This is a genomic window from Nocardia grenadensis NBRC 108939 (assembly GCF_001613445.1).
GTDB lineage: Bacteria > Actinomycetota > Actinomycetes > Mycobacteriales > Mycobacteriaceae > Nocardia > Nocardia grenadensis.
Genome location: NZ_BDCJ01000017.1, coordinates 169,346 through 224,787 on the forward strand (window position 1 = coordinate 169,346; position 55,442 = coordinate 224,787).

General features: G+C 67.9%; 62 protein-coding genes and 2 pseudogenes (2 of these 64 running past the window's edge). 32 read left to right on the forward strand and 32 right to left on the reverse strand.

From position 1 onward, the window contains the following. Window positions 1-606 carry the 3' portion of a fused (3R)-hydroxyacyl-ACP dehydratase subunits HadA/HadB gene (locus NGR01S_RS18370; RefSeq protein ID WP_063038391.1) on the forward strand. Its footprint begins 438 nt before the window's first position, so the window shows 606 of its 1,044 coding nt (coding positions 439-1,044); the start codon falls outside the window, past its left edge; the stop codon is at window positions 604-606. A 344-nt stretch (window positions 607-950) separates the two neighbouring features. Here NGR01S_RS18370 and NGR01S_RS18375 read toward each other — a convergent pair whose 3' ends face one another. Together NGR01S_RS18375 and NGR01S_RS18385 are read right to left on the reverse strand one after the other, a co-directional pair. After that, window positions 951-1,595: a class I SAM-dependent methyltransferase gene (locus NGR01S_RS18375; protein ID WP_063038393.1), complete on the reverse strand. Its 645-nt coding sequence runs from the start codon at window positions 1,593-1,595 to the stop codon at window positions 951-953. Window positions 1,596-2,348: 753 nt separating this feature from the next. Further along, window positions 2,349-3,071 carry a GNAT family N-acetyltransferase gene (locus NGR01S_RS18385; protein ID WP_245664655.1) on the reverse strand — a complete coding sequence of 241 codons (723 nt, stop codon included), beginning with the start codon at window positions 3,069-3,071 and terminating at the stop codon, window positions 2,349-2,351. 183 nt (window positions 3,072-3,254) lie between these two features. On the opposite strand from NGR01S_RS18385, the gene NGR01S_RS18390 reads away from it, so the two are divergent. Further along, window positions 3,255-4,157, forward strand: coding sequence for an IS5 family transposase (locus tag NGR01S_RS18390; RefSeq protein ID WP_063038397.1), 903 nt, complete (start codon window positions 3,255-3,257; stop codon window positions 4,155-4,157). A gap of 250 nt (window positions 4,158-4,407) precedes the next feature. On the opposite strand, the gene NGR01S_RS18395 is transcribed toward NGR01S_RS18390, so the two are convergent. Then, on the reverse strand, window positions 4,408-4,845 hold the full coding sequence (locus NGR01S_RS18395; RefSeq protein ID WP_084481328.1) for a MarR family winged helix-turn-helix transcriptional regulator: 438 nt from the start codon (window positions 4,843-4,845) through the stop codon (window positions 4,408-4,410). Window positions 4,846-5,259: 414 nt separating this feature from the next. Here NGR01S_RS18395 and NGR01S_RS18400 point away from each other — a divergent pair. Both NGR01S_RS18400 and NGR01S_RS30320 read left to right on the forward strand, forming a co-directional pair. Beyond that, window positions 5,260-6,342: pseudogene (locus NGR01S_RS18400) on the forward strand (DUF4158 domain-containing protein); the annotation flags it as partial. Window positions 6,343-6,586: 244 nt separating this feature from the next. Then, a complete protein-coding gene (locus tag NGR01S_RS30320; RefSeq protein ID WP_084481366.1) occupies window positions 6,587-7,003 on the forward strand; it encodes a RidA family protein in 417 nt (138 codons plus the stop codon). Window positions 7,004-7,063: 60 nt separating this feature from the next. On the opposite strand, the pseudogene NGR01S_RS32855 reads toward NGR01S_RS30320, so the two are convergent. Next, window positions 7,064-7,418 (reverse strand): annotated as a pseudogene (locus NGR01S_RS32855) (PhnD/SsuA/transferrin family substrate-binding protein); the annotation flags it as partial. Between the two features lie 223 nt (window positions 7,419-7,641). Between NGR01S_RS32855 and NGR01S_RS18410 the strand changes: the two are divergent. After that, window positions 7,642-8,289: an RICIN domain-containing protein gene (locus tag NGR01S_RS18410; RefSeq protein WP_063038401.1), complete on the forward strand. Its 648-nt coding sequence runs from the start codon at window positions 7,642-7,644 to the stop codon at window positions 8,287-8,289. A gap of 1 nt (window position 8,290) precedes the next feature. Here NGR01S_RS18410 and NGR01S_RS18415 read toward each other — a convergent pair whose 3' ends face one another. Next, window positions 8,291-8,929 carry a TetR/AcrR family transcriptional regulator gene (locus NGR01S_RS18415; RefSeq protein WP_063038403.1) on the reverse strand — a complete coding sequence of 213 codons (639 nt, stop codon included), beginning with the start codon at window positions 8,927-8,929 and terminating at the stop codon, window positions 8,291-8,293. Between the two features lie 76 nt (window positions 8,930-9,005). Between NGR01S_RS18415 and NGR01S_RS18420 the strand changes: the two genes are divergently transcribed. Next, window positions 9,006-9,905: an alpha/beta hydrolase gene (locus tag NGR01S_RS18420; RefSeq protein ID WP_063038405.1), complete on the forward strand. Its 900-nt coding sequence runs from the start codon at window positions 9,006-9,008 to the stop codon at window positions 9,903-9,905. A gap of 78 nt (window positions 9,906-9,983) precedes the next feature. Here the strand turns inward: NGR01S_RS18420 and NGR01S_RS18425 are convergent, their stop codons facing one another. The 3 genes from NGR01S_RS18425 to NGR01S_RS18435 all read right to left on the reverse strand — a co-directional run bounded on the left by NGR01S_RS18425 (window position 9,984) and on the right by NGR01S_RS18435 (window position 11,960). Further along, on the reverse strand, window positions 9,984-11,027 hold the full coding sequence (locus NGR01S_RS18425; protein ID WP_063038407.1) for an endonuclease/exonuclease/phosphatase family protein: 1,044 nt from the start codon (window positions 11,025-11,027) through the stop codon (window positions 9,984-9,986). 96 nt (window positions 11,028-11,123) lie between these two features. Further along, the gene (locus NGR01S_RS18430; protein ID WP_157107314.1) at window positions 11,124-11,447 is read right to left on the reverse strand and encodes a hypothetical protein; all 324 of its coding nucleotides are present in this window, start codon (window positions 11,445-11,447) and stop codon (window positions 11,124-11,126) included. A 105-nt stretch (window positions 11,448-11,552) separates the two neighbouring features. After that, on the reverse strand, window positions 11,553-11,960 hold the full coding sequence (locus NGR01S_RS18435; RefSeq protein WP_157107315.1) for a hypothetical protein: 408 nt from the start codon (window positions 11,958-11,960) through the stop codon (window positions 11,553-11,555). Window positions 11,961-12,235: 275 nt separating this feature from the next. On the opposite strand from NGR01S_RS18435, the gene NGR01S_RS18440 reads away from it, so the two are divergent. Further along, window positions 12,236-13,129 (forward strand): oxidoreductase, encoded by an 894-nt coding sequence (locus tag NGR01S_RS18440; protein ID WP_218020789.1) that lies wholly within the window; start codon window positions 12,236-12,238, stop codon window positions 13,127-13,129. 86 nt (window positions 13,130-13,215) lie between these two features. Here NGR01S_RS18440 and NGR01S_RS18445 read toward each other — a convergent pair whose 3' ends face one another. The 3 genes from NGR01S_RS18445 to NGR01S_RS18455 form a co-directional block, all read right to left on the reverse strand. Beyond that, window positions 13,216-13,743: a DUF1990 domain-containing protein gene (locus NGR01S_RS18445; RefSeq protein WP_063038415.1), complete on the reverse strand. Its 528-nt coding sequence runs from the start codon at window positions 13,741-13,743 to the stop codon at window positions 13,216-13,218. A gap of 263 nt (window positions 13,744-14,006) precedes the next feature. After that, entirely contained in the window at window positions 14,007-14,537 is a 531-nt protein-coding gene (locus tag NGR01S_RS18450; protein ID WP_063038417.1) for a VOC family protein, read from the reverse strand. Between the two features lie 106 nt (window positions 14,538-14,643). After that, window positions 14,644-15,567, reverse strand: coding sequence for an alpha/beta hydrolase (locus NGR01S_RS18455; protein ID WP_063038419.1), 924 nt, complete (start codon window positions 15,565-15,567; stop codon window positions 14,644-14,646). 52 nt (window positions 15,568-15,619) lie between these two features. Here NGR01S_RS18455 and NGR01S_RS18460 point away from each other — a divergent pair, with 52 nt between their 5' ends. Continuing rightward, entirely contained in the window at window positions 15,620-16,405 is a 786-nt protein-coding gene (locus tag NGR01S_RS18460) for a TetR/AcrR family transcriptional regulator (protein ID WP_084481331.1), read from the forward strand. On the opposite strand, the gene NGR01S_RS18465 is transcribed toward NGR01S_RS18460, so the two are convergent. From NGR01S_RS18465 to NGR01S_RS18485, 6 genes are all read right to left on the reverse strand, one after another. Continuing rightward, a complete protein-coding gene (locus NGR01S_RS18465; RefSeq protein WP_063038421.1) occupies window positions 16,390-17,199 on the reverse strand; it encodes an ESX secretion-associated protein EspG in 810 nt (269 codons plus the stop codon). The genes NGR01S_RS18460 and NGR01S_RS18465 overlap by 16 nt on opposite strands. 3 nt (window positions 17,200-17,202) lie before the next feature. Continuing rightward, window positions 17,203-18,564, reverse strand: a complete 1,362-nt coding sequence (locus NGR01S_RS18470) for a hypothetical protein (protein ID WP_063038423.1) — start codon at window positions 18,562-18,564, stop codon at window positions 17,203-17,205. Between the two features lie 11 nt (window positions 18,565-18,575). Then, on the reverse strand, window positions 18,576-18,953 hold the full coding sequence (locus tag NGR01S_RS18475; RefSeq protein WP_063038425.1) for a hypothetical protein: 378 nt from the start codon (window positions 18,951-18,953) through the stop codon (window positions 18,576-18,578). Window positions 18,954-18,967: 14 nt separating this feature from the next. Then, window positions 18,968-19,510 (reverse strand): DUF3558 domain-containing protein, encoded by a 543-nt coding sequence (locus NGR01S_RS18480; protein ID WP_169811928.1) that lies wholly within the window; start codon window positions 19,508-19,510, stop codon window positions 18,968-18,970. A 202-nt stretch (window positions 19,511-19,712) separates the two neighbouring features. Continuing rightward, the gene (locus NGR01S_RS30325; protein WP_084481338.1) at window positions 19,713-19,922 is read right to left on the reverse strand and encodes a DUF397 domain-containing protein; all 210 of its coding nucleotides are present in this window, start codon (window positions 19,920-19,922) and stop codon (window positions 19,713-19,715) included. Further along, window positions 19,919-20,815 (reverse strand): helix-turn-helix domain-containing protein, encoded by an 897-nt coding sequence (locus tag NGR01S_RS18485; protein ID WP_063038429.1) that lies wholly within the window; start codon window positions 20,813-20,815, stop codon window positions 19,919-19,921. Before NGR01S_RS18485 ends, NGR01S_RS30325 begins: the two co-directional genes overlap by 4 nt. Window positions 20,816-21,127: 312 nt before the next feature. Between NGR01S_RS18485 and NGR01S_RS18490 the strand changes: the two genes are divergently transcribed. From NGR01S_RS18490 to NGR01S_RS18520, 7 genes are all read left to right on the forward strand, one after another. Beyond that, window positions 21,128-21,496: a hypothetical protein gene (locus NGR01S_RS18490; protein ID WP_063038431.1), complete on the forward strand. Its 369-nt coding sequence runs from the start codon at window positions 21,128-21,130 to the stop codon at window positions 21,494-21,496. Further along, a complete protein-coding gene (locus NGR01S_RS31580) occupies window positions 21,493-21,831 on the forward strand; it encodes a hypothetical protein (protein ID WP_063038433.1) in 339 nt (112 codons plus the stop codon). Before NGR01S_RS18490 ends, NGR01S_RS31580 begins: the two co-directional genes overlap by 4 nt. Next, window positions 21,828-22,751 carry an NAD-dependent epimerase/dehydratase family protein gene (locus tag NGR01S_RS18500; protein ID WP_063038435.1) on the forward strand — a complete coding sequence of 308 codons (924 nt, stop codon included), beginning with the start codon at window positions 21,828-21,830 and terminating at the stop codon, window positions 22,749-22,751. The genes NGR01S_RS31580 and NGR01S_RS18500 overlap by 4 nt, the downstream gene beginning before the upstream one ends. A gap of 98 nt (window positions 22,752-22,849) precedes the next feature. Next, entirely contained in the window at window positions 22,850-23,170 is a 321-nt protein-coding gene (locus tag NGR01S_RS31585) for a type VII secretion target (RefSeq protein ID WP_063038437.1), read from the forward strand. Continuing rightward, window positions 23,167-23,892, forward strand: coding sequence for a hypothetical protein (locus NGR01S_RS18510; RefSeq protein ID WP_063038439.1), 726 nt, complete (start codon window positions 23,167-23,169; stop codon window positions 23,890-23,892). The genes NGR01S_RS31585 and NGR01S_RS18510 overlap by 4 nt, the downstream gene beginning before the upstream one ends. 1 nt (window position 23,893) lies before the next feature. Further along, window positions 23,894-24,421, forward strand: a complete 528-nt coding sequence (locus NGR01S_RS18515; RefSeq protein ID WP_063038441.1) for a hypothetical protein — start codon at window positions 23,894-23,896, stop codon at window positions 24,419-24,421. Window positions 24,422-24,433: 12 nt separating this feature from the next. Beyond that, complete coding sequence (locus NGR01S_RS18520) at window positions 24,434-25,078, forward strand: hypothetical protein (protein ID WP_063038443.1); 645 nt, start codon at window positions 24,434-24,436, stop codon at window positions 25,076-25,078. A gap of 259 nt (window positions 25,079-25,337) precedes the next feature. On the opposite strand, the gene NGR01S_RS18525 is transcribed toward NGR01S_RS18520, so the two are convergent. From NGR01S_RS18525 to NGR01S_RS18555, 7 genes are read right to left on the reverse strand one after another with little or no spacing between them, the layout of a single operon-like run. Then, the gene (locus NGR01S_RS18525; protein WP_063038445.1) at window positions 25,338-25,958 is read right to left on the reverse strand and encodes a TetR/AcrR family transcriptional regulator; all 621 of its coding nucleotides are present in this window, start codon (window positions 25,956-25,958) and stop codon (window positions 25,338-25,340) included. A gap of 6 nt (window positions 25,959-25,964) precedes the next feature. Next, a complete protein-coding gene (locus NGR01S_RS18530; RefSeq protein ID WP_063038447.1) occupies window positions 25,965-26,771 on the reverse strand; it encodes an enoyl-CoA hydratase family protein in 807 nt (268 codons plus the stop codon). Between the two features lie 52 nt (window positions 26,772-26,823). Continuing rightward, window positions 26,824-27,984: an acyl-CoA dehydrogenase family protein gene (locus tag NGR01S_RS18535; protein ID WP_063038448.1), complete on the reverse strand. Its 1,161-nt coding sequence runs from the start codon at window positions 27,982-27,984 to the stop codon at window positions 26,824-26,826. A 3-nt stretch (window positions 27,985-27,987) separates the two neighbouring features. Continuing rightward, window positions 27,988-30,024, reverse strand: coding sequence for an acetyl/propionyl/methylcrotonyl-CoA carboxylase subunit alpha (locus NGR01S_RS18540; RefSeq protein ID WP_245664657.1), 2,037 nt, complete (start codon window positions 30,022-30,024; stop codon window positions 27,988-27,990). A gap of 8 nt (window positions 30,025-30,032) precedes the next feature. Then, window positions 30,033-31,631, reverse strand: a complete 1,599-nt coding sequence (locus NGR01S_RS18545) for an acyl-CoA carboxylase subunit beta (protein WP_063038450.1) — start codon at window positions 31,629-31,631, stop codon at window positions 30,033-30,035. Continuing rightward, the gene (locus NGR01S_RS18550) at window positions 31,628-32,770 is read right to left on the reverse strand and encodes an acyl-CoA dehydrogenase family protein (RefSeq protein WP_373861437.1); all 1,143 of its coding nucleotides are present in this window, start codon (window positions 32,768-32,770) and stop codon (window positions 31,628-31,630) included. Before NGR01S_RS18550 ends, NGR01S_RS18545 begins: the two co-directional genes overlap by 4 nt. Window positions 32,771-32,775: 5 nt before the next feature. Continuing rightward, window positions 32,776-34,491: an acyclic terpene utilization AtuA family protein gene (locus NGR01S_RS18555; RefSeq protein WP_063038455.1), complete on the reverse strand. Its 1,716-nt coding sequence runs from the start codon at window positions 34,489-34,491 to the stop codon at window positions 32,776-32,778. Window positions 34,492-34,669: 178 nt separating this feature from the next. On the opposite strand from NGR01S_RS18555, the gene NGR01S_RS31590 reads away from it, so the two are divergent. After that, entirely contained in the window at window positions 34,670-34,825 is a 156-nt protein-coding gene (locus NGR01S_RS31590; RefSeq protein WP_169811929.1) for a CG2302 family histidine operon protein, read from the forward strand. A 548-nt stretch (window positions 34,826-35,373) separates the two neighbouring features. After that, window positions 35,374-35,889: a hypothetical protein gene (locus NGR01S_RS33315; protein WP_245664659.1), complete on the forward strand. Its 516-nt coding sequence runs from the start codon at window positions 35,374-35,376 to the stop codon at window positions 35,887-35,889. 19 nt (window positions 35,890-35,908) lie between these two features. Here the strand turns inward: NGR01S_RS33315 and thiE are convergent, their stop codons facing one another. Next, window positions 35,909-36,607, reverse strand: coding sequence for a thiamine phosphate synthase (thiE, locus tag NGR01S_RS18560; protein WP_063038457.1), 699 nt, complete (start codon window positions 36,605-36,607; stop codon window positions 35,909-35,911). Between the two features lie 24 nt (window positions 36,608-36,631). Here thiE and thiO point away from each other — a divergent pair, with 24 nt between their 5' ends. The 8 genes from thiO (at window position 36,632) to NGR01S_RS18595 (ending at window position 43,497) form a co-directional block, all read left to right on the forward strand. Further along, window positions 36,632-37,891 (forward strand): glycine oxidase ThiO, encoded by a 1,260-nt coding sequence (gene thiO, locus NGR01S_RS18565; protein ID WP_245664660.1) that lies wholly within the window; start codon window positions 36,632-36,634, stop codon window positions 37,889-37,891. Beyond that, window positions 37,888-38,136: a sulfur carrier protein ThiS gene (gene thiS, locus NGR01S_RS18570; RefSeq protein WP_063038459.1), complete on the forward strand. Its 249-nt coding sequence runs from the start codon at window positions 37,888-37,890 to the stop codon at window positions 38,134-38,136. Before thiO ends, thiS begins: the two co-directional genes overlap by 4 nt. Further along, complete coding sequence (locus tag NGR01S_RS18575; protein WP_281179767.1) at window positions 38,108-38,887, forward strand: thiazole synthase; 780 nt, start codon at window positions 38,108-38,110, stop codon at window positions 38,885-38,887. The genes thiS and NGR01S_RS18575 overlap by 29 nt, the downstream gene beginning before the upstream one ends. A gap of 98 nt (window positions 38,888-38,985) precedes the next feature. Continuing rightward, window positions 38,986-39,117, forward strand: coding sequence for an N-acetyltransferase (locus NGR01S_RS32860; RefSeq protein WP_281179768.1), 132 nt, complete (start codon window positions 38,986-38,988; stop codon window positions 39,115-39,117). A gap of 232 nt (window positions 39,118-39,349) precedes the next feature. Next, entirely contained in the window at window positions 39,350-40,351 is a 1,002-nt protein-coding gene (locus NGR01S_RS18580; protein ID WP_063038463.1) for an ABC transporter ATP-binding protein, read from the forward strand. After that, window positions 40,351-41,118: an ABC transporter permease gene (locus NGR01S_RS18585; RefSeq protein ID WP_063038465.1), complete on the forward strand. Its 768-nt coding sequence runs from the start codon at window positions 40,351-40,353 to the stop codon at window positions 41,116-41,118. Before NGR01S_RS18580 ends, NGR01S_RS18585 begins: the two co-directional genes overlap by 1 nt. Before the next feature lie 564 nt (window positions 41,119-41,682). Then, complete coding sequence (locus NGR01S_RS18590; protein ID WP_063038577.1) at window positions 41,683-42,447, forward strand: adenylate/guanylate cyclase domain-containing protein; 765 nt, start codon at window positions 41,683-41,685, stop codon at window positions 42,445-42,447. Between the two features lie 495 nt (window positions 42,448-42,942). Then, entirely contained in the window at window positions 42,943-43,497 is a 555-nt protein-coding gene (locus NGR01S_RS18595) for a hypothetical protein (RefSeq protein WP_169811930.1), read from the forward strand. Window positions 43,498-43,557: 60 nt separating this feature from the next. Here NGR01S_RS18595 and NGR01S_RS18600 read toward each other — a convergent pair whose 3' ends face one another. Beyond that, window positions 43,558-43,755, reverse strand: coding sequence for a hypothetical protein (locus NGR01S_RS18600; RefSeq protein ID WP_063038469.1), 198 nt, complete (start codon window positions 43,753-43,755; stop codon window positions 43,558-43,560). Window positions 43,756-43,762: 7 nt separating this feature from the next. Here NGR01S_RS18600 and NGR01S_RS18605 point away from each other — a divergent pair, with 7 nt between their 5' ends. Further along, complete coding sequence (locus NGR01S_RS18605) at window positions 43,763-43,960, forward strand: hypothetical protein (RefSeq protein ID WP_063038471.1); 198 nt, start codon at window positions 43,763-43,765, stop codon at window positions 43,958-43,960. A 7-nt stretch (window positions 43,961-43,967) separates the two neighbouring features. On the opposite strand, the gene NGR01S_RS32000 is transcribed toward NGR01S_RS18605, so the two are convergent. Genes NGR01S_RS32000 through NGR01S_RS30340 form a run of 3 tightly spaced genes read right to left on the reverse strand, consistent with a single transcriptional unit; the run spans window position 43,968 to window position 45,885 of the window. Continuing rightward, window positions 43,968-44,423 (reverse strand): deaminase, encoded by a 456-nt coding sequence (locus tag NGR01S_RS32000; RefSeq protein ID WP_063038473.1) that lies wholly within the window; start codon window positions 44,421-44,423, stop codon window positions 43,968-43,970. A 9-nt stretch (window positions 44,424-44,432) separates the two neighbouring features. Beyond that, window positions 44,433-45,116, reverse strand: coding sequence for a RibD family protein (locus NGR01S_RS32005; protein ID WP_281179769.1), 684 nt, complete (start codon window positions 45,114-45,116; stop codon window positions 44,433-44,435). A gap of 13 nt (window positions 45,117-45,129) precedes the next feature. Next, the gene (locus NGR01S_RS30340; protein WP_084481348.1) at window positions 45,130-45,885 is read right to left on the reverse strand and encodes an NUDIX hydrolase; all 756 of its coding nucleotides are present in this window, start codon (window positions 45,883-45,885) and stop codon (window positions 45,130-45,132) included. A 185-nt stretch (window positions 45,886-46,070) separates the two neighbouring features. Here NGR01S_RS30340 and NGR01S_RS18625 point away from each other — a divergent pair, with 185 nt between their 5' ends. The 3 genes from NGR01S_RS18625 (at window position 46,071) to NGR01S_RS18635 (ending at window position 51,402) form a co-directional block, all read left to right on the forward strand. Next, the gene (locus NGR01S_RS18625; protein WP_063038474.1) at window positions 46,071-47,429 is read left to right on the forward strand and encodes a GlnX family signal transduction membrane protein; all 1,359 of its coding nucleotides are present in this window, start codon (window positions 46,071-46,073) and stop codon (window positions 47,427-47,429) included. Beyond that, a complete protein-coding gene (locus NGR01S_RS18630) occupies window positions 47,426-48,448 on the forward strand; it encodes a glutamate ABC transporter substrate-binding protein (protein ID WP_063038475.1) in 1,023 nt (340 codons plus the stop codon). Before NGR01S_RS18625 ends, NGR01S_RS18630 begins: the two co-directional genes overlap by 4 nt. A 581-nt stretch (window positions 48,449-49,029) precedes the next feature. Continuing rightward, complete coding sequence (locus NGR01S_RS18635; protein ID WP_063038581.1) at window positions 49,030-51,402, forward strand: serine/threonine-protein kinase; 2,373 nt, start codon at window positions 49,030-49,032, stop codon at window positions 51,400-51,402. Between the two features lie 145 nt (window positions 51,403-51,547). Here the strand turns inward: NGR01S_RS18635 and NGR01S_RS18640 are convergent, their stop codons facing one another. Next, window positions 51,548-52,648: a CaiB/BaiF CoA transferase family protein gene (locus tag NGR01S_RS18640; RefSeq protein ID WP_063038476.1), complete on the reverse strand. Its 1,101-nt coding sequence runs from the start codon at window positions 52,646-52,648 to the stop codon at window positions 51,548-51,550. A gap of 142 nt (window positions 52,649-52,790) precedes the next feature. On the opposite strand from NGR01S_RS18640, the gene NGR01S_RS18645 reads away from it, so the two are divergent. Next, window positions 52,791-53,339 carry a methylated-DNA--[protein]-cysteine S-methyltransferase gene (locus tag NGR01S_RS18645; protein WP_063038478.1) on the forward strand — a complete coding sequence of 183 codons (549 nt, stop codon included), beginning with the start codon at window positions 52,791-52,793 and terminating at the stop codon, window positions 53,337-53,339. A 31-nt stretch (window positions 53,340-53,370) separates the two neighbouring features. Here NGR01S_RS18645 and NGR01S_RS18650 read toward each other — a convergent pair whose 3' ends face one another. Further along, window positions 53,371-53,763: a VOC family protein gene (locus NGR01S_RS18650; RefSeq protein WP_063038480.1), complete on the reverse strand. Its 393-nt coding sequence runs from the start codon at window positions 53,761-53,763 to the stop codon at window positions 53,371-53,373. Between the two features lie 95 nt (window positions 53,764-53,858). Between NGR01S_RS18650 and NGR01S_RS18655 the strand changes: the two genes are divergently transcribed. Both NGR01S_RS18655 and NGR01S_RS18660 read left to right on the forward strand, forming a co-directional pair. After that, a complete protein-coding gene (locus NGR01S_RS18655) occupies window positions 53,859-54,812 on the forward strand; it encodes a helix-turn-helix transcriptional regulator (RefSeq protein ID WP_063038482.1) in 954 nt (317 codons plus the stop codon). A gap of 74 nt (window positions 54,813-54,886) precedes the next feature. Further along, window positions 54,887-55,261: a YdeI/OmpD-associated family protein gene (locus NGR01S_RS18660; RefSeq protein WP_063038484.1), complete on the forward strand. Its 375-nt coding sequence runs from the start codon at window positions 54,887-54,889 to the stop codon at window positions 55,259-55,261. On the opposite strand, the gene NGR01S_RS18665 is transcribed toward NGR01S_RS18660, so the two are convergent. Beyond that, window positions 55,258-55,442: the 3' portion of a cutinase family protein gene (locus NGR01S_RS18665; protein WP_157107319.1), read on the reverse strand. 1,666 nt of this gene lie beyond the right edge of the window; 185 of the gene's 1,851 nt are visible here — the last part of the coding sequence; the start codon falls outside the window, past its right edge; the stop codon is at window positions 55,258-55,260. The two genes, NGR01S_RS18660 and NGR01S_RS18665, sit on opposite strands and share 4 nt — an antisense overlap.

The following is a 55,442-nucleotide window of genomic DNA, read 5'->3' on the forward strand; positions in this document are numbered from 1 at the left end:
CTTACCAGCGAGGACGTCAACGCCGACATCAGCGCCACGATCGAACGCGTCATCATGAGCGGACTCCGCGCGACCTCCCGGGCCGCGGCGGCATCCGCCGGCGTGGACGGGCTGATGGTGCCGGATCCGGACGCCGAGACCGTCGCACGTCTTTCGCCGATCTCCCGGACGCGTGTCCCGCGCACCATGCCGCGATTCGAGGACATCGCCGTCGGTGACGAGCTTCCCGCGCGGTCTGTGACCCTGACGCGCGGTGATCTGGTGAATTACGCCGGGGTCTCGGGGGACGTGAACCCCATCCATTGGCACGAGGGGGTCGCCGCGCTCGCGGGTCTTCCGGATGTGATCGCCCACGGCATGCTCACCATGGGTCTGGGGGCGGGATTCGTCACCGGATGGCTCGGTGACCCCGGTGCGCTGATCAGGTACGGGGTCCGGCTGTCGAATTACACGGTCATCGAAGCCGCCTCCGCGGGAACCGTGGAGTTCACCGGTCGCATCAAGTCGGTCGATCCCGACACCAGGACAGCTGTCGTCGTCATCGTCGCGAAGTCGGCCGGCCGCAAAGTTTTCGGGCTCGCCACCGCAGATGTCCGTCTCGCATAGCCTCTGCCGCGAGAGCCGCAGCCGTTGCCGGCGGTAATGGACGGCGGCCTCGGCAGCACCGGTTGCGCCGCGATCGAGTGTCCATAATTAGGCCGTTTGTGAACGATTTTCCGTAGATCCCGCCACGCCTCGGCCAGCTGCCCGATACCGGACACCGGCCCCGTCTCCCCCCTCGCGGGCGGCGGCGCGAGCGTGTTCGGCGGCGGTGGGCTGCTTCTTCGGTGACATGCATACTTCCCGGTCTCGGCGACACCCACGCTTCCCGACAGGCCGTGTACGCCGGGGACCCCGCGGTTCCGAATGGCGAGCCCGCCATATGCAGCGAGCCCGCCATATGCAGCAAGTTAGGACTTACTGCGCGCGAAAAGAATCGCTTGCTGAGCTTTCGCATCCGGGTCGAGCAGCATCTGGGCCTCGACCACGAATCCGGCATCGTGCAGCCAGGATGCCACCTGGTTCGGCTGACGGTGGTGGACATGGACCTTCATCGGGTGACCGCCATAGCCCTCCGTCATCAACCGCGACTCGTCGCCGACGTGGAACAAGAGTTGCAACGGTCCGCCGGGACGCAATGCTCGGTGGAAGCGCCCGAATACAGTCGGCACCTCGTCGTCTGGGATGTGGATCAACGACTGCCAGACGAGCAGGCCGGCCACCGAAGCGACGGGCAGGTTCAGCTCCGTCATCGAGCCCACCTCGAACCGCAGGCCGGGGTGGTCGCGCCGAGCCACGTCGATCATCGCCGGGGAGAGGTCGATACCGAAGGCGTCGACACCGAGCTCATGCAGGTGGGCGGTGACTTCACCGGGGCCGCAGCCGACGTCCGCGACCGGTCCGCCGCCAGCGGTCCGCACGCTGTCGGCGAACAACTCCAGAGCCGCGCGAAGGTACTGGTGTCCGGCGAGGGCGCCGCGCACTTGGTTGGCATAGCTGACCGCGACCGCGTCATAAGAGGTTCGGGTGTCGGCCAACCAGTCATCCGTGGTCATGACCGGCAGGATATTCCATGATCGCGGCGGACTCGACGCTACTCGGGAACGACAAAGGTGCCCCCACCCGGCCGGGGTGGATTAAGGCAGCGGACATACCGCGCGAGAGTACGGATCCCTGCCGTAGCCCGTTCAGTGGAGCCCTGCTTGATGGCGATCGCGTTCGAGACCGTTTCACCGACATTCTCGGTCCGGTGAGAGTGGCGGGCATGCACCTTCTTCGGCATCCGCACTACGGCGATCCCTGCCAACACCCGAACCCCAACCTCGGCGTCCTGGAAACCCCGCCCTTCTACGCCGCGCAACTCGTCCCCGGAGACCTCGGCACCAAAAGGCGGCCTGATCATCGACATCCACGGCCGCGTCCAACGCGACAACGGAACCACCATCACAGGCCTCTACGCCGCGTCGTATCCGCAAAACATGCAGGTCACAGTCGCTGCCAGTGCATATGCCCGGATACACACCACGTCCCCGACCTCGAAAACTTCCTCGATAGCCACCCCTGCAAGGTGCAGCAACAGCAACCGCACACCACGATCAACACACAGCTGGACATGATCGCAAAACCCCAGCCACCCGCCGCTCTCAGGCCACAGCCGTCACGGAAAGTGGGCCAGATCCGAATGTCGACGTCGTTTGTCGGTGAATTCTGGTGTCATTGAGCGGCTTCGGGCTCGCGTTGTATCGGCAGAAAGTGACGTCACCTGCACGGCGTGTCGCAGAACGAGTCCTGGTGGCGTCACCTGCCATTCAGGCTTTGAACGAGTGCAGGCTGGCCAGGCACAAGGTCTGCCCGGCGTCGAACCATTCGAAGGTGCTGACCGGCTGGAATCCCAGGCGGGCTGCGAGTCTGAGCGAGCGTTTGTTGGCCGTCTGGGTCGCGATGAGGACCGGCTGGTCTGGGAGCTCGTCTGCGGCTGCGCGTAACGCGGCGCTCGCGGCCTCGAACGCCAGTCCTGCGCCCCAGGCGTCGCGCCGCATCAGGTAACCCAGTTCCAGTTCCTCGCCGTCGTCGGTGACGTGGCCGGGCTCGTCAGCGGCACGACGTTTGAGCTCGAATGTTCCGATCAGGTTGTCGGTGGCCTTGTCGGCGATGATGAAGTGGCCGGCAGTGGCGGTTGCGTTGGCTGCGCCGCCGATCGCGTCGAGGCGCTGCTCGGCGTCCTCCCGCAGCCGCGGGACTCCGATGTAGGCCCAGACATCCGGGTCAGTCTGTAGCTCGATGAGCCCTTCCCGATCAGCGTCGCGCGCCTTGCGCAGTAGGACCCGTTCCGCGGCGATCTGGACAGCGGACAGCATCGGCAACTGGTTCATGTGGCCCTCCCCTTGCTTCGACGTTGATCGGTAAAGATCATGCCACCACCCCGTGGACATCTCTGCGAAGCACGAGAATCCCTCCACCGCAAGCAAGATCACGCCGTCGTTATTCACCGAGATGAACATCCGGCCAGCACAGGCGACTTCAAGATCCACCGACAAACGACGTCGCAGATGACCGATCTAGGGCGTGTGTCGAAGTAGCTGATGGGGTGGCACCGCTTCGCGGTGCCACCCCATCAGCGGTTTCATGAAAGACGTTGTCCGCGTTGGCGGATAGGCGAGGTCCGGTAAGTGGGTTGAACGACCAAGCACAACCGGAACCAAACCGGAGACCTCGTGACCACAGTAGCGGTGACGGGGCGCGCGGATCTGACCGAGGCTCAATGGGCGAGGCTGGAACCGCTGCTGCCCCGCGGCAGAAAGACCGGACGCCCGCCGGTATGGACGAAACGACAGCTCATCGACGGAATCAGGTGGCGCACCCGCGTCGGCTGCCCCTGGCGTGACATTCCACCGCACTACGGTTCCTGGTCGGCGATCTACGGGCTGTTCCGGCGCTGGCAACGCGGCGGAGCCTGGCTCGTGATCCTGAAACTGCTGCAAACGTTCACCGAGACCGCAGGCCGGATCGGGTGGCAGATCAGCATCGACTCGACAATCATGCGAGCTCATCAGCACGCAGCCGGAGCACGCCGCGACCCGGGCAGCCAAGCCGAGCCGCCGGGCGGGCCCGGTGAATGCGAGCCCGGCGACCACGCACTCGGCCGCTCCCGCGGCGGGTGGACAACAAAACTACATCTGGCCTGCGAGGATCGCTGCCGGGTGATGAGTATGCTGCTCACCGCCGGCCAAGCCGGCGACAGCCCGCAGTTCGCGGCGGTCCTCGGTCGGATCGAGGTGTCGATCCCCGGCAGCCGGGCACGCCGACGACCGCATCGAGTACTCGCCGACAAGGCCTACTCCAGTCGCGCCAACCGCGACTGGCTCCGTCGCCGCGGCATCAAAGCCACCATCCCGGTACCGGCCGACCGGGCCGGTCACCGCCGGGCCCGTGGATCGGCCGGCGGGCGCCCACCGGCGTTCGACCCAGTGATCTACCGCGACCGCAACACCGTCGAACGCGGCATCAACCAGCTCAAACAACACCGGGCAGTCGCGACCCGGTTCGACAAACTCGCCGTCCGCTACCTCGCGACAATCCACATCGCAGCGATCAACCAATGGCTCCGCCACACCTGAGCAGCAAGCGGGCAACAACCCGGCCCCCTGCTCAACACTTCGACACACGCCCTAGACCCCGGGTTACTCCACGTAGCCCTCACGCAGGTATCTCGACAACGGGTCCGCAGCCGGCGACTTACGACCACTTCACTGTCCGCAAAAGGACGGTTAATGAGCAATGACTCGGTTGACTAGATCGTTGACCAGCGATGATTACTGACTCATGTGTTCGATAATGCATCGATCAATGCACATCGACCTGGCCGCGTCAGCGTACCGGATCTTTGGAACGTGACATGAGAGAGCGTTCCAGTAGATCGCCCGCCCCGCGGATCTCGGCATCGGAAGATCCGAGAAAGAATCGCGCGGCGACCGCTGCGAAGGTAGGCGCGAGCACGGGAGTGAGCCGGCGACCGGACTCGGTGAGTTCGAGACCCACCGCCCGCCGGTCCTCGGTCCCACGACGGCGATGCAGCAGACCCTTGCGCTCGAGCCGGTCTACGAGCCGGGTCGTCCCGGCAGTGTCGATACCGAGCGCAGCGGCCAGACGTTTCGGACTGCTCTCACCGCCGGCGAGATTGATCAGCAGTGCAGCTTGCTGGGCGGTCACTCCATGTGTAGCGAGCTCCCGGTCCAGCGATCTCGACAACTCTCGGGCGGAATCGTGCACTAGCGAGGCGGTCCGCATGGCAGCAGCGTTCTCCATCCCGCCACAATAACTGTCTAGACATTCATTGTCTAAGCATGCAGATGGCTTGAGGGTCGCAATTGCACCAGAAGCGCTGCCTTCCCCGGTTACAGCCGCTCGAAGGGGCGTCTCGAAACCTTGGTTACGAGACAGCGCGTAGTCGCCCTGGTGGCCAGGACGGGCGGGGCGAAGACTGGAGGAGGGGGCATGAGGAAGGAAGGTGTCATGTCCAAGTCCGGCGGTAAGGGCGGCGGAAAGATGACCACTGCCGCGGCCTCACGCATTCAGGGGTTCCGGTAGTAATCGCGCGGAAAACAACGACAATGGCTTGACCAGCGAAGATGTCCTGTAACGGCTCGGGCTGCGGACGGACTCGGTTGATGCTTGGCTGGCTGCCGATGAGGTCGGTCGGTGTGCTGGAGGTCGGGTTACGTGGCTACTCGGGTGTTTGCGGATGAGGAGTTGGTGCGGCTGCGGGAGTTTCCCGATATCAGCCGCGATGAGTTGTTCCGGTTCTTCACGCTCACTCCGGCCGATGTTGCGTTCGTGACGCCGGGTCGGGGTCGTGGCCCGGCGGAGCGGCTTGGTTTGTCGGTCGCGTTGTGTTCGTTGCCGTGGTTGGGGTTCGTGCCGGATCGGGTGGCCGACGCGCCGCCGGTGGCGGTGGCCCGGTTGGCGGATCAGCTGGGAGTTGATGCGTTGATGATTCGTTCGTACGGCAAGCGGGCGCAGACGCGCACCGAGCATGTGCGGTTGGCGGCGCAGTATCTGGGGTGGCGGCCGGCGAGCGCGATGGAGCTGAAGGAGTTGGACGAGTTCCTGCTGGCGCGGGCGATGGAGCACGATTCACCGACGCTATTGTTCCGGCTGGGATGTGAGTATCTGCTGTCGGCCAGAGTGATCCGACCCAGCCCGGACACCGTTGTCCGCCGGGTCGTGCATGCCCGCGAGCAGGCGCAGCGCGAGACCTACGACCGGATATCGCACGAGCTGACTGCTCAGCGCTGCGCGGAGTTGGATGCTTTGCTGGTCGCTGATTCCTCGATCGGGATGTCGCGGCTGCGATGGTTGTCGACCGGCGCGGTGGAGGCGTCGGCGGCCGCGGTGCGAAACGAGGTCGAGAAGCTGGGGTATCTGCGCGGCCTGGGCGCGGACACCCTGGACATGTCGGTGCTCCCGGCCGAACGACGGCGGTTCCTCGCGACGCTGGGGCGGCGTCTGACCGTCCAGGCTCTGGAACGCCGCGATCCCGAACGCCGGTATCCGATCCTGCTGACGGTGGTGGCGCAGTCGGCCGTCGATGTGCTCGACGAGGTGGTCGCGCTGTTCGATCAGGCGCTTTCGGCGAAGTTCAGTGCCGCCGAGCCCCGGATGAAAAATGAACTCGCCGAGCGGGGTAAGACTGGAGAGGACCGGCAGGCGCTGCTAGATGATCTGCTCACGATTCTCACCGATCCGCAGATCCCTGATGAGGATATCGGCGGGTTGATCCGAGGCCACGGCATCGGGTGGGATTTCCAGACACTGACCCCACCTCAAACATCGCTGAACAGCGATGATGACGACCGAGGCTGTCCAAGAATGCATCAGTTGATGGACAGTGTCGATGATCTGCACCGAGTGCCGAGGGGCGCATTCGAGGAGGGCCCGACTCGCGCATAGCCCGGTAAGGCGGAGCTCGGTTTTCGGCGGGGTGGCGCAAGATGCCTATACCGTGGTCAGGAATCGCCGATTACCTCATGAAAGGTCGTGTGCCGCCATGCCACGGGCAGTAACCCTGATCCGATCGAATGCTTTATCCGATGTGGCCGAGTACGCCTATGCCGCCACGGCCCCTGCCGATTCACGCTTGATCTTCCTCGCCGGCGCCTGCCCGCTGAACGCCGACGGCACAACCGCCGCGATCGGCGATTACGCAGGCCAAGCCGCCAAAGCCGTCGAAAACATGCGGATCGCCCTCGACGAGGCAGGTGCCTCGCTCGAGGATGTGATCAGCACCCGCGTCCTCGTGGCGTCGGCGTCGCAGGCAGATCTTGTCTCCGCCTGGGAGGTCGTGCGAGATGCTTTCGGAGACCACGATGTTCCGAGCACACTGCTCGGTGTGACCGTCCTCGGCTACGACGACCAACTCGTTGAGATCGAGGCCGTCGCTGCGGTTCGCGACACCCGGGACTGACCAACCCACCGCGCCCCCGAGGGTGTTCACCAATGGAGCATCTCTTGGACGAAACCCTCGGGTCTTCAGCTTGTCCACGACCTCGGTGCCCAATTCGTTGTTCGCGGCGAAGAGCGACCCGGCGATGATCTCCGACTTCCACACCGCCTTCAGCTGGCCGGGTTTCAGATCGCCCTTCTCCACCAGGGTCTTGTCGACCATCGTGTCGAAGGCGAATCCGGCGTCGCAGTCACCGGCGGCGATCGCCAGCACCGACGCGTCGTGCCCGCCCCGCGTAGACCGGCTGCACACCGGCGGACAGATCGGCCTCCGAACCCGAGGCGATCACCTTCGATTCGATCAGCCCGGCGGTGGGGTACAGGAATCCGGAGGTCGAGCCGGGATCGACGAAGCACACCTTCCTGCCCTTGAAGTCGGCCGGCGTGGACACGGCCGCGTTCCCATCGAACACCGCCGCTCGCTCTACCGCGGCGACCGGATGACCTTCATGGCGATTCAGACCCCCTGATATTTCGTACGGGGAACCCGGGCGTTCACAGGCGAAGACAGCCGGCCGGCGCCCGGAGATCCCCCATCCCCTGCCGACAGGTTCCGCGCGCCATCGATACATACCGATGAAGCATTGATAGCTTGCGCGCATGAAACCGAGAGGAGTACGCGGCGGCCCACTGTCACTCGTCGCCCTGATCGCCGGCCTGCTCGTCGCGATCCATCCCGCGGCACCGCACGATATCGAGCTGATCGGCAACGAGCCACCGAAACGAAGCCCACCGGCGATCGCCAACGGCTTTCCGGGTGGCACTTTCGCGCTCCGGAACGAAGAAGCCCGGCTGTGCCTGGCCAGCGAGCCCGGTCGGTACTACGAAATCGACGGTACCCGGCAGCAGTGGAAGTACTCCCCGCACAGCAGCCGAGCCAGCGTCACCACCGACCCCACCCTGAAGGTAATCGGCTGCGACGGATCGCCCCGCCAGCTCTGGTTTTTCGACTCGAGCGGCGCGGGCAGCCTTTTCGGTGTGCACAATCAACTCGTCAACGCCGTCCCGGAGGACTCGCGCGGATATTTCGCGCTCGCCTATGCCGGCGCCCCCTCCGCCGGCGGGGCCGATGCGCTACTGGTCGGAACCGCATCCACCCGCGCGGTGAAGTGGAAGTTCCAGGACGGCTACCTGTTCGAGGAGGGCTATCCGAAATCGGTGCTCACCTATGTGCCCGGCAGCGCGATATCGAAGATGGCCCCGCGTGGCGGCCCCTACCAGCGCTGGCGACTGCAGGCGACGCCGTAGCTCAGGCCACCCGGGCCCCCAATCCGGCCAGAACGAGTTCCAGCCCACCCCGGAATTCCGTTTCCGGGTCGGTGGTGGCCGCCGCTTCCGCGATCTCGATCAGCTTCGGGAACCGATCGGCCGGTAGCGCCGCGACCCGACCGGCGGCCACCGCCCGGCCCTCGCCCGCCCGGGCCGCGAGCGGGCTCGTGAGTTCGGCCTGCGCGAACCCGGTGACGTATCCGGAAACCACCCGGAAAGCCACCAGCAGTCCGGCTCCCGATCTACCGGAGCGGGCCAGCGCCCGCAGCAGGGCCTCGGCGGGCGCGAGCGTGGGGAGATCGGAGCTGCGCCGGGTCAGGATCAGCGGAATGGCATGCGGATGCGCCCGGACGGCCCGCCACATCCCCTCCGCGACCGAGACCACCTGCGCCGGCCAGTCGTCCGGCGTCTCGACCCAGCACGTTTCGCCCATGACGGCTTCGGTCACCAACTCCTCGAGCCCTTCGCGGCCGTCGACATAGTTGTAAATCGTCATCGCGCCGGTACCGAGTTCGGCGGCGAGAGTGCGCATGGTGAGGGCGGCGAGCCCCTGCTCGTCGACCAGCGCCAGTGCGGCCGTGCGCAGTTGTTCCCGAGTGAATTTCCGGGGCGCGGGCATAACCCTCCCTTGTTCAAGTACGGAGTACGTGATTAACTTCTTTTGTTCACGTACAACGTACCTAAATCGAGGTCCCATGACGATACGCACTACCTTCCCGTCCGGCCGCGACTACTGCGCGGCCTGGGTGACGCTCCCCGACGGCCCCGGCCCACACCCCGCCATCGTCCTGGTCCACGGCGGCGGCGCCACCCACGAGATGATGCTCGGGCAATACGAACAATGGTTCGCGCAGGCCGGACTGGCCGTGGTGGCGTTCGACTTCCGTCATCTGGGCGCCTCCGGCGGCGAGCCGCGGCAACTGGTATCCCAGCGCCGTTACGCCGAGGATGTCGACGCGGCATTGGCCTTCGCCCGCTCCCACCCCGAACTGGACGCCGACCGGATCGGGCTGTGGGGCACCTCCTTCGGCGCCAGCCATGTCCTGGCCGCCGCCGCCCGCCACGACCTGCGCGCGGCGGTCGTCCAGTGCCCCGTCTTCAGCGGTCGAGCCGTCGTCTCCCGGGCGGGAGTACGGCATCTGCTCCGGTTCACCTTCCCGATAGTCTCGGATATGGCTCGGGCCGCGCTGCGGTTGCCCCGGCGATATGTGCCGCTGGTGGGAGAGCCCGGCGAGCGGGCATTCGTCACTGCGCCAGGGGCACTGGCGGGATGGGAATCGGTGACGCCACCCGGTTACCGCTTCGACAACCGGATCACCGCCGCCTCCGGGCTCGGCATGCTGTTCTACAACGCCGCCTCGGCGGCGCCGCGAGTGCGGTGCCCACTACTGGTATGCGTCTGCGAGCGGGAAAATCTCATCGACCCCGCGATCACGGCCCGGGTGGCCGCCCGCATTCCCCGGGCGGTGCTGAAGCACTACGACGCGGACCATTTCACGGTCTACCATCCGCCGGCGGTGGATCGGATCATCGCCGACCAGATCGACTTCCTGACCGAGCACCTCGCGCCGCGGCCGGCCGCGCGTAGCAGGTAGCGCGGAGGCTCCCGCAACTCACTGTCCCCTTCGGCCCCTGCATGAACCCTTCACAGCGGACCCCCGGAGACGATCCGGCTAACCTCCGGACTCACGCGCCGCCGCCAGGGCGTCGAGGGTGCGCGCGTCGGTGACCTCGAGATCGGCCCACACCAGGTGGTGGTCGCTATCGGTGGCCACCACACCACGGTCCACCGTCCGGAAGTCCGCGGAGGAGTAGATCTGGTCCGGTGCGCCGTCCCAGCCCGGGACGGTCCTGGCATCGGTGTCCAGTGCCGAGCTCATACCCATTTCGTCGAAGATCTCCCCGTACACTGCGGCCGGGCGATCGGTGTTGAGGTCCGCGGCGACCACCGTCGGTCCGTCGACCAGTCCGCGCACCGCGGAACCGATCTCGCCCGCGTGGGCGGCGCCGGCGCCTTCCTCGTAACTGTGCCCGAAGAAACCCAACGGAGTCGGATGCAGATTCACCACATTGATACCGCCCACGGTGACCCGCTGTGCATACCGGTCGTAGGGTGGCACGGACCGGCCACCCACGCGCAGATCGAGCCTGGTGATCGGCAACTGTTGTGCCCGTTCGTCTCCGATCGGCAGCCGGCTGATCACCGCCAGGCTCAAGGTCTTGCCCTCGCTGATATGAGACGGGCACATCGGAGTTTCGAAGACATGGGGAATGCCCAGCAGTTCGGCCAGCTTGCCGGCGATCGATTCACCGCCGCCGATCTCGGATTCCTGCACATTGATCACATCCGGCCGCAGGCGTCGCAACTGCTCGGCGAAATACGGCAGATCGACGTCGTCGTAGTCGAACGCATCCGACGACAGCGAGCGTCGGCCGCCCGCGATATTCCAGGTCACCATTCGGAAGGGGCGGCGCGGATCGGTTCCGGGTGGTGGCGTACCGAGGCGTTGATCCGGCAGCGGTGCCGCTGAATCATCCGCATCGAAGACGGGCAGCTTCCCCCGGTCCGCCTTCTGTAATTCGCCGAGTCCGTCCCCGGTGTGCCGACCGAACAACCGCACACCGCTTTCGGCTGCTCCGGCGAATCCATTGACGGCGCGACTCACCTCGCGGGCGAGCCTGAGCCTCAGCTGCGCCATATCCGGCCGGATCGACAAAAGCGCTCCTCGAACCGATCACCGCCGACGCCCAACAGTATTCCGTACGGAAGGGATTCACGGCAGTTCGGATCCCCCGGGCAGATCCGATGCCGCTCACAGGCTGCCGGACATCCTCCCGTACACCACCAGCAGGATCACATTGAGCACCGACAGGCACAGCAATGCCAGCCACTGACGCATCCGGACCTTGCGCACCACCACGAACGACGCCGTGACACCCAGAGCCCCGGCCACGCAGTACCCGGCTTTCCAGCCGAAACCGTCCGAGGTCAACCCGAGCACACCGGTGAACGACGACAGGACCAGAGCCGCGACCATTAATTCGTTGCGCAGCGTTCCCTCGTCGAGGAGCGCACCGAGCCGCTCTATGGCGGCACCCGCGCCACCGGAACGTCTCGCGCGACGTGTATCCCCCATGAGCACCCCTTTCGCCTGCTGCCGCGCCTCACGCGACAGGTCTGTGTCTGCCTTTCGGTCCGGAATACGAGGTATCGCCGCGCACCGCGGCGCCCACACCGCCGGTCACAACACCGGGCAGGCGGAGCCGAGGTTCAGGCCGGAGCCGACCTCCACCCGGAGAGACTGTTCGCCACCGAGGTTCACGGCGTGCAGTTCGTGCGTACCGGAGACCTCCGGCGTCCATTTCGCGGTGACGGTGCCGGAGGCGCCGACGCGGATGGCGCCGGGCGGATCGAACGAACCCTTCTGGCTGTCATAGAAACTGACGAACTCACCGGGTTCGGCCGTGGCCTTCGCGGTATAGGTGCAGTGGGTGCCGTAGGGCGCGGGCGAGCTACCCGTGCCGCTGCCCGGCGCCAATTCGAATTCGGTGATCGCGGCGGGTGCCGCGGGTGCGGTGACCACGAACGCCACCGTCAGTGCGCCCATGGTCGACGCGGCGATTGTCGCGGTCCTACGAAAACGATGCATCAACGACCCTTTCCAGTGCCAACGGATCGAACGAACTGCTGGTACCACCTGGCCGAGAGTGCTCGACCGGAAACGAGCGGAATGCCGAGCCGGATATGCCGCGCGCGTACGCGACCGGCGGAAACGCGACCCTCACGCTACCCGCCCGCCCCCGCGGAATCCGGCGCTTCCGAAGATTTCGTCCCCACTGGATCGGCGAGCGCCGTCGGCGTAACCGCAGGCACCGCACTATTTCCCCGGTGTCCGCGGCCCCGTGCGGGCACCCGCGCTACCGTCTGGACATGAGTTCTTCGCACTGGACCGCGGCCGACCTGCCCGCCTTCGACGGCCGCACCGTGGTCGTCACCGGCGCCAACAGCGGCGTCGGCTTCGGCACCGCCACCCTGCTGTCCCGGGCCGGCGCGCATGTGGTGCTCGCGGTCCGCGATATCGGCCGCGGTAACGAGGCGGCACGCCGGATCGGCGGCAGCAACGAGGTGCGGCGGCTCGATCTCGCCGACCAGGAATCGATTCGCGAGTTCGCCGACGAGTGGGCGGGTGAGATCGCGATTCTGGTGAACAACGCCGGGGTCGCGATGGTGCCCGAGGGCCGGACCGCGGACGGCTTCGAAATGCAGTTCGGCACCAACCATCTCGGTCATTTCGCGCTCACCAATCGACTCCTGCCCCACATCACCGACCGCGTCGTCAACCTGGCTTCCGGTGCGCACAGAGTGGGATCCCTCGACTTCGACGACCTGGACTTCGCCAAAAGTGGCTACGGTCCCGTGAAGGCCTATGGCCGTTCCAAACTCGCGAACCTGCTGTTCACTCTCGAACTCGAACGCCGGCTCCGGCAGGCCGGGTCCGCGGTCCGCGCCATGGCGTCGCATCCCGGATACGCGGCCACCGAACTCGGTACCGCGAACCGCAATAAATTCCTGGTCGCCGTTGTGCACCTGGCCGGCCGCTATCTCGCCCAGACTCCGGAGCAGGCAGCCCTGCCCACGCTCTTCGCCGCGACGCAGGACCTGCCGGGCGCGAGCTACGTCGGGCCGGACGGTCGCGGGGAGATGCACGGGTACCCGACACTCGTCGGCCGGTCGGCGCAGGCCAGCGATGTGCGCGCGGCACAGCGGCTCTGGGAGGTCTCCGAGGAACTCACCGGCGTCCGGTTCGGATTGTCCTGATCCGCACGCGACTTTTCCACGGTGCCCGGTGCGTGGCGGCCGGACCGTAGCGGCCACCCGTCGGTGGCCGGAGGCACGGCGCGGCATCATCGATCCCGTGGTGTCCGGCGCAGCACCTCGAGGTAGGCCACTGCGGCTGCTCGCTGCACCGGCACCGCCAGCGGGCCGACCAGGCGCATGTACCGGGTCGCGGGGCGGGAGAACGCGGTGACCACGCCGTACACGGTGCCGGTGGCGCGGTCGTACTCGATGGCGAACAGCTCTTCCCCGCTCACCGGGTGTCCCGGCAGAGTGCCGTAGGCGAACCCGATCCGGTCCGGTTCGTCCAGGACGTACACCACCCGGCACGGCGCGCGCAGCCCGAACCGGCCGATACCGAGCCGGACGGTGACCACGGTGCCCGGCTCGGCCACCGGTGTTCCGGCTTCCCGGAGAATTCCCAGCCCGCGCTGTATCCGATAGCGCAGGACCGCCGCGCCGAACCGCCGGAATTCGGCTTCCCCGGAAGCCAGCGGACGACGAACCCGTAGGTGCCGGTATCCCGGCGGCAGCTCACCGCGGGTCGCGCCGATCTCGGAGTAGGTGAACGCGGGACCGTCCGGCGATTCGCTCATACTCTGATCCTCGTCGTCGCGGGGCGTCGACGCGAGACCGGCACTCCGGAGCGACCGGCCGCACCGGAGCCGCGCAACCCTCCCGGTCGGCCTGCTACCGGAGCGAGCTGCCGCCCCGGGCCGCGCATGGTCGCGACCGCCCGACCGCGGAAACGACCTACCGAGCGGGGAGCGTGACCGGTTGTGCTCGGCCGACCGCAGGAACGAGATACCGGGCGAGCAGCGACCGGATTCGATCGGACGGGCAGCCCGACCGGCTCTGGTCAGCCGACCGCGGGAGCGATCGGCGCGCTGTTGCGCCCATGCCCCCGACCGCTGAGTTCGGCATCGAGAGTCTCCTGGGCCACCCGCATGACTTCGGCATACACCGGTTCCCGCAACCGCCGCCACATCTCGTCCTCGGGGACCTCCTCGACGGGAGCGATCACCCACCAGATATTGCCGAAGGGATCAGCGACCCGCCCACCGCGCTGCCCGAACGCATCGTTCGCGGGCGGGGTGACGATCCGCCCGCCGGCCGCCGTGGCCTTCGTGATCGCCTCGTCCGCGTCGGGCACAAACACGCGCAGCAGACTCGGCAGCACCGGCCAGTCCTCATGGCGGTCGAAGGCGAGGACGACGGTGTCGCCGATCCGTATCTCGCCGTGGCCGATCTTCCCGTCCGCAGTCGATACCCGGCCGAGTTCCACGCCGTCGAACACCTGGGTGACGTAATCGAGGAAAGCCCCGGTGTCATCGGTGACAACCCACGGCGCAACGGTGGTGTAGCCCGCGGGCTGGGTGTGTTCCGGCATTTCGATCCTCTCGCTCACATTCGGTACGACCGTGACGGTAGAGGCGATAGCGGTCGGAAACCGTCCTCAAAAGGGACTCCGGGGACCGACTCGCGGTACCTCGGCCCTATGAGCTCGAGCCCGCACCTCGAGAAGTGATTTCGGCACGAAGCTCGGCCAGGGCGCGGGTCAGTTGGTGGATACCGGGAGATTCGATCGGGTAGTGACCGGCGCCGGCGAGCACAGTGAGCTTCTTCGGGGCGGCGATACGTTCGAAGAACAGCTCGCTCAACGACAGTGGCGTCCAGGTGTCGGCGCCGGGATGAACCAGCCACACTGGGCAGGCGGTGAAGTCCTCCGGTTCGACGTGCGGCACCGAGGTGAGATAGGTCCGTAGGAAGCCCAACGGCATACGAACTCCACCGCCGAGGGGATCGGTGGAGACCAGACGGGTAAGCGCCCAGTTGCCGGACATGGCCGGCATATTCGCCATCCACCGGATCGGGACCCGGAGGTCGTCGACGGCGGGAAAGAGCAGCCGTGTGCCGTAGCGGCCGAGCCATGGGTGGCGGGCGATCGCACTACGCACCTGCGGCGATCGCGGATCGATCAGGCAGGTCGCCACAACCGCGGCGGCGAGACCGGTCCGTGCCGCGGCTTCGTAGGCCAGCATGCCGCCCATGCTGGCGCCCAGGAGCACCAGCGGCCGGGGGTCGGCGGCGTGCTCGGTCCGGACCAGGCCGGTGAGGCAGTCCACCCAATCCGGGTAACGGATACCCCGGCGCGTGGGAACCCGTGTACGGCCGTAACCGGGGAGGTCGGGCACCACCACCTCGAAGCCTTGCCCGGCCGCCAACGCCGCGAACGGCCACACCGCCCCGGCGTGCCCGCCGGCACCGTGCACCAGCAACATCCGGACCGGGGCCTCGGCCCGGACGATACGTTCGATGTGCACGCGGTGGTCACCCCACTCCCACCACGTCCGATCCGGCCGCAGCGCGGGTTCGGGTTGCAGGTCGGTGGGCAGAAACGCCAGGTAGGAGCTGTGCATGCCATAATAATTCGAGTAATCCTCGGTTTTGACAACTCGACTTCGGGACCCTATGTCCACTCCACGGAAAACCCCGCGCCAGCAGCGCTCGGAGTTCACCTTCGACGCGATCCTGGACGCGGCTGCTCGACTTTTCCAGCAGCTCGGCTACGCGGCGACCACCACCAACAAGGTCGCCGAACTGGCGGGCGTCTCGATCGGCACGCTCTACCACTACGTCCCCAACAAAGACGCCCTGCTCTACGCACTCGCCGACCGCCACCTGCGCCAGGCCACGGCCGCCCTGCTCACCGAAACCGCATCCTTGCGTTGCGCGGGGCCACCGCTCGAGGAAACCGTGCACCGGCTGATCACCTCGGTCGCCGACCTACACCGTATCCAGCCGCAGATGCACCGGTTGTTGTTCGACCGATCACCGCGCACCCCCGAAGGTCTCGCCCGGCTGCGCGAACTCGAGCAGCGTCTCGCCGCCGAAGTCGCCTACCACCTGCGCCGCCTCGAGGTCGGCGGCCCCGACCCCGACTTGAACGCCCTACTGTTCGTGCAGGCCGTCGAAGCCCAGGTCCACGGGGCGGTCCTCGACCCGCCGGAGGGCAGAACCACAGACGAGTGCCTGGCGGCCGTGATCGCCTTCTGGACCCGGTCGCTGCGTGATCAGCGACGGCCGACCGGATCAGCCGATTTCCGCGGCGGTGAGGGTCGTCGCGATCCGCCGCCGGCCAACGCCCGGCGCCTCGGCCAGGCCGGAGGCGGTCGGACCGAAAGCGCTCGGAACACGGCTTCAGCCGAATCGGAATCCGAAAAGTCGAACGTTTCGCGTCGTCAGAAGCGTTCGTGATCTTCGCGATAGTCGCTGAGGGTGCGTTCGAGCAGGCTGTTCAGGTGGGCGGACAGTTCAGCGGTATCAGTGGGGATGGCGTGGACCCTGGCAGTGGCACGGACGCGGTAGCGGCCATCGGGGTAGTCCATGATGTGGAAGTCCCGGGCCGCCGCCGGTCGGTGATCGTAGGCACCACCCGGGTAGACGGCGATATGGGCGACCGTTGAGCGGGGGCGTTCGAAGAAGCGGTGGGCGGCGTCGCGTGCAGGCGGGGCCGTGTCGTCGAAGAAGGCCGTGAACGGCCGGTCGGCCGGTGCGTCGATTTCCGCTCGATCCATTCGAATCTCCGGGCCGCTGCCCCGGGGCACATCGGGGAAGGCGGCGAGGACGCGGCGGGTGAGGGTGTGCGCGGAGACGAACGCTATCCGGACGTGGCCGCCGCGGTCGGTTTCGGCGGTCGAGTCCTGGGTGACCAGTACAGCGCCTCGGCCGGCGACGGCCGCGTGCATGCGCACCTGAGCGGTAGCATCGGCTTCTGCGCGTGGCAATACGGGACGGGCCGCGCCCGCGAATCCGGCAACCTCGATCCGCGCCTCCGGTTGCACCAGTATCCGGAGCGGGCCGTAGAGGTCTTCGTCGAACACAGTGCGCAGCCGAGCAGCTGCGGCCTTATAGGCGTGCTCGTAGGCGGCGGCGGTTTCCTCGACCGATCGGTAGCGCAGCGGATAGGGCAGCACGTCACGGCCGATGGCATGCCAGAGCACCGTGAATTCGAGCGCCGACAGGTTCCAGGCGGTGCGGGTGGAATCCACTCGCTACTCCCCCAGGACGGGCGGCACGGTTTTCCGGCGGTGTTCCGGGTCGAGGCCGGTCAGCTCGTCACCGTGCTGCTGAGTGACCAGCGCTTCGGCTATCGCGGACTTCTGCTTCTCCTTGTCGTCCTCGCCTTTACCGCGGGAGCCGGGCGGCATCATCGCACCAGGCGTCGCACTGCGACCCGATGCGGTGCCGGCACCGCTACTCGTGACCGCCGCGCCGGGCCGGCCCACTCCGGGACCGTCGACCGTACGTCCCGGTATCGGTGCGGCGGGGACGCCGGGACCGCCCGGAGAGATACCGACCGGACTGCCTGGACCGCCGGGAGTGGTGGCCGGGCTACCGAGCGGGCTGGCCGGTCCGGTGGGCACGCTGACACCAGGTCCGGTGGTGGACGCGGTAGTCGTGTCGAGTCCTGCCGGACTCTCGGTCGTGGCGCCCGGGTCCGCCTGTATCGGGGACGGGATCTGGGTTTCGTCCGAGTCCTGTTCGCTGGTTCCGGGCGTGGTCGCGGACGGTTGGGCGCCGTCGTCGGAGGTCGTCGAAGGCTGCGTCTCGGTCGAGGTGGAGCCGGGTGGGACCGAACTCGGCGGAACCGGGCCGGGAGCGTCGGGTTCGTGAACAGGGTTGTATGCCAACGGGATACGGGGCTGTCCCGTATCCCCCTCCCGGATCCCGGGCTGATAGACGCGTTCGAGCACGGAATAGGTGGCGAGTTCGGCGGCGCTGGTGCGGTCGCTGTCCATTTTCCAGCTGGGCCCCGGCACCCAGCCGGCGACGGTGCTGGCCCAGCCGGTATCGGGTGCGGGCTGCACATTCTGTTTGGTCACCTCGACCGCGGATTTCACGACGCCGACCTTATCGGCCACGATTTTGGTCCCGGCCACGAGATTCTGTGCCTTCGTCACATAATCGGCGATTCCGCCGGCCGCCGCCGCGGCCGAAGCCCCGCTCCACGACTCGGCGATGGCTTTGCCGATAGCGGGCCCGAACTCGTTCAACCCGGTCTCGAGTTTCCCGGCCCGCGCGATCCACATCTGATGCAAGGTGTCCATGGCAGAGACGTCGATAGACTGAGCTTTCCGATACAGATCGTCCAGATCCTCGCTGCGCACATTGCCGAACATCTGTTCCGGGATTCGAGGGTTGTGGAATTCGCCGTCGAAACTATTGTCGGTGAGGTCCTGAATACGATTCCGCGCGGCAATGGCCTCGGGACTCTGGTCCCCGTACGCGGCAGCCAGCGCCTGCGCGGCGGCATCCATATCCGCGGCCCCGGCGACCACGGCGCCCAGCGGCCCCCGCATCGCCAAGGCCCCCAGATTCACGATCACTTCACCGAACGACGGCAAACCGAACATCCCGCTCCCCCTCAGCCGACCTGATTGTAATCCTGCGAGTTGCTGGAGTCCTGCTCCTGCACACGATCCAGCGAAACCTGGATGGTATCGGCCATCAACTTCAAGACCTGTATGTGATCGCGGAGGGAGGTAGCGAGATCGCCGTCGCCTGTCGAATCCACTGCTTTCAGTCCGAGTAGCCGGGCAAGTTCCTGGCCGCATGCGAACTCGCCGAGGCCGCTGACTCGTGCCATCTGCCCAATTCCTTGCAGGCACTCCTGATAGACACCGATCTGGGCTTCGATAGCCGTACGACATCCGACCGCCACCGATTCTTCGAGATACAGTTGCCCAGACTTCGCCTGATCCGACAAAAATTGCCACTGGGTAATACTGTCCTCAACACTCATCGTCCCCTCACCCCCTAATTCGCCGGAAATACCGGCACCAGCACTTGCGCCGCTGACAATGCGATATCACAAGGATCTCGTTCATCCTCGGTAAGTACCGTTTTGTAGATCGATATCTCTATGGACTGGCCGTTTGCAGGGAAGCTCAAATAGCATATTTCTTCATGACTATCCTCTGCACGTTTGAACCGTACTCCTAAACGGCTGGCAGCCATGACGTCAGCAAAGTCGATGTTGTTCTGATCCTGCTTGGTTTCCTCGATGCTGTGGGTTGTCGCCCAGACGCCGAGCGCATAGTTCCAGCGGACAGCCCTGTCATGCCATGAGCACAACTTCCAGCCCTCGACGTTCTCCACCCCCGAGATCGTGTTGTCCCGAGTTGACGGGTCAACCCCGGCCTGCCGCAACACATCGTCACTGATCTGCGTGCACGGGTCCCACAGCGCTTCAGTCGCCACCGCATTCGTGGTCGTCGCCGGCGCCGCCGACCCACCGGTGGTCGCATCACAGCCACTTACCGCCAGCACAGCCCCTGCGAGTGCCGATACAGTCGTCACTGCCGTCCGTCGTCCCACCACTGCTCCCATCGGCCGCCAGTCCTCCGCTCACAGTCTATGACGCGCCCCAGAGCACGGCGGTTCCGCCGAACGCCATCGGAAGATGCCGCGCGCACGGTTGCGACGGTGCGTGCGTGACGAAATCATCGGTAGCCTTGACGGCCTCGCGGGAACCGCCGTCGAATTTCTCAGTGATGGCGTGTCATGAGCGAGAGACGAATCCACCCGCACGGAGTTCGGTTGCGAAGACATCCCACGCTCCTGGTGCGAACACCAGGGCAGGTCCAAGTGTGTTCTTCGAATCCCGCACCCCGACCCGACCATCCGTCAGCCACGCAACCTCGACACAATCGGTCTGCCCACTACTGTGACTGCTCTTGAACCACTTCGCTCCGGATAGATCCGTCTTCACGCTTCATACTCCTTCGCAATGTGCCTGAGCAGTTCTCGCGATCGCACTTGATCGTGTGCTGCGCTTCGGATTACCGAAGCAAGCTCATCGTAACGCCGCACATCATCACCGTTCTCAAGATAGAGATCGGGTTTCCCTACACCTTCGAAGTAGACCAGCGGCGGCTCGACTGGCCGCCCTCGAGCATCGTTGCCGAACGCGAGGATCACGAACGGTCCATGCAACAAACCCTGCGCGCACCCTGCGCTGTACGGATGAATCCTGATATCGACGTTCGGACGCTTGCCGACCTCCGCCAAGTACCGAAGCTGCTCCGCCATCACCTTCGGACCGCCGACCATACGATGTAGCGCCGATTCGTGCAGCAGCAGCTCGAGCCGCACCGGGTCGGCCTTACGGGTCACGATGGACTGGCGCTTCATCCGCAACTCCACCCGACGTTCGATGTCGTCCGGGCCTTCTTCCCGGTAGAAGCTGCTGATCAGCGCCCGCGCGTAATCGGGTGTCTGCACCAGGCCGAACACAATCTCCTGATACGAGACCAGTTGCCGCGCTGACGCGGACAGCTCCACATACATGTTGAAAGTCGGGTCACTGTAGAGTCCCGCGAACGCCGTGTACCACGACGTCACCTTCGCCTGTTCTGCCAGGTCCAATGCCCGCGCCACCTCCGCGCGCGGTACTTCGTACAGCTCGCACAGCGCCCGCACGTCCACCGCGCGAACCTTTTTCGTCTTGGCGGCCTCGATGCGCTGTAGCGCCGCCTGACTCAACTCCACCAGAGTGGCGGCCTTCGCCAGGCTCAGGCCGATGGCCTCCCGCTGTTCGCGTAAGAACCAGCCCAGCTGTCGACGCGGCAGAGTCGACGGTTCCGCCCCCTCGTCAGTGGTCATGCTTCTTCCTCCGTTCGAGAAATCGAATCATCGAGCACCCCGAAATCGAATCATCACCGGACCCGGATTCGAATCTCGTTCTGGGACATCGCATCAATTGGGTTCGAACCGGCCGATTCGGCTTGGACCAGCGTATATCTCGTGGTTCCCTGAGTCAGGCGTTCGGATGACAACGAGAAACCGGGCCGCCATCACTGTCCGAGCACAGCCGAGACGGGCTCTACTCGCGACCACCTCCGCACCGCACACGCGCCGTCCGGAGGGTCGCGTCCGCACGCATACCCATCGACCACTGCATCTCCGGGAGGACCGATGCCGTACCCGCATGCCCATACCCCACCACCACAGCGCGTCACCGTCGCCATCGGTGTCGTGCGCACCGAGATCTCCGGGGAGCACGCCCCGCGCCACGCCTACGAAATACGACGGCACGCCCGCACATCCGGCTACCGCTACCTCTACACCGTGCGGCCACCCTCCGACGAGCCCGACCCGCTCACCTACGTGCGTGCCCTCGCCACCGCCCTCGGGGCCGAGGTGATAATTGCTTTCGACCTGGGCCAGGTCGACGACCGGCCGGGATTGCTCTGCGACCTCGGTTACCGGCTGGAAACCGTCTGCCCGCCTGCGGTGTGGGCGCCGAGTGTCCCCACGTCCGGCACCGGGGGTGCGACGAGATGACGCCCTGGCACGTGGTGTGCACCACCGCTCTCATCGTCGCCCTGTGCGGGTCGGTGTCGATCGCACTCGTGTGCGTATGGCCCGCCGAACCGCCCCCGCGACCGCGCCCGCGCACCCACCCACACCACCGGGTAGCCACCGTCCCGGGTCCCATCGATTGGACCTGTGCGCTACCCCGGGCGGCTCTGAGCCCGGAAGACGCACACAACGCCGCGCGCCACCACCTCGAACACGACTGTCCCCGCAAACGCGCGGCGTTCGCCACCCTGGTTGCCTACGGCTGCATCACCCCCGACCCCACCCGCCGGCCGTATCGGCGGAAGGTTCCGGCGTGAACCACGTAATCGTCACCGGAGGAGCCGGTTTCCTCGGCTCACATCTGTGCCGCCGTCTCCTCCGCCGCGGCGACCGCGTCACCGCAATCGACAACTTCAGCACCGGGCATGCCGCGAACATCGCCGACATAACCGGCCACCCGCGCTTCGCCCTGCGACCCACTGACACCACCGCCTTCAGCGCATTCACCGGCCTCGACGAGGCCACCCATATCGTGCACCTCGCCTATCCCGGCAGCCCCGGCTCCGGCGCCGGGGACTCCGCGGCAGTCCTGCGCGCGGCCTGCACCGGAACTCTCGCCGCACTCGACCTTGCCGCGGCCCACGACGCCCGCATAGTTCTCGCTTCCGGTCCCGATCCCGAAAGCGAACCGGTGCGCAGGCGCCGAGCCGCGGCATTCGAAGCCCACCGAACCGGCCACCACCTGATCGAAACCGCCGCGCGCCACGACCGACGCACCGATAGCGGCATCGTCCGGTTGTTCGAGGTCTACGGGCCGGGCCTGCCGCCGGGCGACGGGCGCGCCACCGCGACGATCTGCGCCGCCGCTCTACGTGCCCAGACCCTGTACTTCCCCGATAATTCGATACGGTCGTTCGTCTACATCACAGATGCGGTCGATGCTTTCGTCTCGATGCTCGACACAGATATTCGTGGCCCGATCGATATCGCCGGACCCATGCTGGAAGTTCGCGAATTCGCCCGCACCGTCATCACGCTCGCGGGCACCGGCTGGCTGGAATGCACCTCGTCGGTTGCCGAACCCGGCACCGCCGCCCCGAATCTCGGCCGCACCCGGGACAGCATCGGCTGGCGACCCACCACCGATCTGGCCACCGGCATACACCACACACTCGACTGGATGCGCACCTTCGTAGGGGAGGCCCGGCCGCCTCGATCGGACGCACAGGTAGATTGAAACCATCCGATGCTCGACGAGGCACGATCGACGTCACCGCCGCGAACGAACGGCGCCGGCCGATGGCGATGGCGGCCAGGATGAGGAAGTGGGGGGCGATGGCGGAAGATCTGTCCGTGCGACCGGAGGATCTCGACGGACTCGCGACGACGTTGAACCAACTCGCCGCGGAAAACACCCGAGCCGAATCATACATCCGGGATCATATCGATCTGTCCAGCGACCAGGCCGGTTTGATGTACGGGCGGGTGGCGGAGACGATCCAGCAGGTACGGGAATCTCTCGAAACGAACTACAGCACATTGGGCAACCTCACATCGACTTCGTCCGATGAACTGACCAGGACCGCGCAGATGTATCGGACAACCGACGGATCGACAGCCGCAGCACTGGACAAGACCTACCCTGGAAAGAAATGAATTCGGAAGCCCCCGCAGAGGAACTCGCCGATCCGGCCGCAGGCGATCCGATGCCGGATCCACTGGAATTGTTCCTGAACAACAATGTGTATTCCCTGACCTACTGGGCCAACTATTTCGTTGTGAAAACCATCGGAGCAGACCCCTTGACCTGGGCCACGACCCAGTTCTCCGGGGACTGGGAGCAGATGCAGCTCTCCGCCAACGCGATTCGCAACCTGGCGTCCTACAACTCTTCCTACTCCCGTACGCTCGGTGAGTCGGTCAAGGGTATCGACTCCTGGCGCGGGAACGCCGCCGACTCCGCGCGGGATTATTTCGACCGGCTCGAAACCACCGTAAAAGATCAGGCTCCTCCGCTCCGCGATATAGCGACCCAGATCGAGGAATTCTCGCTCTCTTCGTATTACACAGCGCAGGGCGTTTCGTTCCTGATCCAGGGAATATTCGATACCGCCGTCATTGCGATCATCAAAGAGCTGGCGGCCATCGCCGCGGCGCATACCGGTGTCGGGGCGACCGCGGCTGCGATACTGGAGGCGTCGGTGGTCGCGGACATGATCAAAATGGTGGCTCTGTGGAATCAGGTGCTGTCGAAGTACGCCACGTATATCACTGCCGGTGAGACAGCGATCGGGATGATACTGAACGGAGTCGCCACCCTCCAGTCCGAAGATATTCCGCCACTTTCCGAAACCGCCTACGACCACCCGGGAGTGTGACGTGGCAAATCCGGAACCGATCTTCGATGTTGCCCGGGGCGATGCGGCCACATCACGGCAGCTCGGCGCCGCGCTGCGCACCCTGGCCGAGAACACTCGGGACCCGGCGCTGCGCGCGCTGACCCAGGACGTGCTCGGCGGCCGAATGGGTGTCCGCGATTTCGCCCGCACCGAGGTGATCAGCAAACTACTGGACTCGGCCATGCCCGCCATGCTGAAACGAATCGAAGCCCTGTCCGACGAGGAGCGGGAACTCCTCGCCGAACAGGGCCGGGCAGACCTCGAACGGTACCGCCAGCAGTCGGCCGAGAAACCGGACCCCACCCCGCGCAACTCGTGGGGAACCGAAACCACACCCCAGCCGTGGGCGACACCCGCGGCGGAACCGGAGACCGGAACGAACCCGGTATCACCTCCGTCCGCTGGTGGAACACGCCGTCGAGGAAGAGATGTGGTCGTCACACCGGACGAACCTGACGACGACGACCTCTATTTCGAACATCGGCGGCGCCACGGGTGGCTCGAGTAGGACGCGATCACAATGCGGAAAAGAACCGGATTTCGCGCCGCAACCGACGTCGAGATCGCCCTACGGCGGTATCGCGGGCCGATCGGCGTGGTCGAATATCGACGGCGCACCGATTTCTCGGAAACTCCGCTGCCCCGATTTCTGGAGGTCGCGCAGGAGCTACCCGACCGCTGCGCCCGGCACGGGCGCGCCGCGGTGGAACATATCGACACGCAGCTGCGCCTGCACCAGGGCGCACGCGGACAGGTGGAGAGCACCTGGTGGTCGTCCTACCGCTGGAGCCTCACGCGTTACCGCGAAACCCCGACGACCACCGTGCACGTGCACGGCCGGTGGCCACTGTGCCGATCCTGCGCGCGACTACGCCGCGTACTCACCGCGCTCGCCTACTGCCTGGGGCTGGCCGGACCGATCGCTCTGTGCGTGTTCTTCCTCGCCGCCCAGGCCGGGGTGGTCAGATCGGTATCCCTCCCCGTGGTCTTCGCCTTCTTCCCCGGCTGGTTACCGTGTGCGCTGGCACTGGCGCTGACCCTGTACACCCGGGGCCGACGACCGGCCCGGGTACGCCCGATGACCAGCACAGCGAACATCATCGTCCGCGCTCATCCTGATTTCGCGGCCGCCCTCGGCGCCGGACAGCCGACTCCGCCCCGGTAGTCGTCCACAAAGCTGTAAACTTCATCGGGCGGGTCACTACAACCGAGGCCGGGTGGCCGACGCTCATGTGGTCGGTGACGCCAGGGCTCACCCACCCGAGATATAGGCCCATCACGCCGTCGAGCAGCACGGCTTCGACCCGGCTCGCGGGACGCGTTCGCAGACAGCGGGCGGTGGGTCAGTGCTGGAAGATCTCGTCACGGCCGTGGCCGGCGCCCGGCCCGGGGTGCCGCACGAGAGCAACGCCGAATAGGCCGGCTCAGCCCGGCCCGTCCCGCCCCGGCCGGGCTTCCAATGCCTCGTGCAATGTGACCGCCCACTGGTGGACGATCTGTTTGCGGCGGGCCGAATCGTCGGTGAGAACATCGGCCAGACCGAGTCCGCGCGCCAGATCGAGGGTGGCTTGGACGAGGTGGTGTGCGACCGGGTCGGAGTCGTCGACCCCCAGCGCCCGGACGGCGCGACGGTGGGCGCCGCGGCCGAAGCGGGCTTCCAGCGGGACGATACGTTCGCGGAGCGCCGGGTCGGCGGCGGCGTGGGTCCAGACCTGGAGGGCGGCTTTGAACAGCGTGCTGGTGTAGGACTCGACCAGCCCGGCCACCACGGCTTCGGTGCGGGCCAGGCCGGGTTCGGTGACCACCGCGGATACCGCCTGGTCGGTGCGGGTGTCGAACATGTAGGTGAGGGCGGCGGTGATGAGGTCTTCGCGGGTCGGGAAATGGTGCTGGGCCGCACCTCGGGACACCCCGGCCCGTTCGGCGACCACCGCCACCGTCGCCGCTGCCCAGCCCTTCTCGGCCAGGCAGTCGATGGTCGCCTCGAGGAGCCGCTGCCGGGTGGCCCGGCTGCGGTCCTGTTTGGGTTCGTGGGGTGTCGCCATAGCGGCCTATTCTGCCGAGGGCGTTTCGAGGGCCGGGACGGCCCAGCGGGGCGGGCGGCGTTGCAGGAACGCGGTCATGCCCTCGATCACTTCCTCGGTGCCGAAGAAACTGCCCGAGCGGGCCGCCAATTCGTCGGCGGACTGATCGAATCCGGCCAGGATCGGCGCGGTGGTGAGACGTTTGCTCTCCGCGAGGCCCTGGGGGGAGGCTTTGCGCAGTTCGTCCAGTAGTTCGGCGGTCCGGGCGGCCGGATCGTTCGTCGCCAGGGTGATCAGGCCGATCCGCTCGGCGGTATCGGCGTCGAACTTCTCACCGGTCAGGAAATACCGGTCCGCGGCACGGGGGGTCAGCCTCGGCAGCAGGGTTAGCGAGATGACGAAGGGGGCCAGACCGAGCCGCGCCTCGGTGAGCGCGAAACTGCTGGACAGCCCGGCGACGACGATATCGCAGGCCGCGAGTAGACCCATACCGCCGGCCCGCACATTGCCGTCCACCCGGGCGATCACGGGTTTCGGGAGTTCCAGGATTGTGCGCAGCAGCCGCACCATCCATTGCGTACGGATATCGGAGGCGGCGGCAGGGTCGGCGTCCACCGCTTCCTTCAGATCCGCTCCCGCGCAGAAGGTATTGCCGGTATGGGTGAGGACCACGGCGCGCACCTGCGGGTCGGCGGCGGCGCGTTCCAGGCCCGCCAGTAGTTCGGTAACCAGGCGCGAGGAGATGGCGTTGCGGTTGTGCGGGGAGTCGAGGGTGAGGGTGGCGAACCCGTCCTCGACGGTGTAGTCGACGACCCGGGTCTCGGTTCCGGTCACGGTGGCCCTGCCTTTCTGGGTGGGCCGGGGACGACGCCCGGACCACCGGTGGTCAGTAGGACTTCGGCAGGCCCAGCGAATGCTGCGCGACGAAGTTGAGGATCATTTCCCGGCTCACCGGCGCCACCCGCGCGATCCGGGCCGCGCCGAGCATTGCGGCCAGGCCGTATTCCGAGGTGAGACCGGAACCGCCGTGAGTCTGGATAGCCTGGTCGAGCGCCTTGATACTGGCCTCGGCGGCCGCGTATTTGGCCATATTGGCGGCCTCGGCGGCGCCCATCTCGTCACCGGCGTCGTAGAGGGTGGCGGCCTTGAGCATCATCAGCCGGGCCAGTTCCAGTTCGATCTTCACTTGCGCCAGCGGATGCGCGATGCCCTGGTGCGCGCCGATCGGGGTCTTCCAGACGGCGCGCTCGCGCGCGTATTCGACCGCGCGGTCGAGGGCGTAGCGGCCGACGCCGACCGCCATGGCGGCGCCCATGATCCGCTCCGGGTTCAGGCCCGCGAACAGCTGCATGAGGGCGGCGTCCTCTTTACCTACCAGGGCAGTGGACGGCAGCCGGACATCGTCGAGGAACAGCGTGAACTGGTGGTCCGGCTCGATGATGTCCATCTCCTGCGGGGTCTTCTCGAACCCGGGCGCGTCGGTGGGGACGATGAACAGGGCGGGCTTGAGCTTGCCGGTCTTGTGGTCCTCGGTGCGCGCGACGATCAGCACCGCCTCGGCCTGGTCGACACCGGAGATGAAGATCTTACGGCCGGTGAGCAGCCAGTCGTCGCCGTCGCGGCGGGCGGTGGTGGTGATCTGGTGCGAATTGGAACCGGCGTCGGGTTCGGTGATACCGAAGACCATCTTGGCCGAACCGTCGGAGAGCTTGGGCAGCCATTCGGACTTCTGCTCGTCGGTCCCGTACTTGGTGATGATGGTGCCGCAGATGGCAGGCGAGACCACCATGAGCAGCAGGCCGGCGCCCTGCGCGGACAGCTCCTCCATCACCAGCGCCAGTTCGTACATCCCGGCGCCGCCGCCCCCGTACTCCTCCGGCAGGTTCACGCCGAGGAAACCCAGCTTCCCGGCCTCGGACCACAGTTCGTCCAGCGGTTCGTTCTTCCGCGCCCGGGGCAGCACGTAATCGCGGTAGTTGTACTTGGCGGCCAGCGCGGCCACGGCGGCGCGCAGTTCTTTGCGTTCGTCGGATTCGATGAAGCTCATTGCCTACTCCTGGTCTTCGGTGGCGGGATCCACCACGGCGAGAACGGCACCCACGTCGACCTGTTGGCCGACTTCGACATTCACGGCACTGAGCACACCGGCGGCGGGCGCGGCAATGGTGTGCTCCATTTTCATGGCCTCCAGCCACAGGATCGGCTGGCCGGCGGTCACCGCACTGCCGACCTCGGCGCCCAGCCGGATCACGCTGCCCGGCATGGGCGCCAGCAGCGACCCGGTGGCCACCTGGTCGGCGGGGTCGGTGAACCGCGGCAGGCGGCGCGCCGACACCGGACCGAGCGCGGAATCCACGCAGACCAGATCGTCGTAGCGGGCGACGGCGAACTGCCGCCGGACCGGGCTGTGCGCGCCGGGTACCGCCAGTACGACCTGATCGGGCGTGGCGGAGATCAATTCCAGACCCTCGTGCCCGGCGACCTCCACCCCGCCCCGGGTGAACCGGTAGTCGATATCGTGCGTACCGGTGGCGCGGCTCTCGTAGGACTTACGTTGCGCCTGCGACGGCAGATTGCGCCAGCCGCTCGGCGCACCCGCGACCACACCGGCCCGTGCCCGGTTGGCGGCCGCTTCGGCGAACGCGGCCGCGACGATCGACAGTTCCTCGTCGTCCGCACCGGCCAGGGGTGTGGCCAAGGCGTCCAGGCCGTGCGTGGCGAAGAACGCGGTATCGGTATCACCGGCCAGGAAGGCGGGATGGCGCAGGACCCGGACGAGCAGGTCGCGGTTGGTGACCAGTCCGTGGATCCGGGCCCGGTGCAGGGCGCCGGCCAGCAGCCGGGCCGCCTCCGCCCGGGTGCGGCCGTAGGAGATGACCTTGGCGAGCATGGGGTCGTAGTGCACCCCGACCACCGAACCGTCGACCACGCCGGAATCCAGCCGGACCCCGGGGCGGCCGAGGAGGTCGAATTCCGCCGCGACCTGCGGGATCTCGATGCGGTGCACGGTTCCGCTCTGCGGCTGCCAGTCCTGCGCGGGATCCTCGGCGTAGAGCCGGACCTCGATCGAATGACCGTGCGGGGCAGGAGGTTCCGGGGCCAGCGAAGCACCCTGGGCCACCTCCAGCTGCAATTGGACCAGGTCGAGCCCGGTGGTGCATTCGGTGACCGGGTGCTCCACCTGGAGGCGGGTGTTCATCTCCAGGAAGAAGAACTCACCGGACTCGTCGGCCAGGAATTCGACCGTACCTGCACCGGTGTAGCCGATGGCGGCGGCGGCTTGGCGGGCCGCCTCGAACAGCCGGTCCCGCATACCCGGTCCCGAATCCGGTACCCGACCGGCATCGATACGTTCCACCAGCGGAGACGGCGCCTCTTCGACGACCTTCTGGTGCCGGCGCTGGATCGAGCACTCGCGTTCGCCGACAGCCCAGATGGTGCCGTGCGTATCCGCCAGCACCTGGACCTCGATATGACGGCCGGTCTCCAGATAGCGCTCACAGAAGACAGTGGGGTCGCCGAACGCCGATTCGGCCTCCCGGCGAGCGCCTTCCAATTGCCCGGGGAGTTCGGCCAGGTCACGCACCACTCGCATACCGCGGCCGCCGCCCCCGGCGGAAGCCTTGATGAGCACCGGGAGCTGGGCCGCGGTGACCTCCGCCGGATCGAGTTCGGCCAGCACCGGCACCCCGGCGGCATCCATCATCTTCTTGGACGCGACCTTGGACCCCATCTCCTCGATGGCGGCGGCGGGCGGCCCGATCCAGACCAGTCCGGCCGCTTCCACCGCGCGCGCGAATTCCGCGTTCTCGGAGAGGAACCCGTAGCCGGGGTGGACGGCGTCGGCGCCGGTGGCCTGGGCGGCCGCGATGATGAGATCGGCGCGCAGGTAGGTCTGCGCGGGCGTGTTCCCGGGCAGCCGGACCGCGGCGTCGGCCTCGGCGATATGCGGAGATCCGGCGTCGGCGTCGGAATAGACCGCCACCGTGCCCACGCCCATCCGGCGGCAGGAGGCGAAGATCCGGCGGGCGATCTCACCGCGATTGGCGACCAGGACGCTGGTGATCAGCTGCTGCGAATTCGACACGACCGGCCTCACATTCGGAAGACGCCGAAGGATTCGGCGCCCTGGACAGGGGCAGTGTGGATGGCCGAGAGGGCCATACCCAGCACTGTGCGGGTATCGCGCGGGTCGATGACCCCGTCGTCGTAGAGCCGCCCGGACATGAACATGGCCAGCGATTCGGCCTCGATCTGCGCCTCCACCATGGCACGCATCCCGGCGTCGGCCTCCTCGTCGAACGCCTGCCCGCGGGCCTCGGCGGCGGCCCGGCCGACGATGGAGATCACCCCGGCCAGTTGCGCCCCGCCCATGACCGCGGATTTGGCACTGGGCCAGGCGAAGACGAACCGGGGGTCGTAGGCGCGGCCGCACATACCGTAGTGACCGGCGCCGTAGGAGGCACCCATGAGCACGGAGATGTGCGGGACCTTGGAATTGGAGACCGCGTTGATCATCTGGGCACCGTGTTTGATGATGCCCTTCTGCTCGTATTCCTTCCCGACCATGTAGCCGGTGGTGTTGTGCAGGAACAGCAGCGGGGTGTTGGTCTTGTTGGCCAGCTGAATGAACTGGGTGGCCTTCTGCGATTCCTCGGAGAACAGCACTCCGCGGGCATTGGCGAGGATACCGAGCGGATACCCGTGCAGTTCGGCCCAGCCGGTGACCAGGCTGGAGCCGTAGCGCGGCTTGAACTCGTCGAAATCGGAGCCGTCGACGATCCGGGCGATCACCTCGCGCGGATCGAACGGGATCTTCAGGTCGGGCGGGACGATCCCCAATAGTTCGTCCGGGTCGTACCGCGGTTCGAGCACCGAGGTGCGCGCCGCCGGTCCCTGTTTCTTCCAGTTCAGCCGTTTGACAATGCGCCGGCCGATGCGGATGGCGTCCTGTTCGTCGAGCGCGTAGTAGTCGGCCAGGCCCGAGACCCGGGCGTGCATATCGGCGCCGCCCAGGGATTCGTCGTCGGATTCCTCACCGGTGGCCATCTTCACCAGCGGCGGGCCGCCCAGGAACACTTTGGAGCGTTCCTTGATCATGACCACGTGATCGGACATGCCCGGGATGTAGGCGCCGCCCGCGGTGGAGTTGCCGAAGACCAGGGCGATGGTGGGGATACCGGCCGCCGACGCCTGGGTGAGGTCACGGAACATCCGCCCCCCGGGGACGAAGACCTCTTTCTGCGTGGGCAGATCGGCGCCGCCGGATTCCACCAGCGAGATCACCGGGAGTCTGTTCTCCCGGATGATGTCGTTGACCCGCAATGTCTTGCGCAGCGTCCAGGGGTTGGAGGTGCCGCCGCGCACGGTGGGATCGGGGGCGACGATCATGCATTCCACGCCCTCCACCACGCCGATACCGGCGACGGTGCTGGCACCCACCTGGAATTCACTGCCCCAGGCCGCGAGTGGGCACAGTTCGAGAAACGGCGAGTCCTCGTCGATGAGCAGTTCGATACGTTCGCGGGCGGTCAGTTTCCCGCGTTTGCGGTGGCGGGCGAGTTTCTCGGGGCCGCCGCCGGCGATGACCTTCTCGAATTCCGCCTCGACCTCGGCGAGTTTGGCGGTCATGGCCGCGGCCGCCGCGGTGTAGTCGGCACTCGTGGTGTCGAGGGTGCTGCGCAGTGTCGTCATGCCTGGTATCCCAATCTTTTCGCGGCCAGGCCGGTGAGGATTTCGGTGGTTCCGCCGCCGATACCCAGGATGCGCATATCGCGGTACTGGCGTTCCACCTCGGATTCGCGCATATAGCCGAGCCCGCCGAACAGTTGCACGGCCTGATTCGCCACCCATTCACCGGATTCGACCGCGGTGTTCTTGGCGAAGCAGACCTCGGCGATCAGATCGGTCTCCCCGGCCGCGGCGCGGGCGGCCACGTCCCGGGTGTAGACGCGGGCGATATCGACCCGGCGGGCCATCTCGGTGACGGTGTTCTGCACGGCCTGCCTGCTGATCAGCGGGCGGCCGAAGGTCTCCCGGTTACGCACCCAGTCCAGGGTGAGGTCCAGGCAGCGTTGCGCGCTCGAATACGCCTGCACGGCGAGCCCGACCCGCTCGCTGACGAATGCCGCGGCGATCTGCAGGAAACCGGAATTCTCCGGCCCTACCAGGTTCGACACCGGCACCCGGACATCCTGGTAGAACAGCTCCGCGGTATCGGAAGCGCGCCAGCCCATCTTGTCCAGTTTGCGGCCCACCGTGAAACCGGGGGTGTTCTTTTCGACCACCAGCAGCGAAACCCCCGACGCGCCCGGACCGCCGGTACGGACGGCGGTCACCACGAAATCGGCGCGGCAGCCGGAGGTGATGTAGGTCTTGGCGCCGTTGACGATGTAGTGGTCGCCGTCGCGGCGGGCCGAGGTGGTCAGATGTCCCACATCGGAGCCGCCACCGGGTTCGGTGATCGCCAGCGAACCGATCTTGTCACCGGACAGTGTCGGCCGCACCCAGCGGTCGAGCTGGGCGGGATCGCCCGCGGCGATGAGGTGCGGTAACGCGATACCGCAGGTGAACAGGGAGGCGAATACGCCACCGGAGACTCCGGCGTAATGCAGTTCCTCGCAGACGACGGCGCCGTCGATACCGCTTCCGCCCGACCCGCCCGCGGATTCCGGGAACTGGATGCCGAGCAGGCCGAGCTCCCCGGCCTTCTTGTGCAGTTCTCGCGGAATCTCCCCGTCGCGTTCCCAGTCGTCCTGATAGGGCAGGATCTCGCGTTCGGCGAAAGCGCGCACGGTGGCGCGTAGTTCGCGGCGCTCGGCGGTGTTCCACACAGTACTCACGGCAGCAGCTCCAACGGTATGTCGAGATGACGGGACCGCAGCCATTCGCCGAGTCCCTTGGCCTGCGGATCGAATCGGGCCTGGTAGGCCACACCTTCGCCGAGCAGACCGGAGATGAGGAAGTTGAGCGCCCGCAGGTTCGGCAACACATGCCGGGTGATCTCCAGCGGAGCGGTTTCGGGCAATAGTTCGCGTAGCCGCTCGACGGTGAGGGTGTGCGCCAGCCAGCGCCACTGGTCCTCGGTGCGCACCCAGACGCCGATATTCGCGTCACCGCCCTTGTCGCCGCTGCGGGCAAGCGCGATCTCGCCCAGCGGTACCCGTTTCGTGGGGGTGTTCGGAAGCGGGGCGGGGAGTTCGGGTTCGGGGACCTCGGTCAGTTCGCGGGTCGCCGACGCGGCCCCCACCAGGACCTGGCATCCGGCCGGCCGGTGGGCGGTATGCGGGACCTCGGCGGCGTCGACGAATCCGGGGCGGTAGACGCCGTAGGGCGATCCGTTGCCGGGCGGGGCGGTGAAACTACAGCCCGGATAGCTGGCCAGCGCGAGTTCGACGGCGACGCCGGAGAACGCGCGACCCACCTTGTTCGGATCGGGGTCGCGGACCACACAGCGCAGCAGGGCGCTGGCCTGCTCCTCGGTCTCGGCGTCGGGACGGTCCAGCCGGGCCAGGGTCCAATCCAGTTCGGCCGGGCGTTCCGGCAGCCAGGACTCCAGCTGCCGCCGTGCCAGCTCCGCTTTCGCTTCGATATCGAGACCGGTGAGGATGAACTCCATCTCATTGCGGAAGCCACCGAGGGTGTTCAGCGAAACCTTCAGCGTCGGCGGCGGCGGTTCCCCCACGACGCCGCGGATCGACACCCGGTCCGGACCGTCGGCGGCGAGTTGGACCGTATCGAGCCGGGTGGTGACATCGGGACCGGCGTAGCGCGCGCCCTGGATCTCGTACATGAGCTGGGCCGCGACGGTGTCCACGGTGACCGCGCCGCCGGTGCCCGCGTGTTTGGTGATGATGCTGCTACCGTCCGCGCGGATCTCCGCGAGCGGGAACCCCGGGCGGCCGAGATCGGGGAGTTCGCGGAAGAACGCGAAGTTGCCGCCGGTGGCCTGGGTGCCGCATTCGATCACATGACCGGCCACCACCGCACCGGCCAGCCGATCGTAATCGGTGCGCTGCCAACCGAAATGGGCGGCGGCCGGACCCACCACCACCGACGCGTCGGTGACCCGGCCGGTGACCACCACATCCGATCCCGCGGCCAGGCATTCGGCGATACCCCAGGCCCCGAGGTAGGCGTTGGCGGTGAGCGGTGCGCCGAGGCCGAGTTCGGCGGTGCGGCCGGTGAGATCGTCGCCGTCCACATATCCGACCCGGACCTCGAGGCCGAGCCGGTCCGCCAGCTCCCCCACCCGCGCCGCCAGCGCGGCCGGATTCAGGCCCCCGGCATTGGTCACGATCTGCACATTGCGTTCCAGCGCGAGGCCGAGGCATTCCTCGAGCTGACGCAGGAACGTCTTGGCATAGCCGAGCCCGGCGTCCTTCATCCGGTCGCGGCCCAGGATCAACATGGTGAGTTCGGCGAGATAGTCACCGGTCAGCACATCGAGTTGCCCGCCCTCGAGCATTTCGCGCATCGCGCCGAACCGGTCGCCGTAGAACCCCGAACAGTTGCCGATCCGGATCAGGTCGGGATCGGCCGCCAGATCGCTCATCAGCGGTTTCGCCTCCTACCGCGGCACCGGGCGGGGTCGCTGCTATGCGCCCGTGGCTGTCCGCGTACCGACCCAGCATCACAGGCGGCCGGTAAAAAATCAAGCACGCGTGCTTGTTAATCTCGGGACGCCGGGGCCCAGCTCGAGGCAGGGCCGAGACCAGGCACAATAGGGCTCTGTGTCCACCGATGTCGCCGTAGTTCTGCTGTTCACTCTCGCCGGATTCCTCATCGGCGGCGCCTACACCACCTGGAAGACCGCCCGGCCACTATCGATCAGCCTGGGGGTCTGCGCCGTACTCGCGGCACTGGGCGCCATGCTCTGGCTGCTCTGACGCCGATACCCGGCACCGAACGCGGAACCGCACCACCCCTGACCACCCGCTACAGGAACCGGCGCCCGGGCATGTTTCCGAAGCCCCGCCGGGGTCAACACTCAGGGCACGGCGCGTTGCGCGACAGGCGGGACGCCGTGGTGGACCAGAGCCCGGGGATGCGACCGGGTCCTACCGGGCACCTCCCCCTGGCACCGCCGGAACACGCGCCGGCCCTGCCCCTCTGCGCCGGGCACGGCCGGCGCGCTTTCCTCGGATCAGCGACCAGGCTCCGCCCGCGCAGCCGAAGCTCGCGCCAATTCCCCCATCCGGGCGAACTCAGGGGTGAAGCCCCACCTCGTACGCCCATCCAACGAGACTCTCGACCGCTGGCAGCCGGATGTCTGTGGCAAGCAAGCTCTCATAGATCCGCTCGCGGCCCCGGAGTCGATATCGCCGAGTGTCTTTTACGCTTCGGCGATAAACCACATAGAGGTGGCGAACCGCACGCCCCGCTGGCGAGCCTGAGATCGGGCATCGCCGTCGTCGATCACGGCCACGATCTGCCGGTGGACAGCACAAGCCAGGACTGCGCACTCGCCGAGATTCTTGCGTGGCCCATCCCCTTTCGTCGACGGCATGTCGACCTTGATATCGAGCTGGGTATTCGCTTCTTCGAAAATGACGCGACGTCACCGGAGTACACTTCCAACCCACGATCCAGCCGCTCGGTGGACTCGTGCGTCGGCCCCGCTTCGGAGCGGCGGCCGACCACTGCAGGCGGCGGGTCTCGCACGAACCCTGCCAGTGGGATTTCGAGGACTGCCGCCAGGTCCACGAGTTCGACTGCGGACACCCTTGCGCTCGCCCATCTCGATCCTTCCGAGCGCAGTGCGCTCGATACCGACGCGGCTCGCGAGATGATCCTGCGTGAGGTTGCGGTCCTTCCGTGCGGCTGCAATCCGCTCGCCAAGCACCTTGCCATCCATATGTGGAATTTCCACATATCGAAACCCGAGCCGCTAGAGCTGACATCGTTCCGGGAGGACCGTGTCCTGGCCTACGACGGTGGAGCCCGGCGGTAGTTCCGGATGGGCAAGCTGGTCAGACGGCGTCCAATAGCGCGGCCTTCAGTGCACGCGCCGCGGACTCCGGGTCCGGGGCCGCGGTGATCGCGCGCACCACGACCACCCGTTCGGCACCCACCACCAGCACTTCGGGCAGGGTCGCGGCGTCGATACCGCCGATGGCGAACCACGGCCGGGTCGGCGCCGCGGCCGCGGTCTCCCGTACCAGCTCGAGCCCGGCGGGTGTACGCCCCGGTTTGGTCGGGGTCGCCCACACCGGACCCGTACAGAAATAGTCGAGGTTCTCGTCGCCCGCGGCCAACCGGGCCTGATCCCGGTCGTGGGTGGACCGCCCGAGCACCACATCCGGGCCGAGGATCTTGCGGGCGTACCACGGCGGCAGATCCTGCTGACCGAGATGCAGCACATCGGCACCCGCCGCCAGCGCGATATCGGCACGATCGTTGACCGCGAGCAGCGCACCGTGCCGGCGGGTCGCGGCCTTCAGCTCGGCGAGCGCCGCGAGTTCGCCCTTGGCCTCGAGTGGACCGAACTGCCGCTCGCCCGGCGAACCCTTGTCCCGCAGCTGGATGATGTCCACACCACCGGCGAGGGCCGCTTCCGCGAACTCGGCGAGGTCCCCCTTCTCCCGGCGGGCGTCGGTGCACAGATAAAGCCGCGCGGTCGTGAGGCGGTCTCGCGGGGGCAGCGGTCGGCGAGCGGAGGACGGTTGCACAACTGCCACCGTAACCGCGCTAACGTGGAGAAGTTGCAGGAGGTGGAACGTAGTGCGAACATCCGCGCGCGCGGCGCGGGCGGCGAGTCGGCCCCGACCGGCGCGATGTGGCCCGGCGCCGATCCATCGATCCGGCCGTACCGACGCCGACGCCGTCCACCGTGGTCCCCGGAGGAGGTGGCGCGGGTGAGCGGGCAGGCCACCGATTCGACGCTCGCCGTCGTCGGAGGTGGGGTGATCGGGTTGGCGGTGGCCTGGCGGGCCGCCGAGGCCGGCTGGACAGTGACCCTGTTCGATCCGGCGGTGGGCAGCGGCGCTTCCTGGGTGGCCGGGGGGATGCTCGCCCCGCTATCGGAAGGCTGGCCCGGCGAGGACGCCGTACTGGAGTTCGGTGCCGCGGCCCTGGCCCACTGGCCGGATTTCGCGGCGCGACTCGAGGCCGTCACCGGCGTGGATGTCTTCGTCGCCGCCGAGACCCTGACGATCGCCCAGGATGCCGCCGATGCCGCCGACCTGCGCACAGTCGCCGAATGGGTCGGTGAGCGCGGACACGAACTCCGGGTACTGGACCGGGCCGGGGTCCGGGAGCTCGAACCGGCGCTGGCCCGCACGGTGCGGGCCGGGCTGCTGGCGCCCACCGAACCGGCCATCGACAACCGCCGGCTGCTGACCGCACTGCGCAAGGCGGCGGCCGGAGCAGGGGTGACCGTGCGGCCGGACCGGGTCCACGACCTCACCGAACTCGATCAGCGGCAGGTGGTGCTGGCCGCGGGCGCAGCTTCGGCCGAACTGTGGCCCGGTCTGCCGGTCCGCCCGGTGAAGGGCGAGATCCTGCGCCTACGCCACCGCCCCGGCGCCCAACCGCCGCCCAGCCGGGTAGTGCGGGCGCGCGTGCACGGGCGGCCCGTGTACTTCGTGCCCCGCGCCGACGGCCTGGTGCTCGGCGCCACCCAGTACGAGGCCGGTTTCGATACCGCGGTAACGGTCGCCGGCGTCCGCGATCTCATCGTGGACGCCGAGACCGTACTGCCCGGGATCGGCGAATACGAACTGCTCGAAGCCGCCGCCGGCGCGCGGCCCGGCAGCCCCGACAACCTCCCCCTCGTCGGGCGGTTGTCCGACCGCGTGATCGCGGCCACCGGCCACGGCCGCAACGGCATGCTGACCAGCGCGCTCACCGCCGAGGCGGTAGTGGCCGAGCTGAACGGGCAGCCACTGGCCGAGGTCGCGGCGGCCGACCCGAACCGGTTCACGGCATCCACACCCTCAGGAGGTAGTCGATGACACAGTCGTCCATACCGAGCTCACCGGCGCACGGATCGTCCGTGCCGATCGGGGTCACGGTGAACGGCATCGACCACGAGTTCACCGAACAGCTCACGGTCCGCCAACTGCTGGAGCGCCTCGAACTGCCGTGCCAGGGCGTGGCGCTGGCGGTCGACGGCGCCGTGTTCCCGCGCTCCCGCTGGGACGAGCCGGTGGGTCGCGGCTGGGAGATCGATGTGCTCACGGCGGTCCAGGGTGGCTGACGAAGCGCTGCGCATCGCCGACCGCACCTTCGGCTCCCGGCTCATCATGGGCACCGGCGGCGCGGAGAACCTGACCGTACTGGAGGAGGCCCTGCTGGCCTCGGGTACTGAGCTGACCACGGTGGCCATGCGGCGGGTCGACGCCGCCGGCGGTACCGGTGTGCTGGACCTGCTGAAACGGCTCGATATCGCGCCGCTGCCCAATACCGCGGGCTGCCGCACGGCCGCCGAGGCGGTGCTCACCGCCCGATTGGCGGCCGAGGCGCTGGATACGAACTGGGTCAAACTCGAGGTGATCGCCGACGACCGGACCCTGCTGCCCGACCCCATCGAATTGATCGATGCCGCCGAACAGCTGGTGGACGCCGGTTTCACCGTGCTGCCCTACACCAATGACGATCCGGCGCTGGCGCGGCGACTCGAAGACGCGGGGTGCGCGGCGGTGATGCCGCTGGGCGCCCCGATCGGAACCGGCCTGGGGATCGGCAATCCGCACAATATCGAGATGATCGTGAGCCGCGCCCAGGTGCCGGTGATCCTGGACGCCGGTATCGGGACCGCCAGCGATGCCGCGCTCGCCATGGAACTCGGCTGCTCCGCGGTACTGCTGGCCACCGCGGTGACCCGGGCCAAACATCCGGCCCTGATGGCGGCCGCCATGGCCGACGCGGTGCGGGCCGGTCACCGGGCGCGGGAGGCGGGGCGGATCCCCAAGCGATTCTGGGCCCAGGCGTCTTCACCCGGACGGTAGATGCCCCGAGAACCGGCCCCACCGCGAGTGGGCGCCGGCCGGGGCTGTACCTACCCATCGGGGGCCCTATCGACACCGCGCTCCGCCTCCACGACAGCGTGACCCTCGACGTCTTCGAACTCAACACCGCAGCTCGCGCCTTTTACGCCCGCCTGGGTTTCCGCGAAATCGGCCGTCACCCCGAAGCCGATACGGGTTTCACCGCCATCACGCTCGAGCTCACCGCCTGATTTCGCTCACCGCCGTGCCGAGAGGCCCAGGCGGCGCCGGTAGCCGTCGCTCCCTCTCCCCGGCCGGTTCGGAGCGGGTCGACACAGCTCACCAACGGACGTCTATCCAGCTCATGGACCTACCCGTACGGACTTTTACCCACAGGACAGGGCGGTGGTCATCCTCCAGGATGAGAGCGGATGGCGACCATCGGGCGACGCGAGCGCCCCGTGTTTAGGGCATGCTGGTCGCATGATCGAAGTCCGGGGCTTGACCAAGCACTACGGGCAGACCGTCGCGGTCCAGGACCTGACCTTCACCGTGCAACCCGGTCAGGTCACCGGGTTCCTGGGACCGAACGGCGCCGGTAAATCCACCACTATGCGCATGATCCTCGGCCTGGATCGCCCCACCGCGGGTAGCGCGCTCATCGACGGCAGACCGTACGGGCAGCTGAAGCATCCATTACGTGAAGTCGGCGCGCTGCTGGACGCGAAATGGGTGCATCCCAACCGGTCGGCCCGAGCCCATCTGGAATGGATGGCAGCCTCCAACGGGTTGCCGAAATCCCGGGTGGAGGAGGTACTGCGGCTGGTGGGCCTGTCCGAGGTGGCCGGGAAATCGGCCGGCGGGTTCTCCCTGGGTATGTCGCAGCGACTCGGCCTGGCGGGCGCCCTGCTGGGTGATCCGAAGGTCCTGCTCTTCGACGAGCCGGTCAACGGCCTGGACCCGGAGGGCATCCTCTGGATCCGGCGGTTCATGCAGCGTCTGGCCGCGGAGGGCCGCACGGTCCTGGTGTCGAGTCATCTGCTCTCGGAGATGTCGCAGACCGCCGACCATCTGGTGGTCATCGGCCGCGGCCGGCTCATCTCCGATTCCACCACCGCGGAGTTCATCGAACGCGCGTCGGAGTCGTCGGTGCGGGTACGGAGCCCGCAGCTGGACGAGCTGCGCAGCCTGCTCACCTCCAAGGGGATGACAGTGAAACAGAACGAGGGCAACGCCGACGGCGCGGCACTCGTGGTCAACGGGGTCACCAGCGACGCGGTCGGCGCACTGGCCGGTGAGCACGACATCACCCTCTACGAGCTCGCCCCGCAGCGGGGCTCGCTGGAGGAGGCGTTCATGCGGATGACCGGCGGGGATGTCCAGTATCACGGTGAGGTCGGCCCGCAGGGCGATGTCGCGGCGGCCCCACCGGTGGCCGTCCCGGCCCAGCCGGTCGAGACCAAGGTTCTCGGAGGTACCAAGTAATGGGTGTGATCGCCGCGGAACGCATCAAACTCACCTCGACCCGCTCGCCGTGGTGGTGCTCGCTGATCGTGGTGGCCCTCGCGGTCGGTTTCGCCGCACTGTTCGGGCTGATCGGGCGGATCGCCGCCGACGACCCGCAGGCCTCGGGCGCCCCCACACTCACCGTGGACACCGCCTTCCTCGGGATCAGCGGGTTCGGGGTGATGGTGCTGGCCATCATGGCCACACTCACCGTGACCAGCGAATACCGGTTCGGCATCATCCGGACCACCTTCCAGGCCGTGCCCAACCGCAGCCTGGTGATCGGTACCAAAGCGGGTCTGGTCGGCCTCTACGCGGCCGCGTTGACCACGGTGCTGGCCTTCGCCGCGTACGCGGTGGCCAAGGCGGTCGCCGGGGACGCCGGCTCCACCCTGATCCTGGAGGGCAACTGGCGTGCCCTGTACTCGATACCGGTCCTGGCCTTCCTCAACGTGGTGCTGGCCATCGCCATCGGTGTGCTGGTCCGGCAGTCGGCGGCGGCGATCTCGTTGATCGTGCTCTGGCAGCTGATCATCGAACCGCTGGTCGGCGCACTGGGTAAAGTGGGACGTGAGATCAGCGCGTTCCTGCCGTTCCAGAATGCGAGCCGCTTCGCGCTGATGGACGAGTCGATGGCGTCGGGCAACTGGCACTGGGGCGTATGGGGCAGTCTCGTCTACTTCATCGCCTTCGTCGCACTCGTCACCGGTGTCGCCCTGGTGGTTGTCAACCAGCGCGACGCCTGACCGAATCGCCCGAGCCGCTTCCCTCGCCGCTCGGGTATGGGGTAGCGCGGCCTTGTCGGGAGGATCGCGCGCCCCGCACGCCGGCGGCCACTGCCCGGTCGTCGGAGTGCACTTACCACCGGCCCGGTGCGCATTGCACCGGGCCGGTGGTCGTCGTCACACAGTGCGGTTGTCCCGCGTGGTCACCGGCGGTGGCCGGGCGGACTCTTCGCGACTTGCCAAATATCTGTAACCAAGCGTTCACCGGCAGCCCGCCGGTCGTCGCTACGATCGAGGGCAGGCACCGAACGTTTTCCATCGGCGGACCCAACGGCGTGCCGCATTCCTCCGATAGAGAGGCGACAGGTGACTATCCTCAGCGTTCCCCTCACGTCCGATTCCCTGAGCTACTCTCGGGGCGTGAACCAAAAGCCCTCCGGCCGTGCCGTACCGGAGCCGGAGGTCGACAGCGCCGCCGCGCCGGGCGCCGCTCGCGCGACCAGCGACGAGCCGACGGTCGGCCCGGCGCCCGAGAACGGCGCCGCGGTCGGCTCGGTACGCCGTGTCCATCCGCTGTCGACCCTGATGAACGCCGCCAACCAGCGACCGGATGTGATCGAGGTCCTGCGGCGGGCCCGGCACCAATTGCCCGGCGATCCCGCCTTCGGGGACCCACTCTCGGTCACCGGTCCCGGCGGCGCCCGCGCCGTGGCACGAGCCGCGGACCGGCTGGTCGGCGACAACCCCAGCGCCGCCCGCGAGATCGGGTTCGGTGCGCTGCAGGTCTGGCAGGCGATGCTCGAACGCCTCGGCCGCGGTAAGGGCACCGAGGAGATGACGGTGATGTTCACCGATCTGGTGTCCTTCTCCTCGTGGTCGCTCACCGCGGGCGACGAAGCCACCCTGGACCTGCTGCGCAAGGTGGCCAAGGCCATCGAACCCCCCATCGCCGAACGCGGCGGTCAGGTGGTGAAACGGATGGGTGACGGCGTCATGGCGGTGTTCCCCTCCGCCGATCGGGCCGTACAGGCCGCGATCGCCGCGAAACGCAATCTGGCCGAGGTGACCCGCGGCGACTACCGGCCCCGGATGCGGATCGGCCTGCACACCGGTTCACCGCGGGAGATCGGCGGCGACTGGCTGGGAGTGGACGTCACCATCGCCGCGCGGGTGATGGAGGCCGGCGGCAACGGCAAGATGATGGTCTCCCACACCACGCTGACCGCGCTGCAGCCGGAGACTCTGGCCGAGTTGGGGCAGATCGCCCGCCCCTACCGCCGCAGTTTCTTCGCCGCGCCCCTGAGCGGGGTGCCCGAGGATCTGCGCATCTATCGGATCAGCTCGGCCTGACCGCTCGCGTCCCCGCGGCGCCACCGACAGGCGACGGCCGGGAGGGTCGCCCATGATGGTGCACCCGGGTAGGGTCGCCCGGCCAGGTGGGGATGACGTGGGCGATCAGCAGGGCAGCCGAGCGCGTCTCCGGAAGCCGGACCGACCGACTGTGCGGTGCACGGCGAGTGCCCGGTAGGGCACAGTGACATTGTGGACCGGGGTCTGGATGAAGTGTGGCGAAGTGTGCGCGAGATGCTCCGTACGACCGCCAGAGACAGCGGCCCGGCGATCGCCGCGTTCCCGGAGCGAGCCAGCGGTCACCTCACCGAGGCCGCCGACAGGTTCGAGAAGGCCGCTGCCGCACATATACCGGATCCGACTGTCGCATCCGCTGGCGAGTTCATCCCCGTCGGGCGGCCTTCGACCTACGTACCGGGCCGCGATCTGATCGACGAAGTGGACTACACAGCACTGCGGCAGCCGAAGGGAACCGGGGCCTTGGGATCTTCTCCGGTGTTCGAGGAGATCCAGCGGCTACAAGGATTCAACGGCCGTTACACTTTCGCCACCCGGGAAGAGATCGACGCGGTGGTCACCAAGGACAGGCCGAGACTCTTCCGAGGTTTCGAGGAGGACAGCTACCTGGAAGCCTTCCTCGCCGGATCGCTGCGATCCGGCGGCGGCACCACCGGAAACGGACTCTATGTCACGTCGCTGGAAGAAGTCGCGCTGTCGTACACGCACCCCGACCGCATAACTGTAGAGCCCACCCGTCTGATGCGGATGGCTCTCCATCCCGAGGCCAGAGTAGTCAAGTACCGCGAAATCAGATCCGAGATCACCCGCGTCCTGGGGCAGGTCGAGCGTGAAACACGGGCCGCGAGCGAGATCACGAACTCCACGGACGAGGGCCGGGCTCGCCACTTCGCATTGCTGGACAAGGCGCTGACATTCGGTGATATCGGCCAATACGGCGCCCTGCGCGGCTATGACGCGATCGAATCCGATGTCATGTCGAACGGCGAGTGGAACATACTCAACCCGACCGCCCTCCTGATCCAGCGCTGAACGCCGCCGAGCTGCCGCCCGAGGCTTCGAGCGGCGCGGAAAACGCGGTGTGCCCGTCCACTACGCGGATACGAACAGGGGCCGGTCGATCTCCGGGATCCAGCAGTCGCGCGCGATATCGCGGTTGTAGTTGGCGCGGAAATAGGCGACCAGATCCGCGATACCGGGATGCGGGTCGGTCCGGTCCCCACAACAGCGCGTGTGGATCGGCGGGAGTCGGGTCGACGATTGGGCACCCGGCGGATATGCGGCCCTCACCCTCCCCGTGGGGGCCTCTACCCCGCACACGGTCCGCGCCCTGCGCGAGACCCTGCAGCGGCGCCCCGGCCCCACCGACCTGCGCATCGACCTCATCGGCACGGGCCCCCGGCTCCTGGCCCTGGACCCCCGCTTCCGGATCACCACCTCACCCGCGCTCATGGGTGAGCTGAAAGCGCTGTTCGGACCGGGTTGTCTGCGCTGAACGGACGTCAGGACAGATCGAGATGGCGGTTCACCGCCATGGCGGCCTCGGCCAGTTCGGGTAGTTCGAGTACCCGCACCCCGTGCTCGCGCAACTTCTCCACTCCCACACAGTTCTCGACGAATGTGGACGGTTCGCGCCACGCGATCACCACCACCGGGATACCGGCGGCGAGCACGCGATCGGTACAGGGCAGCCGCGTTCTGGTCGCCCGCTCCGAACAGGGCTCCAGGGTGCTGTAGAGGGTGGCGTGCCGCAGCCGCGGATCGTGCGGATTTAGTTTGCCCAGCGCGGATTCCTCGGCGTGCGCTTTCGGATCGGTTTCCCGCGAATAGCCGGTGGCTATCTCGGTGTCGTCGGCGACGAGCACGGCGCCCACCGAGAAAGCGCCGGGTGCCTGCGGACTCCGCCGCGAGAGATCGATCGCCCGGTTCATCCAATAGTGGTGGTCGGGTTCGGGCACCGAAGCCTCCTAAGGTCGATATCGCAACACTGCCACATCGCCGAGACGCTCGACCTCCACCAGGCGCATCCGATGGGTGGAACCGCCCGGAAACCGCGCGGTATGCAGGAAACGCGGCGCGGCGGGATCGCCGACGAGCGTGGGCCCGATCGCGAGCAGCAGTTCGTCGGCCAATCCGGCGGCCAGGAAAGCGGTGTGGATCCGGCCGCCGCCCTCCACCATCAATCGCCCGACCCCGCGGGCACCGAGATCGTCCAGCAACGGCCGGAATTCGATTTCCGAGCCCAGGGCCACGATCTCGGCCGGGGTGGTCAACCGGTCGCGCAGCCGCCGGGCGCCCGCGTCGGTGGTGTAGACGAGCGGGGGGTGCTCGGCGGTACCGCAGTGCCAGAAGCGTGCCGCCGGATCCAGTTCACCGCGCGCGGTCACCGTCACCTTGCGGGGATACTCCGGCCGGCCCGCGGCGATCCGTTGCGCGCGCCGCGATTCATCGCGTACGAGCAGCCGCGGATTATCGCGCCGCAGTGTCTCGGCACCCACAAGAATCGCGTCCGACCACGCACGGATACCGTCCACCCGGTCGAAATCGGCATCATTGGACAGCAGCAGGCGTTCGGGCTCCGTATCGTCGATATAGCCGTCGATACTCATCGCGACCGATAGCAGCACATACGGCCGCGCGGCTGCATCCACGCCGTTTCCCAACTCAGCGCTCCCATCCCAGCACCGCGCTGCGCGGAATCCCCAGCACCCGGGCCTCCGGGTGCGCGACCCCACCGAGCCCCGCGCCCGGATCGTCCGCCTCGCCGGCCGGATTCGGGGACCCGCTCGGTTCCGGACTCTCCGGCGGATACGGGGGGTTCAGCAGGACCGCACGGTCGCCGGGCCCCTCGGGTTCGGCGTGCAACCAGACGAACTCCGCACCCAGGTCGACCGTGCGCGGCAGGGTCGCGGCCAGCTCCACCGCATCCGCCGCCGGGCACTCACCCGGGTCCATCCAGGCGAACGTGGCCCGCAACCCGGGCCACGCGTGCGCGAACCCGGCGTGCAGCGGACGCCGATCGACCTCGTCCTCCGGTACCCAGGCCAGCTCCACACTCTCCATGTTCGGGCGCACCGGTAGCGGTTTGCCGGCATCGGCGATCACCGTCGTATAGGTCCAGCCGCTCGGGGCGGTGGCGGTGACCCGTTCGGCGCGCACTCGGATATCCGCGGCCTTGATCCCGGCCTCCTCGTCCGCTTCGCGGACCGCCGCGTGCACCGCCGACTCGTCGCTGTCGCGGGCCCCGCCGGGCAGCGCCCAGGTCCCGCCCTCGTGACTCCACAGCGCGCGATGCTGCAGCAGCACCGCCGAACCGCCGCCGCCGAGCGGGGCGCGCAGCAGCAAACCGGCCGCCCCGAACAGCCCCCAGTGCCGCACACCACCGGGGCTTATGGACCACCCGTCACCGTCACCACGCATCTCGCACCGCCCTCGTCGACCGTTGCCTCCATCCTGCCCCACCTGTGGTGGTGGGTGGCGGGTTGTGGAGGTCGGGGCGCGCGCGTAGACAATACCGAATACGCTCATGGCAGCGGTGTGAGCGATCTCGCGCGGCACCGGCGGAGCGATACAGCGCACACGGCGCCCAGAGTTGGAGGGTGGACATGACGCGGTTGGCGGTGGATCGGGTGGTATCCGAACCCGTCCCGGCCCACCCGGAACCGGCGCCCGCCCCCGGGCGGGCGGGGCTCGTCCGTCCCGGGCTCGCACAGGCCTGGAAGTGGTTGGATCCTGCACGTTTACGCCTGTTCGCCCAGTCCTCGCCCGGGCGGCTGGTCGGGGTAGGACTCCTGCTGATCGTGCTGGCCCTGGGGTCGGGGGTGATCACCGCCGGCGCAGTGCACGATCGCCAACGCGACCTCGACGTGCTGCTCGCCCACACCGAACCCGATGCGAACGCGGCACATCGGCTCTACACCGCGCTCTCGGTGGCCGACGCCGCCGCGGCCACGGCGTTCATCTCCGGCGGGCTGGAACCCGAACAGGTGCGTGATCGCTACAGCCAGGCGCTGGGGGAGGCGGGCGCCGATCTGGTGACACTGTCCGGTGACGACCCCCAGGACGTGCTGCAGCGGATGGGTATCGGGTCGGGGCTGCCCGTGTACTCGGGCCTGATGGAGACCGCGCGGGCGAACAACCGGGTGGGCCATCCGGTCGGCGCGGCCTATCTGAGCGAGGCGTCGTCGGAGATGCAGACGGTGCTGCTGCCGACCGCCGAACAGCTGTACGTGCGGCGCGCGGCCGCGGTCGATACCGCCCAGGACCGGCACGTCCGGCCGCCGTGGTCGGCGATCGTGCTGCTCGTCGTCGCCGTGATCGCGCTGGTGTGGGCGCAACGCCTGCTGGCCCGGCAGTGGCACCGAACCTTCAACCCGGGCCTGCTGCTTGCCTCCGGCGCGTTGCTGACGCTGATGTTGTGGACGGTGATCGCCGGATCTGTTTCATCGGTGGCGATGTCCAGCGGCCGGTCCGACGGAACGGTGCCCGCCGCCCGGCTCACCGAGAGCCGGATCCTCGCGCAGCAGGCGCGTTCGGCGGAAACACTCAAACTGGTGCGCCGCGACACCACCGGCGACTACGATCACGCGTTCGATGCCAACATCACCCGGCTCAACGAACTCCTCGCCGGGCACACCGACCGGGCGACGGTCGACGCGCGCGCCGCGCTGCTGCACTGGCTGGCGGCGCACCAGCGGATGAACGAGGCACTCAATCGTGGCGAGTTCGCCCGCGCGGCCACGATCGCCACCGCACCGGGCACCGAGAACGCTACCGTTCATGTGGAAGCCCTGGACAACGCGCTGGGCAGCGGTATCACCGAAACCCGGGACACGCTACGCAGCAATATTTTCCACAGTGCCCGGGTACTCGACTATCTGGCACCAGGTGCGTTGATCCTCGGCTTCGCCGCCGCGGCGTACATCGCCTTCGGCATCTGGCCAAGACTGCGGGAGTATCGATGAGGTTTGCGCGAAACCCGGTCCGACCGACGGCCCCCCGGCCGTCGCGGCGACCGTGGCCGCTGCGGCTCGGGGTGGCGTGCACCGCGCTGCTGGTGGCCGGGTGCGCCACCGGCCCGGGCCCGCACCACGAGGTGGCGCACAGCGACTACTCCGAGCCGCCCCTGCCCGCGCAGGCGACGGTGATGAAGGCCGACGGCCCGCTACCCCTGCCCGACGCCCCCACCAACTGCGGTGATCCCACCGCCGGCCTGCGCCCCACCGGTCCCGGGGCGACCGGCCCGGTACTGGACCGGATCCGGTCCCGCGGCCGGCTGGTCGTCGGATTGGACACCGGCAGCAACCTGTTCAGCTTCCGCGATCCCGAAAGCGGAGTGATCGTCGGCTTCGACGCCGATATCGCCCGTGAGGTGGCCCGGGACCTGTTCGGCGATCCCGACAAGATCGAGTACCGCAGCCTCGGGTCCGAGGAGCGGGAAGCGGCGCTGATCGAGCACCGGGTGGATATGGTGGTCAAGACCATGACCATCACCTGCGCGCGTCTGGCCAGGGTCTCCTTCTCCACCGTGTACCTGAAGGCGCACCAGCGGGTGCTGGCCGTGCAGAATTCCGGGATCCAGAGCCTGAAAGATCTGGCGAACAAGCGGGTGTGCACGATCCGCGGCACCACCTCGCTGGAACATATCAGCCAGATCCAGCCGAAGGCGTCCATTCTCACCGTCCCCACCTGGGCGGATTGTCTGGTGGTATTGCAGCAGCGGCAGGTGGACGCGGTGAGTACCGACGACGCGATCCTGGCCGGATTGGCCGAACAGGACCCGTACACCGAATTGGTCGGTCCGAGTATCAGTGAAGAGCCGTACGGAATCGGCATCCCCAAAGGTGACGACGACCTGGTGCGTTTCGTCAACGGCACCCTCGACCGGATCCGCACGGACGGTACCTGGAACCGCCTCTACAACCAGTGGCTCTCGGCCCTCGGCCCCTCCCCCGGACCCCCGCCGCCGACCTATCGGGACTGATCACCGTGACGACGGACGAGTCGGTCGACCGGTCCGGCTCCGGGACATCCCCGGAGCCGCCACCGACCCGCGCCGTCGACGCCGACCGCCGCCGGCAACTGGACGGGCAGCCCACTGCGGCCACCCGGCTCGGGGCGGGCCGGGTACGTGACGATCACAGTATTTCCGGGCCCGTCGCGGGCTCGGGAACCACCGCAGCGAGTACTACCGCTTCCCCGGAAAACGCCGCTGGAACGGGTACGGCCGGGCACTCGGCACCCGACGCAGGTGAAGCCGAATATTCGAGAACCGTGGCCGATGCGGGCACCGGCGGCCACCCGGAAACCGCCGCCGGCGCGGATCCCGCTGCGCAATCGGATACCGCCGGCGTCGCCGGTGCGGCCGCACCCCCGGAAACCGCACTCGCCGACACCGGTGCGAACCCGGGAACCGCCGCCGTCGCCGGGACCGCCGCATACGCGGAAACCGCCGCCGGCGCGGATACGGCCGGTCTCCCGGGCACCGCCGCCATTGCGGGCACGGCCGCATACGCGGGATCTGTTGCCGACGCCGATCCGGTCGGCGGCCCGGGCAGCGCCGGCATCGCCGGTGCCGACGCGGACCACGAAACCGTTACCGCCGACCCCGCCGCCGCTCCGGAAACCGCCGCCGGTGCGGGGACCTCCACCTCCCCGCAGACCGGTGCGGTCGCCGGTACCGCCGCATACCCGGGCACCGCGGCGGCCGCGGCATCCACCGGCACCGGCACTCGGACGGGTTCGGGGTCCACCGGAAGTTCCGGGCGCGGCAGCGGTTCCCAGCTGCGTACCGGCCGCAGCACCCGCACCGTGCGTTCCCGGCCCACGGTGCGCACCCTGGTCGCCGGCCTGGTCGAGATACCGCCCGTCGAAGCCGCCGACCCGGTCGCCGCGGTCCGCGCCGATCCGGTGGTCGCGGAGGGCAAACGGTTCTGCTGGCGCTGCGGCAAACCGGTGGGCCGGGCGAGCACGAGCGGGCCGGCCACCACACGCGGTATCTGCTCGAATTGCGGCGCCGCCTTCGATTTCCGCCCGACTCTGAGTCCCGGGGATATGGTGGCCGGCCAGTACGAGGTCCAGGGCTGCCTCGCGCACGGCGGGCTGGGCTGGATCTATCTCGCCGTGGACCGCAATGTCAGCGACCGCTGGGTGGTGTTGAAGGGACTGCTGCACGCGGACGATATCGAGGCGCAGGCGGTGGCTGTGGCGGAGCGGGAGTTCCTGGCCGAGGTCGCCCATCCGGGCATCGTGAAGATCCACAATTTCGTCGAACACCTACCGCCCGGTGGTGAGCCGATCGGATTCATCGTGATGGAGTACGTGGGCGGCCGTTCACTGCGCAGCATGCTCGACGACCACAAGCGGCCCGAACGGATCCCGGTGGCGCAGGCCATCGCCTACATCCTGGAGGTGCTGCCCGCGCTGGACTATCTGCACGCGACCGGGCTCACCTACAACGACCTCAAACCCGACAACATCATGGTCACCGAGGACCAGGTCAAACTGCTCGATCTGGGGGCGGTCGCACCGATCGAGGCCTACGGGAACCTGTACGGTACCCGCGGTTTCCAGGCACCCGAGATCGCGCGCACCGGTCCGACGGTGGCTTCCGATATCTACACGGTGGGTCGCACGCTGGCCGTGCTGACCCTGAACATGCCGACCGAACACGGCGCCTACCGCGACGGTCTGCCCGCCCCGGAGGACGAACCGATCCTGGCCCGGTACGAGTCGTTCCACCGACTGCTGCTGTGCGCCACCGATACCGACCCGGACCGGCGATTCCCGTCCGCCGGGGCCATGGCCGACCAGCTGTCCGGAGTGTTGCGGGAGATCCTGGCCTCCGACACCGGCGTGGAGCGGCCACACCGGTCCACGGTTTTCGGTAAACAGCGCAGCGCGTTCGGCGCCGAGCAACTGATCGGCCAGACCGACGCCTACGCCGACGGGGTCGCCCGCGACACCCTGCTCTCGGCCACCGATATCGCCGCCGCGCTGCCGATCCCGCTGCTGCCCCGCACCGAACCGGCCGCCGCCCGGCTGACCGACACACTGCAATCCGATCCGGACCAGGCATTGGCCGCACTGTACGAGATACGCGAGCGATTGGCCGAGGACCCGGCCGCGGCCCCGGAGAACCTGGAACGCGAACTGCGCCTGGCCGAGGCCCGCATCCTGCTGGATCTGGACCGCGCCGCCGAGGCCACCGATCTGCTCGACGCCATACCGAACACGGGCCGCCGGGATTGGCGGATCGACTGGTACACGGGTATTGCCGGTTTGCGCGAGAACGATTACGAGAAGGCGTATTCCGCGTTCGACGCGGTCTTGCGGGTCCTTCCGGGTGAGCTGGCGCCGAAACTGGCCCTGGCCGCCACCGCCGAACTCGTGCTCCAGCACTGGGCACCGGACGAGACCCGCGCCTGGCGCGATTACGCCGAGAATTTCTATGCCACCACCTGGCGCACCGATCACGGGTTGGTGAGCGCGGCTTTCGGTTCGGCCCGTCTGCTCACCGCGGCCGGCCGCCACCGGGAGGCCGTCACCGCGCTGGACGAGGTGCCGGGTTCCTCCCGCTATTTCACCATCGCCCGGATGACCGTGGTCCTGCTGCTGCTCACCAGCGCGCCGGTGGCGGAACTGCCGGAGGCCACCCTGCGTGAGGCGGCGGCCCGCGTGGAGGCTCTGCCGCCGGACGAACGCCGGGCCGTCCAACTGCGGGTGATGGTGCTGGGCTGCGCACTGTCGTGGTTGCAGGCCGGGAATACGCCGCGGCGGCCCCGGCCACCGCTCATGGGGGTCGCGTTCACCGAGCACGCGTTACGCGACGGCACCGAATCCGGGCTGCGCACCCTGGCCCGCTTCGCGCCCGGCCGCCGCCACCGCTACGCACTGGTGGATCTGGCCAATTACATCCGGCCCAACACCTGGTTCTGAACCGTCGTGCCGAGGTTTCCCGGACCACGAGTCCGACCGGGCCGGTGAGGCGTCGACCCGGTCGCCGAGCCGACAGCCGCACCGGTCGGACGATCCGCGCGACCGTGGTGGCGGGCGGGCGCGCGAACCGGCCCGCCCGCGGAATTCAGTCCGCCCAGACGGTTTCGATCGGGGTCGCCTCGGTGGGCGGCGGGGTGGGCACACCGTTGGGCGTGCGGGAGAATCGGGGCGCCGGGGCGTGCTGGGTGACATCATCCAGTTCGATGAGCGAACCGCGCGCGGCGATATGTTCGTTCGCGCCCGCCTCGTCGAAGGTGAGTACCGGGCTCACACAGGCGTCGGTGCCGGTGAAGATCGCGGCCCATTCGTCGCGGGTCCTGCTGCGGAACTTCTCGGTGAACAGCTTCTTCAGCGTGTCCTGCCCGGCCGGATCCATCTGGAACGGCAGGCCCTCGGGATCGATTTCCAGGCCGGCCAGCAGCTGTGCGTAGAACTGGGGCTCGATCGCGCCGACGGCCATGTACTTGCCGTCGGAGGTCTCGTAGGTGTCGTAGAACGCCATACCGGTGTCGAGCAGGTTCGTACCGCGTTCGGAGGACCAGGCACCGGTACCGCGGAAGGCCCAGATCATATTCGACAGCGCCAGCGTCCCGTCGACCATGGCGGCATCGATGACCTGGCCTTTACCGGAATTCTGCCGTTCCACCAGGGCCGCCAGGATACCGAACACCAGGAACATGGAGCCGCCGCCGAAATCGCCGACCATGTTCAGCGGGGGTACCGGCCGCTCCCCTTTGCGGCCGATGGCGTGCAGGACGCCGGTGAGGCTGATGTAGTTGATATCGTGCCCGGCCCGGTTCGACAGCGGGCCCTCCTGGCCCCACCCGGTCATCCGGCCGTAGACCAGCCGCGGGTTGCGTTCGAGCAGTTCGTCGGGTCCCAGTCCCATCCGTTCGGTGACACCGGGCCGGAAGCCTTCGATGAAGACGTCGGCTTTGTCCACCAGCCCGAGGACCTTCTCGATATCGGCCGGGTCCTTGAGGTCGGCCTCCACGACCGTGCGGCCGCGCAGCTGCGGCCGGTCGGCGCCGCCGGGCAGCTGACCGGCGCGCTGGATCCGCACCACATCGGCGCCGAGATCGGCCAGCAGCAACGCGGCATGCGGCCCGGGCCCGATCCCGGCCAGTTCGATCACGCGAATGCCCGCGAGCGGGCCCTGCTTGGTGGCGGTGGATGGTGTACTCACGCCCTACCTCGGTTCGTCGTCGATCCAGTGTCAGCCCCGCGGGGCATATTGACAGTATGACAACAGCGGCTCCGAGTCACGGGGTCGGTGCGGTCCGCCCCCGGGACCGGTGGTTGTCGGTGGGTACGCGCAAACTGTCGGTATGCCGCACAGTGCGGTCGCGCCGCTGGACGCGACGAATTTCGACACCGCGATGGGCCGCTGTGCCATCGCCTGGCGAGCGGACGCCGTGGTCGGCTTCTCCCTCCCCGGCTACGACCCCGGCGCCGGGTTCCGCGTCGCGGGCGACGCCCGCCCGGTCCCCGAACCGAGCACGGGCCCGCGCGCCGAGGCACTCGCCCGCATCCGCGCCCACCTCGACGGCGATCTCGACGACCTACGCTGGATACCGCTCGATCTCACCGGGCCACCGGAGTTCCACCGTGCGGTGTACGCGGTCACCCGCGCCATCGACCCCGGACATACGCTCAGCTACGGGGAGGTCGCGCGCAGCTGCGGCGCGGCCGGGGCGGCGCAGGCCGTCGGCCGGGCGCTCGGCAGCAATCCGATCCCCCTCATCGTGCCCTGCCACCGCGTTCTGGCCGCCGACCATTCGCTGCACGGGTTCTCGGCGCCGGGCGGTATCGATACGAAATCGAAGCTGCTGGCGATCGAACGCACCCCCGGTTTCGGCGAACCGACCCTGTTCTGATCGGAGACGGGCCGCGAGCACGCCGGATACGTCATTTCCCGCCGAGCACCTCCACGTAGTGGGCATTGCTCATGAGACCGAGCACGTTACCGAACGGGTCCACCACCGAGCCGGTGACGAAACCCGGTCCGCGGGTGGTGATCGGCTCGTATGCGGTGGCACCGAGTTCCAGCAGCCGCTCGTAGGTGGCCGCCAAATCGTCCACGTGCCAGTACAGGATCGCTCCGCCCGGCCCGGGCTCGGCGCGATCCGGCCGGTACGCGCCGTCGATGAGGCCGAATTCGTGCTCGTAATCGCCGACACGGAACTCGTAATACCCCGGCACCGCGAAATAGGGCGGCGCCCCGAGAAATTCCGTGTACCAGTCCCGGGCGGCCGCCAGATCGTCGGCGTAGAAGTTCACGGTGGTCATTCCTCGCAGCATGGTCGTTCTCCTCGGTAGTGGTTTCGAGCCGGTGAATCCATCGTGGCAAGCAAAGTGCTCAACTTCTGAACACTTTTCCGGGCAGAATCGGCACCATGCGAGCTGATCGTCTGGTGGCCACCCTGCTGCTCATGCAGACGCGGGGCCGGGTCACCGCCGCCGAGATCGCGGCCGAACTGGAGGTTTCGGTGGCGACCGCGCGCCGTGATCTGGAAGCGCTCTCGACCGCCGGTGTCCCGGTGTATCCACAGCCGGGACGCGGCGGCGGCTGGCAGCTGGTCGGCGGGGCACGCACCGATCTGAGCGGTTTGACCGCAGGTGAGGCGCGGGCGTTGTTCCTGCTCACCGGCCCGTCTGCGGGTGCGGTACCCGAGGCGCGCTCGGCCCTGCGCAAACTGTTGCGCGCCCTCCCCGCGACCTTCCGCGGCGACGCCGAGGCCGCTGCCGACGCGGTGGTGATCGATCCGGCCGGCTGGGGCCGCACCGAACGCGAACTCCCCGAGACGGTGCGACTGTTACAGCAGGCTGTGGTGCAACGCCGCCGGGTCACGTTGCGGTACCGGGGCCGCGCCGGTACCCACACCGATCGGGTGGTCGATCCGTGGGGCCTGGTGGACAAGGACACCGTCTGGTACCTGCTGGCCGGGACCGAGCACGGTCGCCGGACCTTCCGGGTGGACCGGATCTCGAACGCCGAACCCACCGATCAGGAAGCACACCGGCCCGCCGACCTCGATCTGCCGGCACTGTGGGCCGAGGTCGTCGAACAGATGGAACAGCGCCGCGCGTCCACCTCCGCCACCGTTCTCGTCGGCGAACAGCTGCTGCCGGTGCTGCGCGATCGGCACGGCAGGCACTGCGAGGTCGCCGGGCCCGCGGCCGGCGGCCGGGTCCGGGTCCGGTTCACCGCGCACACGCCACGGGCGATCGCCGAACAACTCGCGGGCTGGGGCGCGACCGTCGAAGTCGTGGAACCGGACTCGGTCCGCCGCGAGCTCGCGGCGCTGGGCGCGGAATTGGTAGAACGCTACGGCGACGGCCGGAAATAACTGCTCATTCGGTGCGCACTTATCGCTGGATGATCGAAGCAGACCACCACACTCCAGCGAGAAGAGGCCCACCTGTGCCCACTACCGACCACACCCGAGCCGCCACCTTCGATGCCGCCGCGGACTACGAGAGGTGGCTTTCGGCGAACCACGCCTCCGCCACCGAGATCTGGTTGAAGATCGCCAAGAAGAACGCGCCCGTCCCCACTGTCACCATCACCGAAGCCCTCGACGTCGCCCTCTGCTACGGCTGGATCGACAGCCACCGCCGCGCCTTCGACGCCGAGTACTACCTCCAGCGTTATTCACCGCGCACCCCCAGGAGCCCGTGGTCGGCGATCAACCGGGGCAAGGCGGAGAGTTTGGCGGCCGCGGGCCGGATGCGGCAGCCGGGATACGCGGCCATCGAATCGGCGAAGGCAGACGGGCGCTGGCCGGAGGACCGTTAGGGGCGGCCGCTCGTGGGCGGATGTCCTGGCCCGCGCTGGCGGGACCTGTCCCGCGCCCGGTCCCGCCGGACGAATCCGGCCGACCGCCGATGGCCGTCGCATCGGGTACCGCGGGCCGCGATCGCCACCCACCGCAGACCGCGCGCCCGATACGCGACGCCGATCGCGCCGCACGCACCCG

Coding starts and splice junctions, on each gene's coding strand:
- NGR01S_RS18450 (WP_063038417.1), bottom strand. CDS start 14,537: ATGCCGGAACACACCCAGCCCGCGGGCTACACCACCGTTGCGCCGTGG.
- NGR01S_RS18430 (WP_157107314.1), bottom strand. CDS start 11,447: ATGGGGGATACACGTCGCGCGAGACGTTCCGGTGGCGCGGGTGCCGCC.
- NGR01S_RS18455 (WP_063038419.1), bottom strand. CDS start 15,567: ATGCACAGCTCCTACCTGGCGTTTCTGCCCACCGACCTGCAACCCGAA.
- NGR01S_RS18475 (WP_063038425.1), bottom strand. CDS start 18,953: ATGAGTGTTGAGGACAGTATTACCCAGTGGCAATTTTTGTCGGATCAG.
- thiS (WP_063038459.1), top strand. CDS start 37,888: ATGACACAGTCGTCCATACCGAGCTCACCGGCGCACGGATCGTCCGTG.
- NGR01S_RS18525 (WP_063038445.1), bottom strand. CDS start 25,958: ATGGCGACACCCCACGAACCCAAACAGGACCGCAGCCGGGCCACCCGG.
- NGR01S_RS18590 (WP_063038577.1), top strand. CDS start 41,683: ATGAACGCCGCCAACCAGCGACCGGATGTGATCGAGGTCCTGCGGCGG.
- NGR01S_RS18655 (WP_063038482.1), top strand. CDS start 53,859: ATGCGAGCTGATCGTCTGGTGGCCACCCTGCTGCTCATGCAGACGCGG.
- NGR01S_RS18645 (WP_063038478.1), top strand. CDS start 52,791: ATGCCGCACAGTGCGGTCGCGCCGCTGGACGCGACGAATTTCGACACC.
- NGR01S_RS18445 (WP_063038415.1), bottom strand. CDS start 13,743: ATGAGCGAATCGCCGGACGGTCCCGCGTTCACCTACTCCGAGATCGGC.
- NGR01S_RS18625 (WP_063038474.1), top strand. CDS start 46,071: ATGACGCGGTTGGCGGTGGATCGGGTGGTATCCGAACCCGTCCCGGCC.
- NGR01S_RS31580 (WP_063038433.1), top strand. CDS start 21,493: ATGACGCCCTGGCACGTGGTGTGCACCACCGCTCTCATCGTCGCCCTG.
- NGR01S_RS18585 (WP_063038465.1), top strand. CDS start 40,351: ATGGGTGTGATCGCCGCGGAACGCATCAAACTCACCTCGACCCGCTCG.
- NGR01S_RS18575 (WP_281179767.1), top strand. CDS start 38,108: ATGTGCTCACGGCGGTCCAGGGTGGCTGACGAAGCGCTGCGCATCGCC.
- NGR01S_RS18490 (WP_063038431.1), top strand. CDS start 21,128: ATGCCGTACCCGCATGCCCATACCCCACCACCACAGCGCGTCACCGTC.
- NGR01S_RS18555 (WP_063038455.1), bottom strand. CDS start 34,491: ATGAGCGATCTGGCGGCCGATCCCGACCTGATCCGGATCGGCAACTGT.
- NGR01S_RS18650 (WP_063038480.1), bottom strand. CDS start 53,763: ATGCTGCGAGGAATGACCACCGTGAACTTCTACGCCGACGATCTGGCG.
- NGR01S_RS30340 (WP_084481348.1), bottom strand. CDS start 45,885: ATGCGTGGTGACGGTGACGGGTGGTCCATAAGCCCCGGTGGTGTGCGG.
- NGR01S_RS18545 (WP_063038450.1), bottom strand. CDS start 31,631: ATGACGACACTGCGCAGCACCCTCGACACCACGAGTGCCGACTACACC.
- NGR01S_RS18580 (WP_063038463.1), top strand. CDS start 39,350: ATGATCGAAGTCCGGGGCTTGACCAAGCACTACGGGCAGACCGTCGCG.
- NGR01S_RS18415 (WP_063038403.1), bottom strand. CDS start 8,929: ATGCCCGCGCCCCGGAAATTCACTCGGGAACAACTGCGCACGGCCGCA.
- NGR01S_RS18460 (WP_084481331.1), top strand. CDS start 15,620: ATGTCCACTCCACGGAAAACCCCGCGCCAGCAGCGCTCGGAGTTCACC.
- NGR01S_RS18630 (WP_063038475.1), top strand. CDS start 47,426: ATGAGGTTTGCGCGAAACCCGGTCCGACCGACGGCCCCCCGGCCGTCG.
- NGR01S_RS18510 (WP_063038439.1), top strand. CDS start 23,167: ATGAATTCGGAAGCCCCCGCAGAGGAACTCGCCGATCCGGCCGCAGGC.
- NGR01S_RS18395 (WP_084481328.1), bottom strand. CDS start 4,845: ATGGAGAACGCTGCTGCCATGCGGACCGCCTCGCTAGTGCACGATTCC.
- NGR01S_RS18410 (WP_063038401.1), top strand. CDS start 7,642: ATGAAACCGAGAGGAGTACGCGGCGGCCCACTGTCACTCGTCGCCCTG.
- NGR01S_RS18520 (WP_063038443.1), top strand. CDS start 24,434: ATGCGGAAAAGAACCGGATTTCGCGCCGCAACCGACGTCGAGATCGCC.
- NGR01S_RS31585 (WP_063038437.1), top strand. CDS start 22,850: ATGGCGGAAGATCTGTCCGTGCGACCGGAGGATCTCGACGGACTCGCG.
- NGR01S_RS18470 (WP_063038423.1), bottom strand. CDS start 18,564: ATGTTCGGTTTGCCGTCGTTCGGTGAAGTGATCGTGAATCTGGGGGCC.
- NGR01S_RS18420 (WP_063038405.1), top strand. CDS start 9,006: ATGACGATACGCACTACCTTCCCGTCCGGCCGCGACTACTGCGCGGCC.
- NGR01S_RS18535 (WP_063038448.1), bottom strand. CDS start 27,984: ATGAGCTTCATCGAATCCGACGAACGCAAAGAACTGCGCGCCGCCGTG.
- NGR01S_RS18375 (WP_063038393.1), bottom strand. CDS start 1,595: ATGACCACGGATGACTGGTTGGCCGACACCCGAACCTCTTATGACGCG.
- NGR01S_RS18435 (WP_157107315.1), bottom strand. CDS start 11,960: ATGCATCGTTTTCGTAGGACCGCGACAATCGCCGCGTCGACCATGGGC.
- NGR01S_RS18485 (WP_063038429.1), bottom strand. CDS start 20,815: ATGACCACTGACGAGGGGGCGGAACCGTCGACTCTGCCGCGTCGACAG.
- NGR01S_RS30320 (WP_084481366.1), top strand. CDS start 6,587: ATGCCACGGGCAGTAACCCTGATCCGATCGAATGCTTTATCCGATGTG.